Origin of the sequence: uncultured Pseudomonas sp., from assembly GCF_913777995.1 — a bacterium.
Taxonomy (GTDB): domain Bacteria; phylum Pseudomonadota; class Gammaproteobacteria; order Pseudomonadales; family Pseudomonadaceae; genus Aquipseudomonas.
In genome coordinates, this window is sequence record NZ_CAJYVE010000039.1 from 56,190 (window position 1) to 113,860 (window position 57,671).

The following is a 57,671-nucleotide window of genomic DNA, read 5'->3' on the forward strand; positions in this document are numbered from 1 at the left end:
CGTACTCTTCGCAGATCTGCATGGCCAGGTCACGGGATTCGAGGACGTTCATGCCGCCGAACAGCACCATGGGCTTGTCGTTGGCGATCTCGATGGAGCCGACGCGAATGATTTTCTGAGCCATGTATTTGATATCCCGAATCAGGCGTTCTTCTGATGTTGAGCCAGCGCCGCCTTGACGAAGCCGCTGAACAGCGGATGACCGTCACGCGGTGTCGAGGTGAACTCAGGGTGGAACTGGCAGGCCACGAACCATGGATGATCCGGTGCCTCGACCACTTCGACCAGCGCGCCGTCGCCGGAACGGCCGGAAACGCGCAGACCGGCTTCGATCAGTTGCGGCAGCAGGTTGTTGTTGACCTCGTAACGATGGCGATGACGCTCGACGATCACGTCGCTGGCGTAGCAGGCGTGAACCTGAGAGCCGGCTTCGAGCAGGCACTCCTGAGCGCCCAGGCGCATGGTGCCGCCCAGATCGGAACTTTCGCTGCGGGTTTCCACGGCGCCGGTGGCATCGGACCACTCGGTGATCAGGCCGACCACCGGATGCTCACCGGTGCGGTCGAACTCGGTGGAGTTGGCGTCTTTCCAGCCCAGCACGTTACGGGCGAACTCGATGACCGCCACCTGCATGCCCAGGCAGATGCCCAGGTATGGCACCTTGTTCTCACGGGCGTACTGCACGGCAGTGATCTTGCCTTCCACGCCACGCAGGCCGAAGCCGCCGGGAACCAGGATGGCGTCCACGCCTTCGAGCAGGCCCGTGCCCTGGTTCTCGATGTCTTCGGAGTCGATGTAGCGCAGGTTCACCTTGGTACGGTTGGTGATACCGGCGTGGCTCATGGCCTCGATCAGCGACTTGTAGGCGTCGAGCAGTTCCATGTACTTGCCGACCATGGCGATGGTCACTTCGTGCTCGGGGTTGAGCTTGGCATCGACGACCTTTTCCCACTCGGACAGGTCGGCGCCACCGCATTGCAGGCCGAAGCGCTCGACGACGAAGTCATCCAGACCCTGGGCATGCAGCACGGCCGGGATCTTGTAAATGGTGTCGACGTCTTCCAGGGAAATCACCGCACGCTCTTCGACGTTGGTGAACAGCGCGATCTTGCGGCGCGAGGACACGTCAACCGGATGGTCGGAACGGCAGATCAGCACGTCAGGCTGCAGGCCGATGGAGCGCAGCTCCTTGACCGAGTGCTGGGTCGGCTTGGTCTTGGTCTCGCCAGCAGTGGCGATGTACGGGACCAGGGTCAGGTGCATCAGCATCGCGCGCTTGGAACCGACTTCCACACGCAGCTGGCGAATGGCTTCGAGGAACGGTTGCGACTCGATGTCACCCACGGTGCCGCCGATCTCGACCAGGGCCACGTCGGCATCCGCCGCACCCTTGATGATGCGACGCTTGATCTCGTCGGTGATGTGCGGAATGACCTGGATGGTGGCGCCCAGGTAATCACCACGGCGCTCCTTGCGCAGTACGTGCTCGTACACGCGGCCGGTGGTGAAGTTGTTGTTCTGGGTCATCGTGGTGCGGATGAACCGCTCGTAGTGACCCAGGTCCAGGTCGGTCTCGGCGCCGTCGTGGGTGACGAACACTTCACCGTGCTGGAAGGGGCTCATGGTGCCCGGGTCCACGTTGATGTACGGATCCAGCTTGAGCATGGTGACCTTGAGCCCCCTCGCCTCCAGGATGGCCGCCAATGAAGCCGAGGCAATGCCTTTCCCCAATGAAGAAACAACACCGCCCGTGACGAAGATGTAGCGCGTCATGAAAAACCCTAGAAGTCTGCGTTAAAGCGGTCAGAGCCGCCGGGGAAAGCGAAGGAAGGCCGAAGCCCCCGGTTACCGACAGGATTCACAATGCACTCCCGAACTGCTGCGTTGAATACGACCGACCAGAAGCCTGTCCTTTCCATAGCGCCACACTTTTAAGATTGCCCAGTAAATACGGGTGGTAGACCGGCAGCCTGCGTCGCTGAGAATCAGCTGACACAAGCTGTATCAAGAAGGGAGCGTAGTCTACCGGAAAGCCCCCTTCATCACAAACATTGGTCGCCTGCTGGCGGCTGCCAGCGCAACCGCCCGCCCCCGACACCCAGGCCATCCAGCCCGTGAATGTTGGCCACGGCGAGCAATTGCCCACCCTGGAAAAGCAGCGGCACACGGTTACGCACGAAGCCCGGCACGCCTCGCTCGTTGAACAGGCGCTTGAGGTCGCGCCTGCCGCGCCCAGGCACTTCCAGGCATTCTCCGCCCTGCCGATAGCGCACTTCGAAGGCACCGACTGGCGCGGGTCCAATGAACGACAGCAGGCCATTGCCCGACAGTTTGAGGGGCTGCCCGGGATTCGGCCAATCCACGCTCTGCCCAGCCACGCTGGCCGCTGAAGGCCGCAGCCAGTCACCGCTCAACCACCAGAGCTGGCCCGCCGCGCGGTGCAACTGCCCATCGGCCAGCGCCCATACCGGATGGGCCTCAGGGCCGGCATCGCGCAACGCTTCCCATCCGGCCCAATGGTCGGTATCAGGCAAGCGGCTGAAGGCCGCCAGCCAATGGCGCAAGGCATTGCGCTGCCGGGCCGGCGACAGGGCAGCCAAGGGCGCCAGGGCCAGGGCCGGCACGCTCAACCAGGGGAATGCGTCGGTACGGGCGGCAGCGGCCAGGTCGGCGCTCGCGAGTTCATCGAGCAACTGCTGCGCTTCACTCAGGTGCGCGGCACTGCGCGCCAGGCTGGCGCTCGCTTGCGGCCAGCGCGAACGCAACACCGGCATGACCTGCCCACGCAGGAAATTGCGTGCGTGGCGCAGATCCTGATTGCTGGGATCTTCGACCCAGTTCAGGCCGTGCCGCTGCGCATAGCCTTCCAGGTCTGCGCGCGCCACGCCCAGCAGTGGCCGTAACAGCTGGCCGCCCCCTAGCGCGCGGCTGGCCGACATGGCCGACAACCCGCGCACACCGGCACCACGCAGCAAGCGAAACAGCAAGGTTTCGGCCTGATCGTCACGATGCTGGGCACTGAGCAGGCAGTCGCCCTCACCGATCAGACGTGCAAAAGCCGCATAACGCGCCTGCCGAGCCGCCTGCTCCAGGCTCGCCTGCGGGTGCACGGTGACGTACTCGACATGCAGAGGCACACCAAGCGCGGCGCAGAACGCACGGCAATGCTCAGGCCAGGCATCAGCTGCCGGTTGCAGACCGTGATGGACATGAATCGCATGAAGGGGAGGAAGAGATCGCCGCGAACGCTGTTCGACCAACAGGTGCAGCAGGACGGTGGAGTCCAGCCCTCCGGAGAAGGCGACATGCAGGGCGGGCGCCTGCAAGGCCGGGGACAGCGCCCCGACCAGTAACGCATGCAGCTCGGTGTCGTTCATGACGACAAGGCCCGGCCATGTGCATGGCCGGGCAATCCGCTATCAGACGCCGTAGCTCATCAGACGCTCGTAGCGGCGCTTCAGCAGCGCGTCGGCATCGAACTTCTTGAGCATGTCCAGCTGGCTGAGCAGTTCTTCGCGGATGGTCGCCGAAGCGGCGGCCGGGTCGCGGTGCGCACCGCCCAGCGGCTCCTTGATGACCTTGTCGACGATGCCCAGGCCCTTGAGGCGGTCGGCGGTGATGCCCATGGCTTCGGCAGCATCCGGCGCTTTCTCGGCGGTTTTCCACAGGATCGAGGCGCAGCCTTCCGGCGAGATCACCGCGTAGGTGGAGTACTGCAGCATGTTCAGCTGGTCGCAGACGCCGATGGCCAACGCACCGCCGGAGCCGCCCTCACCGATCACGGTGGCGATGATCGGCGTCTTCAGGCGCGCCATGACACGCAGGTTCCAGGCGATGGCTTCGCTCTGGTTGCGCTCTTCGGCGTCGATGCCCGGATAGGCGCCCGGGGTGTCGATGAAGGTCATGATCGGCATCTTGAAGCGCTCGGCCATTTCCATCAGGCGGCAGGCCTTGCGGTAGCCTTCAGGACGCGGCATGCCGAAGTTGCGACGGACCTTCTCGCGCACTTCGCGGCCTTTCTGATGGCCGATCACCATGACTGGCTGGCCGTCCAGGCGGGCAATACCACCGACGATGGCGGCGTCGTCGGCGAAATGCCGGTCACCGTGCAGTTCGTCGAACTCGGTGAAGATGTGCTCGATGTAGTCCAGCGTATAGGGACGGCGCGGGTGGCGCGCCATGCGTGCGATCTGCCAGCTGGTCAGGTTGCCGAAGATGCTCTCGGTGAGCGTTTTGCTCTTGTCCTGCAGGCGGGAGATCTCCTCGCTGATGTTCAGCGAGTTGTCGTTGCCGACCAGGCGCAGCTCTTCGATCTTGGCTTGCAAGTCAGCGATGGGCTGTTCGAAATCGAGAAAGTTCGGGTTCATAGGCATCCGTCTTGGGTCGACGGCCAAGAGGCCGGCCGGTTGATCCGTAAAAACCCCCTACCATACGGAAGGAGCGTTTTAAGGTCGAGTTTAAAGTTTCAGGTTGTCTGCGTTCAGCGATACTGGAGAAAGACGTTCTCCCTGCCGAACTGGTCACGCAGGGCCTGAATCAGGTTGTCTGCGGGATCGATTCGCCATTCTTCGCCAAATTGCAGAACCGCTCTGGCGTCCTGCCCGGTGTAGTCCAGGGTGATCGGGCAGGCGCCGCGATGGCGCCGGCAAAGGTCGCCCAGCCAGCGCAGCCGGTCGCCCTTGAGCGCCTGGGCATTCACCGTCAGGCGCAGGCTTTCGGCGAGGCCTGTACGCGCGTCCTCGATACTCATGACACGCTTGGCCCGCAGACGCAGGCCGCCGGAAAAGTCGTCGTGGCTCACCTCGCCCTCGACCACCACGATCGCATCGGTCTGCAGCAGCGACTGCGCCGAATGGAAGGCCTCGGCGAACAGCGAGGCCTCGATGCGTGCCGAGCGATCGTCGAGGGTGATGAAGCCCATCTTGTCGCCCTTCTTGTTCTTCATCACCCGCAAGGCGATGACCAGGCCAGCCACTGTCTGGGTATCGCGAGCCGGCTTGAGATCGATGATGCGCTGCCGGGCGAAGCGGCGAATCTCGCCTTCGTATTCGTCGATGGGGTGGCCGGTAAGGTACAGACCGAGGGTTTCCTTCTCGCCGCGCAGACGCTCCTTGAGCGTGATTTCCCGTGCCTTGCGGTGGTTGGCGTAGACATCGGCATCTTCGGCTTCGAACAGTCCGCCGAACAGGTCCGAGTGACCGCTGTCACGGCTGCGCGCGGTCTGCTCGGCCGCCTGGATGGCCTCTTCGAGCGCGGCCAGCAGCACCGAGCGGTTGCGGTCGATGTTGGCCTGGTAGGCCTTGGGCTCCAGCTCGAAGTAAGGACCCAGACGGTCCAGAGCGCCGCTGCGGATCAGGCCATCGAGGGTACGTTTATTGACGCGCTTGAGGTCGACCCGAGCGCAGAAGTCGAACAGGTCCTTGAACGGGCCATCCTTGCGCGCCTCGGTGATGGCTTCCACCGGGCCTTCGCCGACGCCCTTGATCGCACCCAGGCCGTAGATGATCCGACCATCGTCGCTGACCGTGAACTTGAACTCGGAGATGTTCACGTCTGGCGCATCGAGGCGCAGCTTCATGCTGCGCACTTCCTCGATCAGGGTCACGACCTTGTCGGTGTTGTGCATATCCGCCGACAGCACCGCCGCCATGAATGGCGCCGGGTAGTGCATCTTCAGCCAGGCGGTCTGGTACGAGACCAGGCCATAGGCGGCCGAGTGGGATTTGTTGAAGCCGTAGCCGGCGAACTTTTCCACCAGGTCGAAGATGTTACCCGCCAGGTCGGCATCGATATTGTTGGCCTTGCAGCCATCGATGAAGCTGCCGCGCTGCTTGGCCATTTCCTCGGGCTTCTTCTTGCCCATGGCGCGGCGCAGCATGTCCGCACCACCGAGGGTATAGCCGGCCATGACCTGGGCGATCTGCATCACCTGTTCCTGGTACAGGATGATGCCGTAGGTCGGTGCCAGTACCGGTTGCAGGCCTTCGTACTGGTAGTCCGGGTGCGGGTAGGCCAGCTCGGCACGACCGTGCTTGCGGTTGATGAAGTCGTCGACCATGCCCGATTGCAGCGGGCCGGGACGGAACAGCGCCACCAGTGCGATGAGGTCTTCCAGGCAGTCGGGCTTGAGCTTCTTGATCAGCTCCTTCATGCCCCGCGATTCGAGCTGGAACACCGCCGTGGTTTCGGCACGTTGCAGCAGCTCGTAGGTCGGCTTGTCATCCAGCGGAATGAAGGCGATGTCCAGCGGGTCCTGGCCATCGCGCTGGCGGTCGCGGTTGATGGTCTCCAGGGCCCAGTCGATGATGGTCAGGGTCCGCAGGCCGAGGAAGTCGAACTTCACCAGACCCGCCGCCTCGACGTCATCCTTGTCGAACTGGGTCACCAGGCCATCACCGGCCTCGTCGCAATAGATCGGCGCGAAGTCGGTGAGCTTGGTTGGCGCGATCACCACACCACCGGCGTGCTTGCCGACGTTACGCACCACGCCTTCGAGCTTGAGGGCCATCTCCCAGATTTCTGCCGCTTCCTCGTCGTTCTTGAGGAAGTCGCGCAGGATCTCTTCCTGCTCGTAGGCCTTCTCCAGGGTCATGCCTACTTCGAAGGGGATCATCTTCGACAGACGATCGGCCAGGCCATAGGACTTGCCCTGCACCCGCGCCACGTCACGCACCACCGCCTTGGCCGCCATGGAACCGAAAGTGATGATCTGGCTGACCGCATTACGGCCGTACTTCTCGGCCACGTAGTCGATGACCCGGTCACGACCGTCCATGCAGAAGTCGACGTCGAAGTCGGGCATCGAGACCCGTTCCGGGTTGAGGAAACGCTCGAACAGCAGGTCGTAGGCCAGCGGGTCGAGGTCGGTGATCTTCTGCACGTAGGCCACCAGCGAACCGGCACCCGAACCCCGGCCCGGGCCGACCGGCACGCCGTTGCTCTTGGCCCACTGGATGAAGTCCATCACGATGAGGAAGTAACCGGGGAAGCCCATCTGGATGATGATGTCCAGCTCGAAGTTGAGCCGGTCGATATACACCTGCTTGCGTTCGAGGTAATTCTCCGAATCCGGCGGCAGCAGCACGGAAAGGCGCTCTTCCAGGCCGTCGAAGGACACCTTGCGGAAATATTCGTCGATGGTCATGCCATCGGGAATCGGGAAGTTGGGCAGGAAGTAGGTGCCCAGCTTGACGTCGATGTTGCAGCGTTTGGCGATCTCGACGGTGTTTTCCAGCGCCTCGGGCAGGTCGCTGAACAGCTCGGCCATTTCCGCCGCGCTCTTGAGGTACTGCTGGTCGCTGTAGTTGCGCGAGCGCCGCGGGTCATCCAGGGCCCGGCCCTCACCGATGCATACGCGGGTCTCGTGGGCCTCGAAGTCTTCCTGGCGCAGGAAGCGCACATCGTTGGTCGCCACCAGCGGCGCGCCATGACGGTCGGCCAGGGCTACCGCGGCATGCAGATGCTCTTCGTCGTTGACCCGATTGGTGCGCTGCACTTCGATGTAGAAGCGCTCGGGGAACACAGCCATCCATTCGCGCAGCAGCTCGTCGGCCTCACCGGGGTTCCCGGCGAGCAGCGCCATGCCGATCTCGCCCTCCTTGGCTGCGGAAAGCGCAATCAGGCCTTCGCTGGCCTGGGCCACCCACTCACGCTGGACAACGATCTGGCCATTGCTCTGCCCTTCGGTGAAACCACGGGAGATCAGCTCGGTGAGGTTGCGGTAGCCTTGCGGATTCATCACCAGCAGGCTCAGGCGGCTGAGCGGCGCATCGGCACTCTTGCCGGCCAGCCACAGGTCGGCGCCACAGATCGGTTTGATGCCCGCGCCCTGCGCCGCCTTGTAGAACTTGACCAGGGAGCACATGTTGCTCTGGTCGGTGACCGCCACGGCAGGCATGTTCATGCCGGCCAGCGCCTTGACCAGCGGCTTGACCCGGACCAGGCCGTCTACCAGCGAGTATTCGGTATGCAGGCGCAGATGAACGAAAGAAGCCGACATGAAGATCCTATAGCGCGTGGACAGGTGAAACGAAGGTCGGGATTGTACCCAGCCCGGCGGGAAACGTCAGTCCTGCAGCAAGCCGGCCGAACTGAGCGGTGCGGCCACCGCCAGCGCCTCCCAAGCGGCACGCACCGGAGCGAACGAGCGCCGATGGATCGGCGTGGGGCCCAGACGCGCCAGGGCTTCCAGATGAACGGGTGTCGGGTAGCCCTTGTGCCCGCCCATGCCATAGCCGGGATAGACCAGCTCCAGCTCGGCCATTTCCCGGTCACGACTGACCTTGGCCAGGATCGACGCCGCCGCGATGGCTGGCACCCTGGCGTCACCCTGCACCACCGGCGCACTGGGCACCGCCAGCTTCGGACAGCGGTTGCCGTCGATCAGCGCCAGTTTCGGCGTGACGCTCAGCCCCTCGACGGCGCGCTGCATGGCCAGCATGGTGGCATGCAGGATGTTCAAGCGGTCGATCTCCTCCACCTCGGCACGAGCGATGCACCAGGCCAGGGCCTTTTCACGAATTTCGTCGAACAGCTTCTCGCGGCGCGCCTCAGTGAGCTTTTTCGAGTCGTTGAGACCCAGAATCGGCCGCGCCGGGTCGAGAATCACCGCCGCCGTGACCACCGGGCCACACAAAGGCCCGCGGCCGACTTCGTCGACACCGGCAACCAGGTCTTCGACCAGGGTGAAATCCAGGCCCATCTGCATGCTGCGCTCCCTCAAGGTTCAGGGTTCAGGGTTACGGCCGACCAGCTCGAGCACCGCGCGGGCCGCCTGGTTCGAGGCGTCGAGACGCAAGGTGCGGTGGATCTGGTCGAAGCCTTCGGTCTGCCCGAGGCCGCCATCGATCAACGGCAGCATCTGCCGGGCGAGCGCCTCTGGGGTCGCGTCGTCCTGCAACAGCTCAGGCACCAGCAGGCGGCCGGCCAACAGGTTGGGCAACGACACGTAGGGACTTTTCACCAAGCGCTTGAGAATCCAGAAGGTCAGCGGCGCCAGGCGGTAGGCAACGACCATCGGACGCTTGTACAGCAGGGCTTCGAGGGTCGCCGTGCCCGAAGCGATCAACACGGCGTCGCAGGCGGACAGGGCGAGGTGCGAACGGCCATCGAGCAGGGTCAGCGGCAAGTCTCGCCCCTGCAACAGCTGCTCGATCTGCGCACGCCTGGCAGCACTGGCACAAGGCAACACGAAGCGCAGGTCAGGACGTTCGGCGAGCAGGCGCTGTGCGGTATCGAAGAACAACGCGCCAAGGCGCCCTACTTCGCCACCGCGACTGCCCGGCATCAAGGCCACCAGCGGCCCGTCACCCAGCCCCAGCTCGGCGCGGGCGGCGGCTCGGTCGGCTTCTAGGGGAATGGTGTCGGCCAACGGATGGCCGACAAAGCGTACCGGCACGCCCTGTTCTTCGTAGAAGCGCGCCTCGAACGGCAGCAGGGTCAGCATCAGGTCGCAGCCTTCGCGGATCTTCAGCACCCGCTTCTGGCGCCAGGCCCATACCGACGGGCTGACATAATGCACGGTCTTGATCCCGACACGGCGGAGCTGCAGTTCGATATTGAGGGTGAAATCCGGCGCATCGATGCCGATGAACACATCAGGGCGTTCGGCGATCAAGGTCTTGATCAGTTCCTTGCGCTTGGCGAGCAGCTCACGCAGACGCCCGAGCACCTCCACCAGGCCCATGACCGACAGACGCTCCATGGGGAAATAGGACTGCATGCCCTCGGCTTCCATCAGCGGCCCGCCGACGCCAATGAACGTGGCGTCGGGGTAGCGCGTCTTGATGGCGCGCATCAGGCCGGAGCCGAGGATATCACCGGACGCCTCGCCGGCGACCAGAGCGATACGCAATGCCTGGCTCATGGTCAGCGCGTGATGCCGCGGGTCGAGGACTGAATCGACTGCAGGAACATCGCCACCTCAGGGTGCGCGGCGGCGAGGTCGGCCAGGCCGATGATCGCCTGTTCGACGGTCAGCCCCTGGCGGTAGACGATCTTGTAGGCCTTGCGCAGCGCGTGAATGGCCTCTTCCGAGAAACCACGCCGGCGCATGCCTTCGAAGTTCATGCTGCGCGCCTCGGCGGGGTTGCCGAACACGGTGACGAACGCTGGAACGTCCTTGCCGATGGCCGTGCCCATGCCGGAGAAGCTGTGGGCACCGATGTGGCAATACTGGTGGACCAGGGTGTAGCCGGACAGGATGGCCCAGTCATCGACGTGCACATGCCCGGCCAGCGCGGTGTTGTTGACCAGAATGCAGTGGTTGCCGATCACGCTGTCGTGGCCGATGTGGGCATAGGCCATGATCAGGTTGTGGTCGCCCAGGGTGGTTTCGGCGCGATCCTGCACGGTGCCACGGTGAATGGTCACGCCTTCGCGGATCACGTTGTGATCACCGATCACCAGGCGCGTGTCTTCACCCTTGTACTTGAGGTCAGGGGTGTCTTCACCGACCGAGGAGAATTGGTAGATGCGGTTGTGCCGACCGATACGCGTCGGGCCACGCACGATCACGTGGGGGCCGATCACTGAACCCTCGCCGATTTCCACACCAGGTCCGATGATCGACCACGGGCCGACCTCCACGTTGTCAGCCAGGATGGCCGTCGGATCGATGATGGCGCGAGGGTCGATCAAACTCATAGTTCGCGTTCCGCACAGATGATTTCAGCCGAGCAGACCGACTTGCCATCGACCGAAGCCTGGCATTCGAATTTCCAGATCTGCCGCTTGCGGCTGACGAACTTGGCTTCCAGGGTCAACTGGTCGCCTGGCACCACCGGCTGGCGGAAACGCAGTTTGTCCGAACCCACGAAGTAGTAGAGCGTGCCATCGGATGGCTTGGCATCAAGCATCTTGAAACCCAGGATACCTGCCGCCTGGGCCATGGCCTCGATGATCAGCACGCCCGGCATGATCGGGTGCTGAGGGAAATGGCCATTGAAGAAGGGCTCGTTGACGCTGACATTCTTGTAGGCGCGAATGCTCTGGTTCTCGAGATCCAGCTCCGCCACACGATCCACCAACAGGAACGGGTAACGATGAGGCAGGTATTCGCGAATTTCGTTGATGTCCATCATTTCGAGGGGAAGCCTGTAGTAAAGAAAGAGAGCGCTCTCAGGGCGCCCTTCTACAAATATCAGGGGCCAGCCTAGCAGCCAGGCCCGCCTGATATGAAAAAGATATCAGCCATCAGATGAAGCATTGGCGTCGCAGGTCACGGTCTCGACGATCTTTTCCAGTTTCTGCAGCCGACGCGCCATGTCGTCGAGCTTGCGGATGCGCGCGGCACTCTTGCGCCATTCGGCAGCCGGCTGCATGGCCGTACCCGACGAATAGGAGCCGGGCTCGGTGATCGAATGGGTCACCATGGTCATGCCAGTGATGAACACACCGTCGCAGATATCGATATGGCCGACCAGCCCGACACCGCCGGCCAGCATGCAGTGCTTGCCGATACGGGTGCTGCCGGAGATGCCAACACAGGCGGCCATGGCCGTGTGGTCTCCCACCTGGACGTTGTGGGCGATCTGGATCTGGTTGTCCAGTTTCACGCCATTGCCGATCCGGGTGTCGGCCAGCGCACCGCGGTCGATGGCGGTATTCACGCCGATCTCCACGTCATCACCGATCACCACGCCACCAATCTGGGCAATCTTCTGCCATACGCCTTTTTCGTTGGCGAAGCCGAAGCCTTCACCACCGAGAACGGCGCCAGACTGGATGACCACCCGCTGACCGATGCGCACGTCGTGGTACAGCGTGACGCGCGGCGCCAGCCAACCGCCTTCGCCGATCACACTGCGCGCGCCGATGAAGCAATGCGCGCCCAGGGTGACACCGGCACCAATGCGCGCGGCGCTTTCGATCACCACGTACGGGCCGATACTCGCCGTAGGGTCGACCTGCGCATCTTCCGCCACACAGGCCGTCGGGTGGATACCGGCCGCCGCCTTGGGCTTGGGATCGAACAGGTGCGAGATGCGCGCATAGGCCAGGTAAGGGTCGGCGATCAGCAGCGCGTCACCGGCGTAGCCTTCGGCATCGGCCGGCTTGAGCAGCACGGCACCGGCCTGGGTGTCGGTGAGGAACTTGCGGTACTGGGGATTGGCCAGGAAGCTGAGCTGAGTCGGGCCGGCCTCTTGCAGCGTGGCCAGCCCGTCGATGTCCTTGTCCTTGTCGCCACGCAGCGTGGCGCCCAGGAACTCGGCCAGCTGGCCGAGCTTGATGGGGGCGCTCATGGTTACTTCAGCTGGTTCATACGCTCGATGACCTGGCGGGTCACGTCGTACTGAGGCTTGACGTCGATGACGGCGCCACGCTCGAACACCAGGTCATAACCGCCTTTCTTGATCACTTCTTCGACGGCCTGGTCCAGCTTGGGCTTGAGCTGCTTGAGCATTTCGCGGTCAGCCACAGCCTTGGCTTCGTTCAGTTCCTTGGACTGGAACTGGAAGTCACGGGCCTTCTGCTTGAATTCCAGCTCCAGGCGCTCGCGCTCCTGCTGGGCCATCTTGTCACCGCCGCTTACCAGACGGTCCTGGATGCCCTTGGCGCTGGTTTCCAGGCTCTTGAGCTTGGTCAGTTGCGGGCCGAACTTCTTCTCGGCATCCACGGCGTACTTCTTCGCTGCGTCGGACTCCAGCAGGGCCATCTGGTAGTTCAGCACGGCAATCTTCAGGTCGGCGAATGCCGGAGTTGCAACCAGAACGGTGGCCAGCAGGGCCAATTGGGTCAACTTACGCACGATACACTCCTACAGAATTCGTTATCGTTTCGCGAACCAGACCTTAGAAGGTCTGGCCCAGGGAGAATTGGAAGACCTGGGTTTCGGCTTGATCATCCGGTTTCTTGATCGGCATCGCCAGGGCGAAGCTGAGCGGGCCCAAGGCGGTGATCCAGGTCACGCCGACGCCAACGGAACTGGCCATGCCGGAGAAGTCGATATTGCGGCACTCGACTTTCTGCCCGGTGCTTGGAACCGTACGGTTGGAGTCGCAGTTGGTGTCGAAGACGTTACCCACGTCCCAGAACAGCGAGGTGCGCAGCGAGCGCTGGTCCTTGATGAACGGCAGCGGGAACATCAGCTCCACACCACCCTGCACCAGGGCGTTACCACCGAATGGCAGCGGATCCTGATCCGGGTCACGAATAGTTCCCGGCCGGCCGCCCTCGTCGGCACCACGACTAGGCGTACTGCGCGGCCCGAGGGTGCTGTCCTTGAAGCCACGCACCGAGTTGAAGCCACCGGCGTAGTAGTTCTCGTAGAACGGCAGGCCGTCTGTGGAGCCATAACCGTCACCGTAGCCCAGCTCGGTGTGCAGGCGCAGGGTGTAGGTGTCGTTGATCGGATAGAAGTACTGGCCACGGTAGTCGAGTTTGAAGAACGACAGGTCGCTGCCCGGAATGGTCGATTCCAGCACCAGACTCTGGGAGTGGCCACGGGTCGGCAGCACGCCCTTGTTCAGGGTCGACTCGGACCAGCCGATGGACGCCTTGAAGTTCAGGAAGCTGGTGCCTTCACGGTCGATGAAGTCGAAGATCTCGTCGACGGTGTACTTGCCGGTCTTGATCTTGTCCTGCTGGACGTTCAGGCCGTAGGTCAGGCGCGAGGTCTCGCTGATCGGGTAGCCGAGGCTGACACCGGCGCCCAGGCTGTCTACGGCGTAGCTCGCCACATCGACGTCGAGGTCGTCGTAGTTGGTGCTGCGATAGAAGGCGTTGTAGCCCAGGCTGACACCATCCGGTGTCCAGTATGGATCGACGTAGCTGAAGTTGTAGCGGCTTTGGTATTCGCTGCGGGTCAGGCCGATGCTGACCTTGTTACCGGTGCCGAGGAAGTTGTTCTGGCTGATCGAACCACCGAGGATCAGGCCGGCGCTCTGGGCGAAACCGACGCTGGCGGTGATCGAGCCGGAAGCCTGTTCTTCAACCGCGTAGTTCACGTCTACCTGGTCATCGGTACCCGGCACGGCCGGGGTTTCGACGTTGACTTCCTTGAAGAAGCCCAGGCGATCCAGACGGGTTTTAGACTGGTCGATCAAATAAGTCGAGGCCCAGCCGCCTTCCATCTGGCGCATTTCGCGACGCAGCACTTCGTCGGCGGACTTGGTGTTGCCGCGGAAGTTGATGCGGTTCACATAGGCACGCTTGCCCGGATCGACGACGAAGGTGATGTCGACGGTGTGATCTTCGTCGTTGGGCTTGGGCACGCCGTTGACGTTGGCGAAGGTATAGCCTTCGTTGCCCAGGCGCCGGGTGATCAGCTCGGAGGTGGTGGTCATCACCTTGCGCGAGAACACCTGGCCAGGCTGCACCAGCATCAGGGACTTGACCTGATCTTCCGGCACCTTCAGGTCGCCGCTGAGATTGACCGACTTGACGCTGTACTTCTCGCCTTCGTTGATGTTGACGGTGATGTACACGCTTTTCTTGTCGGGCGTGATGGACACCTGGGTCGAGGCGATGTCCATGTTGATGTAGCCGCGATCGAGGTAGTAGGAACGCAGGCGCTCCAGGTCACCGGAGAGTTTTTCGCGGGCGTACTTGTCGTCGTTCTTGAAGAACGACAGCCAGTTGGTGGTCTTGAGTTCGAACAGGTCGATCAGGTCCTGGTCGGGGAATACGGTATTGCCCACCACGTTGATGTGCTGGATGGCCGCCACGGTGCCTTCGTTGATGTTGATCTTCAGGCCAACGCGGTTACGCGGCTGGGGCACGACTTCGGCATCGACTTCGGCAGAGTAGCGGCCTTGGGCCACGTACTGGCGCTGCAGCTCGTTGCGCACGCCTTCGAGGGTGGCGCGCTGGAAGATCTCGCCTTCGGCCAGGCCGGACTGTTTCAGGCCCTTCATGAGGTCTTCGGTAGAGATCGCCTTGTTGCCTTCGATCTCGATGCTGGCAACCGAAGGACGCTCGACTACAGTGATAACCAGCACGTTGCCATCACGGCCCAGCTGGATGTCCTGGAAAAAGCCGGTCTTGAACAGCGCACGGGTCGCTTCCACCAGACGGCCATCATCCGCCTGCTCACCGACGTTCAATGGCAGTGCGCCGAAGACGCTGCCGGCGGAAACCCGCTGCAGGCCATTGACACGGATATCGGAGATGGTGAAGGACTCGGCGTGAACTTCAGCAATCATCAGTACGGCAAGAGCCGCAGTTAGCAGCAGACGTTTCATGAAGTCCTTTTATTCCAACTGGCAATAAACAAACTGCCGCGTAAAGCGGCAGATTCGCTACGGAGCGAAGCTTTACAGTCGACCCAGATCGTTGACCAGTGCGAGCAACATCACGCCCACCACCAGACTGATACCAATCTGAACCCCCCAACCCTGTACCCTTTCCGACAGCGGCCGACCACGGGCCCACTCGATCAGGTAGAACAGCAAATGCCCACCATCCAGTACAGGGATGGGCAGCAAATTGAGAACCCCCAGGCTTATGCTCAGATAGGCCAGGAAATTCAGGAAGTCGCCCACGCCCGACTGGGCTGAAGCGCCCGCCACTTTAGCAATGGTTATCGGTCCACTCAAGTTTTTTACCGAGAGCTCCCCGAAGAGCATTTTCTTCAACGATTCGAGGGTCAGCACACTCATGTTCCAGGTGCGCTTGAAGCCTTCGGCCACAGCCTCCAGGGGCCCGTAGCTGACTTCACGAAGCATTTGCGCCGGCCATTCGCCAGCCTTCACACCAGCCCCCAGATAACCGGTAGCCGACTTGCCCTCGCCACGTACGGCGAGGGTCAGCGGCACGTCCAACTGCACGCCGTCGCGCTCGACGCGCAGCTCTACTTTCGCATCGGGTCGCTCGCGCACCCAGTCGACTACCTGCTGCCATTCGCTGACCGGCTGGCCATCGAGTGCCAGCAGGCGATCGCCGGTCTTCAGTCCCGCGCCCTGCGCCGGGCCATTGGGATCCAGCTCGGCAAGCACCGGCGCCAGGGCCGGGCGCCACGGCTGGATACCCAGAGAACGGATAGGGTCTGGCTCGTCGGCCCCTTTTAGCCAGTCCTTGAGCACCAACTGACGGGAGAGCTCGGCGCTCGGCCCCTCGTCACGCACCTTGAGTTCCACGGTGCCGGTTTCGCCGAGGCGGCGCACCAGTTGCAGATTCACCGCCGACCAGCCGGTAGTCGCCTTGCCGTCGACTGCGACGATTTCCTCGCCTGCGGTCAGGCCGGCCTGCTGCGCGATGCTGCCCGGCTCGACACTGCCGATGACCGGACGCACCTGCTGGCTGCCGAGCATGGCCACGGCCCAGAAAAACACGATGGCAAGGATGAAGTTGGCCGCAGGGCCGGCGATGACGATGGCAATGCGCTGACCGACCGTCTTGCGATTGAACGATTGCCCGAGCAGCTCAGCTGGCACATGGCCTTCGCGCTCGTCGAGCATCTTCACGTAGCCGCCCAGAGGAATGGCCGCAACCACGAACTCGGTACCGTGCCGGTCATGCCAGCGGACCAGCGGCGTACCGAAGCCTACCGAAAACCTCAGCACCTTCACGCCACAGCGACGCGCCACCCAGAAGTGACCGAACTCGTGAAAGGTTACCAACACCCCCAGGGCCACCAGGGTCCCGAGGATCATATATAAAGCACTCATCTTCATTCTCCGGGGACCGGCTCGCCGGCCAGCGTGTCAATCATCGCAGGCCTGGCGCCTGCCCCTGATGCCGCACAGCACCCCAACCGTCCGTGGATCTATCGTCCGTTGCGTTCCAGCCACTGCCCGGCCAGAACTCGCGCCCTGGCATCCATGGCGAATACGACCTCCAGGTCATCGACCGGCACCACCGGCTCCTGACCCAGTACGCTCTCGATCATACCCGCGATATCCAGGTAGCCGATACGCCCTTCGAGAAACGCCGCCACAGCCACTTCGTTGACCGCATTGAGTACCGCCGGAGCACTGCCACCGGCCTCCGCCGCCTGGCGCGCCAGGCGCAGGCATGGAAAGCGTTGTTCATCAGGCGCTTCGAAATTCAACTGACCGATACGGAACAGGTCCAGCGGCGCCACCCCCGAGTCGATGCGCATCGGCCAGGCCAGCGCATTGGCGATAGGTGTGCGCATGTCGGGATTACCGAGTTGAGCCAACACCGAGCCGTCGACGTAATCCACCAGCGAATGAATCACGCTCTGAGGGTGGATGACCACTTCGACCTGCTCGGGCCGCGCATCGAACAACCAGCAGGCCTCGATAAGCTCAAGCCCCTTGTTCATCATGGTCGCCGAGTCGACGGAAATCTTGCGCCCCATCGACCACACCGGATGAGCACAGGCCTGTTCGGGGGTCACCGCCTGCAATTGCCCCAGCGGGGTCTGGCGGAACGGCCCGCCCGAGGCCGTCAGCAGAATGCGTCGCACGCCGACAGTCTGCAGGCCACGAGCGTAGTCGCCAGGCAGGCACTGAAAAATCGCGTTGTGCTCGCTATCGATAGGCAACAGCACGGCACCGTGACGCTTCACCGCCTGCATGAACAGCGCCCCGGACATCACCAGGGCCTCCTTGTTGGCCAGCAGCACTTTCTTGCCAGCCTCCACCGCAGCCAGTGTCGGACGCAGTCCCGCAGCGCCGACGATGGCCGCCATGACTGCATCGACCTCCGGGTGAGCCGCCACTTCGCAAAGACCGCCCTCCCCTGCCAGCACCCGGGTCGTCAGACCAGCCTCCGCCAGGGTGGCCTGCAGGCTGGCGGCAGCCTGTGCATCAGGTACGACGGCGAAACGCGGACGATGCTCGATGCACAGTTGCGCCAACGCATCGAGACGGCTGAAGCCAGTCAGTGCGAACACCTGGTAAAGCGAAGGGTGGCGAGCGATGACATCCAGGGTGCTCAGACCGATGGAACCGGTCGCCCCCAGCACCGTGACCTGCTGCACCTCGCTCACATCACACCCCAGTCAGCGGCCCAGAGCAGCACAGCGAACACCGGGATGGCCGCCGTCAGGCTGTCGATACGATCCAGAACACCACCATGGCCTGGCAACAGGTTGCTGCTGTCCTTGAGGCCGGCCTGACGCTTGAACATGCTCTCGGTCAGATCGCCCACCACGGAAATCACCACCACCACGGCCGCCGCCGCCAGACCGGCGATGAACTCGCCCAGCGACCAGCCGCGCAGCACACCGACCACGAAGGTAATTACCAGGCAAACTGCCAGCCCACCGTAGAAGCCTTCCCAGCTCTTGCCAGGACTGACCTTCGGCGCCAGCTTGCGCTTGCCGATGGCCTTGCCGGTGAAGTAGGCGCCGATATCGGCTGCCCAGACCAGTATCATCACCGAGAGGATCAACCAGTTGCCCAGCGGCCACTGCTTGATCAGCACCAGCCCCTGCCATGCCGGCAGCAGGATCACCAGGCCGATGGCCAGCTTGCACAAGGCGCTGGCCCAATGCTCGCTGGACGCGGGAAAGGTCAGCACCAGCCAGGTAGCCAACAGCCACCAAAGCACGGCAGCCGTCAGCACCCAGGGCGCCAGCCCCGGCAGCAGGTAAAGCAGGAACAGCAGCACGCCAACCACAGCGGCATAGGCGATGCGCATCGGCTGGCTGGCCAGCCCGGCCATGCGCGCCCATTCCCAGGCGCCAAGGACGACTACCAGACCGATGAACAGGGCAAAATTCGCCCCCTTGAGCAGGAAGAATCCGCACAGGGCGATCGGCAGGAGGATGAGGGCGGTAATGATCCGTTGTTTGAGCATCAGGCACGGGCTCCAGCTTCAACCTGTTCGCTGGTTCGACCGAAGCGACGTTGGCGTGAAGCGAAATCGGCCAGCGCTGCGCGCATGGCGTCGTGTTTGAAGTCCGGCCAGTAGAGGTCGGAGAAGTACAACTCGGCGTAAGCCATCTGCCAGAGCAGGAAGTTGCTGATACGGTGCTCGCCACCAGTACGGATGCACAGGTCGGGCAACGGCAGGTCACCGGTCGCCAGACAGGATTGCAGCAAACCTGGGGTAATGTCTTCCGGCTTGAGATGACCGGCCTGAACTTCGCGAGCCAGACGCTGCGCAGCCTGGGCGATATCCCATTGGCCGCCATAGTTGGCTGCTACCTGCAGGACGAAACGATTGTTGCCGGAAGTGGCCTGCTCGGCCTCGCGCATGGCCGCCTGCAGCTCCGGATGGAAGCGCGTGCGATCACCGATGATCCGCAGGCTGATGTCGTTCTCGTTGAGTCGCTTGGTTTCCCGGCGCAAGGCGCTGAGAAAAAGCTCCATCAGTGCACCGACCTCATCGGCCGGGCGCTGCCAGTTCTCGCTGGAGAAGGCGAACAGGGTCAGCACCTCGACCCTGGCCTCGGCACACACCTCGATCACCGCACGCACGGCATCCACGCCCGCCTTGTGCCCGGCCACACCGGGCAACAGGCGCTTCTTCGCCCAGCGATTGTTACCGTCCATGATGATCGCGACATGGCGCGGCACCGAAGACAGTGCCGCCTGCTTGTTATTTTCCATTAAAAGCCCCGACCTCAGACGGCCATCAGGTCTTTTTCCTTGGCTTCCAGCGCCTTGTCGACTTCGGCCACGAACTTGTCGGTGAGCTTCTGCAGCTCATCGGCGGCGCGACGCTCTTCGTCTTCGCTGATTTCCTTGTCCTTGGAGAGCTTCTTCAGGTCGGCCAGTGCATCACGACGCACGTTGCGCACCGCTACCTTGGCGTCTTCGGCCACGCCGCGCGCCTGCTTGGTGTAACCCTTGCGGGTCTCTTCGGTCAGGGCTGGCATCGGTACGCGAATGGTGGTGCCGGCACTGCTGGGGTTCAGACCCAGGTCGGAGGTCAGGATGGCCTTCTCGATGGCGGCACTGAGGTTCTTGTCGTGAGCGACGATCTTCAGGGTACGAGCATCTTCCACGGTGACCGCGGCGACCTGGTTCAGCGGCATCTCGCTGCCCCATGCCGGAACCTTGATGCTGTCGAGGATGCTCGGGTGAGCACGGCCGGTACGGATCGAAGCCAGGTTGCGCCCCAGGGCCTCGATGGACTTGCCCATGCGCTCCTGGGCATCTTTCTTGATGTCGTTGATCATTGTTGAACTTCCTCGATCAGGGTTCCTTCAGCGCCACCTTGCACGATATTGAGCAGGGCGCCAGGCTTGTTCATGTTGAAGACGCGCAACGGCATCTTGTGGTCGCGGCACAGGCAGATAGCCGTCAGGTCCATCACACCCAGCTTGCGATCCAGCACCTCGTCGTAGGACAGACGCTCGAACTTCTCGGCATTCGGATCCTTGAACGGATCGGCGGTGTAGACGCCATCGACCTTGGTGGCCTTGAGCACGACGTCGGCATCGATCTCGATGGCACGCAGGCAAGCTGCCGAATCGGTAGTGAAGAACGGGTTGCCGGTACCGGCCGCGAAGATGACGACTTCCTTGGAGTTCAGGTGGCGCATGGCCTTGCGACGATCGTAATGATCGGTCACGCCAGTCATCGAGATGGACGACATCACGATGGCGGTGATATTGGCGCGCTCCAGGGCATCGCGCATCGCCAGGGCGTTCATCACCGTGGCCAGCATACCCATGTGGTCACCGGTGACACGGTCCATGCCGGCCGCGCTGAGCGCCGCACCGCGGAACAGGTTGCCGCCGCCGATCACCAAGCCGACCTGGACGCCGATGCCGACCAGTTGACCGACTTCCAGCGCCATGCGATCGAGCACCTTGGGATCGATGCCGAACTCTTCGGAGCCCATCAGGGCCTCGCCGCTAAGCTTGAGTAGAATGCGTTTATAGCGAGCCTGGTGACCACTGCTCTGCTGAGCCATTGCGAATCTCTCCTGCGGCATTACGTGATGATGGAATCCATGCAGGCCCCAAGGCCTGCGTCAACTTTAGCCCGGCACTAACGCGACGCCAGGAAAAGCTGTTTTGCAGACTGCGCCTGCGGGGAAAAAATTCCCATGTCGCTTTTTGAAAAAGAGGCTGCGCGCGTAAGCGGGCAGCCTCTTCGGGTCGACAGAACGAATCCGTCTTATTGCTTCTTGGCAGCAGCCACTTGAGCAGCAACTTCGGCAGCGAAGTCGTCTTCTTTCTTCTCGATGCCTTCACCGACTTCGTAGCGAACGAAGGAAACCACTTCGGCACCGGCTTTCTTGGCCAGCTCGCCGACCTTGATTTCCGGATCCATGACGAAGGCTTGCTCGACCAGGCTGGCTTCGCTCAGGAACTTGGCGATACGGCCCTTGACCATGTTCTCGACGATGTTCTCTGGCTTGCCGGCGATCTTGTCGGCGTTCAGCTGCAGGAAGATTTCCTTCTCTTTGGCGACCAGCTCTTCGGATACGTCTTCTGGACGTACGACAGCCGGGTTGGAAGCGGCCACGTGCATGGCGATCTTCTTGGCCAGGTCTTCGTCGCCGCCCTTCAGGACAACTACGACGCCGATGCGGTGACCGTGCAGGTAGGTACCGATGGTCTCACCCTGAACAGCAGTCAGACGACGGATGTTGACGTTCTCGCCGCACTTGGCAACCAGGGCTTCACGAGCCGACTCGCGGGAAGCGATCAGCGGAGCGGCTTCGGTCAGGTTCTGCTCGAAAGCTTCGTTCAGGCTGTCTTTGACGAACGCCTTGAAGTCGTCCTGCAGAGCCAGGAAGTCGGTCTGCGAGTTGACTTCGATGATCAGCGCGCGGCCACCTTCGGCACGCACGGCGATGGAACCTTCGGCAGCGATGTTGCCAGCCTTCTTGGCAGCCTTGATGGCGCCCGAGGCACGCATGTCGTCGATGGCCTTCTCGATATCGCCACCAGCGGCAACCAGTGCCTTCTTGCACTCCATCATGCCCTGGCCGGTACGCTCACGCAGTTCCTTGACCAGCGCTGCAGTAATTTCTGCCATTTCAAAAATCCTCTTGGATAGGTCTTAGCCACACCACCCGAACACGGGCGTTCAAATTCTTGGAAATCCATGATGGCAGCAGCAGATGACAACAAGGCCGCGCCATCGGATGTTTTCCGAGGTGGCAAAAAGGGGGCCTAGCCCCCTTTTTGCGTACTGAGTCAACGCCTGGCGTCGATTACTCAGCCTTCTACAGCGGTAGCCGGAGCTTCTTCGTAGACTTCGGTGCCGCCAGCAACGTTGTTGCGGCCGCGGATGACGGCGTCAGCCATCGAAGTCATGTACAGCTGGATGGCGCGGATGGCGTCATCGTTACCTGGGATCACGTAGTCAACGCCTTCAGGGCTGCTGTTGGTGTCGACAACGCCGATGACCGGGATGCCCAGCTTGTTCGCTTCGGTGATAGCGATGCGCTCGTGCTCGACGTCGATGACGAACAGAGCATCAGGCAGGCCGCCCATGTCCTTGATACCACCCAGGCTGCGATCCAGTTTTTCCAGGTCGCGGGTGCGCATCAGGGCTTCTTTCTTGGTCAGCTTGGCGAAGGTACCGTCTTCAGCCTGGGTTTCCAGCTCGCGCAGACGCTTGATCGACTGACGGATGGTCTTGAAGTTGGTCAGCATGCCGCCCAGCCAGCGGTGGTCGACGTACGGCGAACCGCAACGTGCTGCTTCTTCAGCGACGATCTTACCGACGGAACGCTTGGTGCCGACGAACAGGATCTTGTTCTTGCCCGAGGCCAGACGCTCTACGAACGACAGGGCGTCGTTGAACATCGGCAGGGTTTTTTCCAGGTTGATGATGTGAATCTTGTTGCGCGCACCGAAAATGAACTTGCCCATTTTCGGGTTCCAGTAACGGGTCTGGTGGCCGAAGTGCACACCGGCCTTCAGCATATCGCGCATATTGACTTGGGACATGATAGTTCCTTGATAAGTCGGGTTAGGCCTCCACGCATCCCAATGACCAACCAGAGGCATTCGCCAAAGGCACCCAGGCCATCGTGTCGATACGTGTGTGGGTTTGTGCTCCAGGGCCGAGCCCTGCAAAGCGGCGCACTTTATATCACACAAAGCCACGAAGAGAAACCCGCATCTATCGCTCGCCCGCACCTTTCACCCACCCGACCATGGCGTGCAAGGGTCACTCCACGCCCGGCTGTCTGTTAGAATCGCGGTTTTCCGTATTCGAGCCGTGCGCGGCTGTGCCGAGAGACCCGTATGACCGTCAGCATCAAGAACCACGAAGACATCGAGAAGATGCGCATCGCCGGCCGCCTGGCCGCCGAAGTCCTGGAGATGATCGAGCCGCACGTCAAGGCCGGCGTCACCACCGAAGAACTGGACCGCATCTGCCACGACTACATCGTCAACGTCCAGCAGGCCATCCCTGCCCCGCTGAACTACAAGGGCTTCCCCAAGTCGATCTGCACCTCCATCAACCATGTGGTGTGCCACGGCATTCCGGCGGACAAGGCGCTGAAGAACGGCGACATCCTGAATATCGACATCACCGTGATCAAGGACGGCTATTACGGCGACACCAGCAAGATGTTCCACGTCGGCAAGGTGCCGGAGTGGGCCGAGCGCCTGTCGCGTGTCACCCAGGAGTGCCTCTATAAAGGCATCGAGGTGGTGCGCCCCGGCGCACGTCTGGGCGATATCGGCGAAGTGATCCAGAAGCACGCCGAGAAGAACGGCTTTTCCGTGGTACGCGAGTTCTGCGGCCACGGCATCGGCAAGGTCTTCCACGAGGAGCCGCAGGTCCTGCATTATGGCCAGGCCGGCACCGGACTGGAGCTCAAGGAAGGCATGACCTTCACCATCGAGCCGATGATCAACCAGGGCCGCCCCGAGACCAAGATCCTCGGCGACGGCTGGACCGCCATCACCAAGGACCGCAAGCTCTCGGCACAGTGGGAGCACACCCTGGTGGTCACCGCCGACGGCTACGAAATCTTCACCCTGCGCAGCGATGACACCATCGCCCGCACCAACGCCGGCTGATCGTCGGCGTTCGCCCTCAACCCAGAAGGAAAGCGCGCCCCATGCCGCAGGTGGACCCCGAATTGTTCGATCGCGGCCAGTTCCAGGCGGAACTGGCCCTGAAAGCCAGCCCAATCGCCGCTTTCAAGAAGGCCATCCGCCAGGCCGGAGAAGTGCTGGACCAGCGTTTTCGTGCCGGCCGAGACATTCGCCGACTGATCGAGGACCGCGCCTGGTTCGTCGACAACATCCTCCAGCAGGCCTGGAGCCAGTTCGACTGGCAGGGCGACGCCGACATCGCCCTGCTCGCCGTGGGCGGCTACGGGCGCGGCGAACTGCACCCCTATTCGGACATCGACCTGCTGATCCTGCTGGGCGGCGACGACCACGAGACCTTCCGCGACTCCATCGAACGCTTCCTGACCCTGCTCTGGGACATCGGCCTGGAAGTGGGCCAGAGCGTGCGCTCGGTGGGTGAATGCGCAGTCGAGGCCCGCGCCGACCTGACGGTGATCACCAACCTGATGGAAAGCCGCACCATCGCCGGAGCCGAACACCTGCGCCAGCGCATGCTGGATGTCACCAGCACCGCGCACATGTGGCCGAGCAAGGACTTCTTCCTGGCCAAACGCGCCGAGCAGAAGGCTCGCCACCACAAGTACAACGACACCGAGTACAACCTGGAGCCCAACGTCAAGGGCTCGCCGGGCGGGCTGCGCGACATCCAGACCATCCTCTGGGTGGCACGCCGCCAATATGGCACCCTCAACCTCAAGGCCCTGGCCGGCGAAGGGTTTCTGCTGGAAACCGAAAACAATCTGCTGGCCTCTTCGCAGGAATTCCTCTGGAAGGTGCGCTATGCCCTGCATATGCTCGCCGGACGCGCCGAAGACCGTCTGCTGTTCGACCACCAGCGCAGCATTGCCGCCCTGCTCGGCTACGAGGACACCGAGTCCAAGCGTGCGATCGAAAGCTTCATGCAGAAGTACTACCGGGTGGTGATGAGCATCGCCCAGCTGAGCGACCTGATCATCCAGCATTTCGAGGAAGTCATCCTCAGCGAGGACGACGGCAGCACCCAGCCGCTCAATTCGCGCTTCCAGCTGCACGACGGCTACATCGAGGCCACCCACGCCAACGTGTTCAAGCGCACGCCGTTCGCGATCATCGAGATTTTCGTGCTGATGGCGCAGAACCCCGAGATCAAGGGCGTGCGGGCCAATACCATTCGCCTGCTGCGTGAACACCGCCACCTGATCAACGACGAGTTCCGCCACGATATCCGCAACACCAGCCTGTTCATCGAGCTGTTCAAGTGCGAGATCGGTATCCACCGCAACCTGCGGCGCATGAACCGCTACGGCATCCTTGGCCTGTACCTGCCGGAATTCGGGCACATCGTCGGGCAGATGCAGCATGACCTGTTCCACATCTATACCGTGGACGCCCACACCCTCAACCTCATCAAGCACCTGCGCAAGCTGCAGTACACCGAGGTCTCGGAGAAATTCCCGCTGGCCAGCAAGATCATGGGGCGGCTGCCCAAGCCGGAACTCATCTACCTGGCCGGCCTGTACCACGACATCGGCAAGGGCCGCGGCGGCGACCATTCGGAACTCGGCGCCGTGGACGCCGAGGCCTTCGGCATCCGCCATCAGCTGCCGGCCTGGGACACCCGGCTGATCGTCTGGCTGGTCAGCCATCACCTGGTAATGTCCACCACCGCGCAGCGCAAGGACCTCTCCGACCCGCAGGTGATCCACGACTTCGCGCTGTTCGTCGGCGACGAGGTGCACCTGGACTACCTCTACGTGCTGACAGTGGCCGACATCAACGCCACCAACCCGACGCTGTGGAACTCCTGGCGCGCCAGCCTGCTGCGCCAGCTCTACACCGAGACCAAGCGTGCCCTGCGCCGCGGCCTGGAGAACCCGGTGGACCGTGAAGAGCAGATCCGCCGCACGCAGACCGCCGCCCTGGACATTCTGGTGCGCAACGGCACCGACCCGGACGACGTCGAGCAACTGTGGTCCGGGCTGGGCGACGACTACTTCCTGCGTCACACGGCGGGCGACGTGGCCTGGCACAGCGACGCGATCCTCCAGCAACCCGCCGACGGCGGCCCGCTGGTACTGATCAAGGAAACCACCCAGCGCGAGTTCGAAGGCGCCACGCAGATCTTCATCTATGCCCCGGACCAGCACGACTTCTTTGCCGTGACCGTGGCGGCCATGGACCAGTTGAACCTCAACATCCATGACGCGCGGATCATCACCTCCAGTAGCCGCTTCACCCTCGACACCTACATCGTGCTGGACAGCGACGGCGGCTCGATCGGCAACAACCCAGAACGCATCGAAGAGATCCGCCTGGGCCTGACCGAAGCGCTGCGCAACCCGGACGACTACCCGACCATCATCAAGCGTCGCGTGCCTCGGCAGCTCAAGCATTTCGCCTTCGCCCCGCAGGTGACCATCCACAACGACGCCCAGCGCCCGGTTACCGTGCTGGAGCTGCTGGCGCCGGATCGACCGGGCCTGCTGGCGCGGGTCGGCAAGATTTTCCTGGAATTCGACCTGTCGCTGCAGAACGCCAAGATCGCCACACTGGGCGAGCGGGTGGAAGACGTGTTCTTCATCACCGATGCCGACAACCACCCGCTCTCCGACCCGCAGCTGTGCGCCCGACTACAGGACGCCATCGTCAAGCAACTGAACGTCAACAGCGAACCGGACGGCGGCTTCCGCCTGAGTATCTGACCTGATTCGAAGGCGCCCGGCGGCGGGCGCCCTGCACCCTCGAGACCTGCCTCATGAACAACGCGATGCAACAGCTCCAGCCCTACCCGTTCGAAAAGCTGCGCGCCCTGCTCGGCAGCGTGACGCCCAACCCGGACAAGCGCCCTATCGCCCTCTCTATCGGTGAGCCCAAGCACAAGTCGCCCGACTTCGTCGCCAAGGCCCTGGCCGACAACCTCGACCAGATGGCCGTGTACCCGACCACCCTGGGCCTGCCGGCGCTGCGCGAAGCCATCGGTCACTGGTGCGAGCGGCGCTTCGGCGTACCGGCCGGCTGGATCGACCCGGCCCGCCACGTCCTGCCGGTCAACGGCACCCGCGAGGCGCTGTTCGCCTTCACCCAGACCGTGGTGCAGCGCGAGGCCAACGGCCTGGTGGTCAGCCCCAACCCCTTCTACCAGATCTACGAAGGCGCGGCGTTTCTCGCCGGCGCCCAGCCGCACTACCTGCCGTGCCTGAGCGAAAACGGCTTCAACCCGGACTTCGACGCCGTGTCGCCGGAAACCTGGCAACGCTGCCAGATTCTCTTCCTGTGCTCGCCGGGCAACCCCACCGGTGCCCTGGTACCGCTGCCCACCCTGAAAAAGCTGATCGCCCTGGCCGATCAGTACGACTTCGTGATCGCCGCCGACGAATGCTACAGCGAGCTGTACTTCGACGAGCAGAGCCCGCCGCCGGGCCTGCTGAGCGCCTGCGCTGAACTGGGCCGCCAGAACTTCAAGCGCTGCGTGGTGTTCCACAGCCTGTCCAAGCGCTCCAACCTGCCCGGCCTGCGCTCCGGCTTCGTGGCCGGCGACGCCGAAATCCTCAAGGCCTTCCTGCTGTACCGCACCTACCACGGCTGCGCCATGCCGGTGCAGACCCAGCTGGCCAGCATCGCCGCCTGGAACGATGAGGCCCACGTACGTGCCAACCGCGACCTGTACCGCGAAAAGTTCGACGCCGTGCTGGACATCCTCGGCCCGGTGATGGACGTGCAGCGCCCCGACGGCAGCTTCTACCTGTGGCCTTCGGTCGGCCAGGACGACGCTGCGTTCTGCCGCGACCTGTATGCCGAACAGCACGTTACGGTGGTACCGGGCTCCTACCTGTCGCGCGACGTCGACGGCTTCAACCCCGGCGCCGGCCGCGTGCGCATGGCCCTGGTCGCACCGCTGGCCGAGTGCATCGAGGCCGCCGAACGGATCCGTGCGTTCGTCCAACGCTGACAGCCTGCGCGCACCACGGTACAGGCGCTGCCGTGGTGCGCCGTGCGGATTGTCAGACAGATCGCCACGCGCCTCGGGCACAGTGGCGTTTGCCATGGCATAATCACCGGCTGTTTTCAGCGATGCATGGGAAATACCGGCAATGGCCACAACCGCCAAAGACAGCAACAGCGTGCGCATCTACGGCATCAAGGCCTGCGACACGATGAAGAAAGCCCGTACCTGGCTCGAAGAACACGCCGTGAGCCACGATTTCCACGACTACAAGACTCAGGGCATCGACCGTGAGCACCTCACCCGCTGGTGCGACGAACACGGTTGGCAAGTGATCCTGAACCGCGCCGGCACCACCTTTCGCAAGCTCGACGAGGCGCAGAAAGCCGACCTCGACCAGGCCAAGGCCATCGAGCTGATGCTGGCGCAACCGTCGATGATCAAGCGCCCGGTGCTCGATCTCGGCGAGCGAACCCTGATTGGCTTCAAGCCCGAACTCTATGCGGCAGCGTTGCAGTAGGCCCTTGCGCCACTGACGCCCCCGATCACTCAAGAGGAATCTGCATGTCCACTACCCCATTCAGCCTGGCCTTCGGTGTCGGCACCCAGAACCGCCAGGGCGCCTGGCTGGAAGTCTTCTACGCCCTGCCCCTGCTCAAGCCATCGGCCGAGCTGGTCGCCGCCGTAGCGCCGCTGCTGGGCTACACCGGTGGTAACCAGGCCATCGCCTTCAATACCGACCTGGCAGCGAAACTGGCCGAAGCGGTCAAGCCGGTGGACGCCGCCCAGGCTGCCCTGCTGACCCGCCTGGCGGAAAGCCACAAACCGCTGGTTGCCACCCTGCTGGCCGAAGACGCCGCCCTGACCTCCACCCCCGAAGCCTACCTGAAGCTGCACCTGCTCTCGCACCGCCTGGTCAAGCCACACGGCCTGAGCCTGGCCGGTATCTTCCCGCTGCTGCCGAACGTGGCCTGGACCAACCAGGGCGCCGTCGACCTGGCCGAGCTGGGCGAGCGCCAGCTCGAAGCTCGCCTGAAAGGCGAACTGCTGGAAGTCTTCTCGGTGGACAAGTTCCCGAAAATGACCGACTACGTGGTGCCGGCCGGTGTGCGTATCGCCGACAGCGCCCGTGTGCGCCTGGGCGCCTACGTGGGTGAAGGCACCACTGTGATGCACGAAGGTTTCGTCAATTTCAACGGCGGCACCGAAGGCCCTGGCATGATCGAAGGCCGTGTATCGGCGGGCGTATTCGTCGGCAAGGGCTCGGACCTGGGCGGTGGCTGCTCGACCATGGGCACCCTGTCGGGCGGCGGCAACATCGTCATCAGCGTGGGCGAAGGCTGCCTGATCGGCGCCAACGCCGGTATCGGCATCCCGCTGGGTGACCGCAATACCGTCGAAGCCGGCCTGTACATCACCGCTGGCACCAAGGTGGCCCTGCTCGACGAGAACAACCAACTGGTGCGCACGCTCAAGGCCCGCGACCTGGCCGGCCAGCCTGACCTGCTGTTCCGCCGCAACTCGCAGACCGGCGCCGTGGAGTGCAAGACCCACAAGTCGGCCATCGAGCTGAACGAAGCCCTGCACGCCCACAACTGATGCCGTGTTCGGGTCCGGGCGCTGCCGCCTGGACCCGCCTGACCGAACCGGACTGACCCATGCCCCTCATTTCGCCCTGGCGCGCCGACTTTCCAGCCATCGACGCCCTGCTTCGGCAAGGCCAGACCTATCTGGACAGCGCCGCCACCACGCAGAAACCCCAGGCATTGCTCGATGCCCTGACCCGTTACTACGCCACCGGCGCCGCCAACGTGCATCGGGCCCAGCACCTGCCGGGCGCGCATGCCACCCAGGCATTCGAGGCCTCGCGGCAGAAGATCGCCCATTGGCTCAATGCCGACGCCGGCGGCCAGATCATCTTCACCCATGGCGCCACCTCGGCGCTCAACCTGCTGGCCTATGGCCTGGAGCCACGCTTCGTCGCTGGCGACGAGATTGCCATCAGCGCCCTGGAGCACCATGCCAACCTGCTGCCCTGGCAGCAGCTGGCGCAGCGCCGTGGCCTGAAGCTGGTGGTGCTGCCACTGGATGGCCACGGCCTGATCGACCTCGACGCTGCCGCGACGCTGATCGGCCCGCGCACCCGTCTGCTGGCAGTCAGCCAGTTCTCCAATGTGCTGGGCGCCTGGCAACCGCTGCAACGCCTGCTGGCCCTGGCCCGCGGGCAAGGTGCACTGACCGTGGTCGACGGCGCCCAGGGCGTGGTGCATGGCCGGCATGACGTGCAGGCGCTGGGTTGCGATTTCTATGTGTTCTCCAGCCACAAACTGTACGGCCCGGAAGGCCTCGGCATTCTCTACGCCCGCAATTGGGCGCTGGAACAGCTGGCGCACTGGCAGTTCGGTGGCGAGATGGTCCTCGACGCCGATTACCACCAGGCCCAGTTCCGCGCCGCGCCACTGGGTTTCGAGGCCGGCACGCCGCCGATCGCCAGCGTCATCGGCCTGGGTGCCACCCTCGACTACCTCGACAGCCTGGATAACCAGGCACTGGCCGAGCATGAAGCGCGCCTGCACAAACGCCTGCTCGAAGGCCTGCAGCAACGCGAGCGCATCCGCATCCTCGGAGCACCCGAGCTGGCGCTGGTCAGCTTCGTCGCCGAAGGCATCCACAGCGCCGACCTGGCCCACCTGCTCACCGAACAAGGTATCGCCGTACGCGCCGGCCATCACTGTGCGATGCCGCTGCTCAAGAGCCTCGGCCTGCCCGGTGCCATCCGCGTATCGCTGGGGTTGTACAACGACTCGGACGACCTGCTGCGCTTCTTCGCCGCCCTGGACCAGGCCCTGGAGCTGCTGGCATGAGCCTGTCGCCTGAGGCCCAGGCGGCGCTCGACGCTTTCGCTGGCCAACCGGGCTGGGAACAGCGCGCACGCCTGCTGATGCAGTGGGGCGAACGCCTGCCAGCGCTCGGCGAGGCGCAGCGCACGGAACAGCATCGGGTGCACGGTTGCGAAAGCCAGGTCTGGCTGCTGGGCGAATGTCACGATGGGCGCTGGCAATTCCGCGCCAGCAGCGATGCGCGCCTGCTACGCGGCCTGCTGGCGCTGCTGCTGGTGCGGGTCAACGACCTGCCGGCCGAGCAGTTGCAGCAGGTCGACGTGGCGCAGTGGTTCGACAGCCTGGGCCTGGGCCGTCAGCTTTCTCCGTCGCGCAGCAACGGCCTGAATGCCGTACTGCAGCGCATGCGCGAGCTGACTCAGGCCTGATCGGCTGCCGCCCGCAGGCGCTCGGCCGGGCGCCGCGCACCGGCTACCAGCTTGTCTACCGCCTTGCTCGCCGCGACCATGCCGAAGGTCGCGGTGACCATCATCACCGCGCCGAAACCACCGGCACAGTCCAGGCGCACCCCCTCACCGACGAAGGTCTTGCTCTGGCACACGCTGCCGTCGGGCATCGGGTAGCGCAACTGCTCGCTGGAAAACACGCAGGGCACGCTGTAGTGACGGTTCGGAGTGCGTGAGAAGCCGTAGTCGCGGCGCAGCGTGGAGCGCACCTTGGCGGCCAACGGGTCATTGAAGGTGCGGTTCAGGTCGCAGACCTGGATCTGCGTCGGGTCGATCTGCCCGCCGGCACCGCCGGTGGTCACCAGTTGAATCTTGCGCCGTTTGCACCAGGCGATCAGCGCCGCCTTGGCCTTGACGCTGTCGATGCAATCGACGACGAAGTCCAGCGCTTGAGTGATGTATTCGGCCAGGGTGTCCTGAGTGACGAAATCCGCCACGGCATGCACCACGCAATCGGGATTGATGGCGCGGATGCGTTCGGCCATGACCTCGACCTTGGCGCGCCCTACGGTGCCCTCCAGCGCATGCAGCTGGCGGTTGGTGTTGCTGACGCAGACGTCGTCCAGGTCGAACAGCGAGATTTCGCCGACCCCGGAGCGCGCCAGCGCTTCCGCCGCCCAGGAGCCCACCCCGCCGATGCCGATGACTGCCACATGGGCGGCACGCAGACGCGCCAGCCCCTCGTTGCCGTACAACCGGGCGATACCTGCGAAACGTGGATCTGCTGTGCTCATGCGCGGGACCTCGAAAACCGGCGCGCAGTATACGCCCTGCGCGGTAATTGGTCAGCGCCGCGACCATCCGTCGATGTTGGCAAGCAGGCAGTTCTGCCAGTGTTCGACGCATGACACCAGGCCGCATGCTGACGCCCGACGGTTTATTCACTTCCTCTGATGCCTCGCGCCATGACACTACTGATCGTGCTTTGCCTGGGGCTTCCCGGGCTGTTTCTACTCGGCCTGCTGCTGCGTCGGCAGCAGGACTTCCACGTCCCCGACTGGCCATCGTCCGTTCGAGGCCTGTGCTATGCGCCGTTTCGCCCCGGGCAGAGTCCCGATACATCCAGCCAGCCGGACAAGGCGCAGATACGCGAAGACCTGATGTTGCTGTCTTCGATGACCCGGCACATCAGGACCTATTCGGTCGAAGGCGCACTACGCTACGTCCCAGAGATCGCTGAGGAGCTGGGGCTTGAGGTCACGCTGGGCATCTGGATCAGTGAAGACAGCGCCCGCGACGCGGATGAAATCACCCAGGCCATCGAACTGGCCAAACGCTATCCCTGCGTCCGGCGCATCCTGGTCGGCAATGAGACCCTGTATCGCCACGACCTATCGCTCCGGCGCCTGCTCGATTGTCTCCAGCACGTCCGTGAGCAGGTCAAAATCCCGATCTCCACCTCGCAACAATGGCACTTGTGGCGCGACTATCCGGAACTGGCGCGGCATGTCGACTTCATCGCGGCCCACGTTCTGCCATTCTGGGAAGCCAAGGACTTCCAGCAGGCCGCAGCCCATGTGCTCGAACTGGCCGCACAACTGCAGACGTGGTTTCCCGACCAGCCTCTACTGATCTCGGAAGTTGGCTGGCCCAGCCAGGGCCAAGGCAGCAAGCGTTTGTTCACCTCGCACGAGGAACAAAGCATCAGCCTTAGATGCCAGGTCCGAAGCCTGGAAGAACATGGCTACGACTACTGCATCATCGAAGCCTTCGACCAGCCCTGGAAGACCAGCGAAGGGCTTAGCGGTCGTAGCTGGGGACTGTTCAGCGCCGAGCGTCGTCTGAAGATCCAGCAGCACGGTCCCGTGCGCCATCAGGGCAACTGGCGCAACCGTCTCAGACAATGGCTGGGAGGGCCGCATCCCGACTCGCTGGGCAGGCGCCGGCTGCTGCTATTGGTCGGTGCGCTCTATCTGAGCCTGCTGCTGACCAGCCGCGGGCAATTACAGGCGCTTGCAGCTGCGCTTGCGTGGCCAATGAGCCTGGCCTGGGCGGGCTGGGCGTTGTCGAGCCTGTGGCTAGAATGCCGGGAAAACCTGGAAAGCGCCTGGCTGCCTGAAAAATCCAGATCGTTCCGACCGATCCGCGACACGCAGGCCTGGCGCCCGCCCGTCGCTATCCATCTGGCGTGCCATGATGAGCCCCCAGCCATGGTCATCCAGACCCTCGACAGCCTGGCAAGCCTGCACTACCCGGACTTCGAAGTGCTGGTGCTGGACAACAACACGCCGCATCCGGACACCTGGCGACCGGTGCAAGAGCACTGTCGCCGGCTAGGCCCGCGATTTCGCTTCCTCCACAGCGATGACCTGCCGGGTTTCAAGGCTGGCGCACTCAATCATCTGCTCGACCAGACCTCTCCCGAGGTTCAGGTCATCGCCGTCATCGATGCGGATTACCAGGTCTTCGCAGAGTGGCTTTATGAAATGGTCCCGCACCTGCAGGATCCTGCCGTGGCACTGGTGCAGTCGCCCCAGGACTACCGAGACAGCCGGGAGAGTCTGTTCAAGACATGCTGCCATGCCGAATACCGGGGCTTCTTCAACCTGGGCATGGTCTTGCGTAATGAGCACGATGCAATCATCCAGCACGGCACCATGACCCTGATCCGGCGCTCGGCCCTGGACGCGCAGCGCTGGTCCACAGCATGCATTTGCGAAGATGCCGAACTGGGCCTGCGCTTGCTGGAGCGCGGCTACCATAGCGGCTATCGCAATGCCAGCTATGGCAGAGGCTTGACCCCCGACTCCTTCCTGGCTTTCAAGCAGCAGCGCTATCGCTGGGTATACGGCGCCATGCAGATCATCCGTGACCACGCCGCCGCCTTGATCCTTGGCCATCGCACGCAACTGAGTGCCGCGCAGCGCTATCACTTCCTCGCCGGTTGGGCCGCCTGGCTGCTGGAAGGCTGCAACACCCTGCTGCTGGGCGCAGCCGTGCTCGTCTCGCTGGCGATGCTTCTCTGGCCCCAGGCAGTCGCGGCGCCGCCCCTGTTGATCAGCGCCGTGCCGGTGGCGGTGTTCGGCGTACGCCTGGTGCGTCTGGCCTATCTGTATCGAGTCCATGGTCCGCGGCCATGTCGTGAAGGCCTGGCGGCGACCCTGGCCGGCGTCGCCCTGTACCCGACCATCGGTCGTGCGGTGCTGGCGGGGCTGTGCACCCGCTACCGGCCGTTTCTGCGCACGGCCAAACAGGACCGGGCACCGGGCCTGGCCAGGGCCATCGGCCATGCCCGCGAAGAACTGGGCCTGCTGGCGGTCATCTGGGCGCTGCTCGGCGCGCTGCTGCTGCGGCGTGGCTGGGAAGACCCGGACATGATGATGTGGACTCTCATGCTGGCGGTGCAGTCACTGCCCTGCCTGGCCGCCCTGGCCATGGCGCTTCTGTCCTGCTGGCACCCCGAACAGCGGCGTTTTGCTTTAAGATAACGGCCTTTTCGCCCCCGCCCAGCAACCGGAGTCCTGTTCATGACGGCCCCAGCCGACCTCTCGCCCACCCTCCAACTGGCCTGCGACCTGATCCGTCGGCCGTCGGTCACGCCGCTCGATGCCGATTGCCAGGCAGTGATGATGCGACGCCTGGGCGCGGTCGGTTTCAAGCTCGAACCGATGCGCATCGAAGACGTCGACAACTTCTGGGCCACCCACGGCAACGGCGACGGCCCGGTGCTGTGCTTCGCCGGTCATACCGACGTAGTGCCTACCGGCCCGGTGCAGGCCTGGCAGAACGACCCCTTCGAGGCGCTGATCGACGAGCAGGGCATGCTCTGTGGCCGTGGTGCAGCAGACATGAAAGGCAGCCTGGCGTCGATGGTGGTGGCCACCGAGCGTTTCGTCGCCGACTACCCCGACCACAAGGGCTCGATCGCCTTTCTGATCACCAGTGACGAAGAAGGCCCGGCGCACCACGGCACCAAGGCGGTGGTCGAGCGCCTGGCGGCGCGCAACGAGCGTCTGGACTGGTGCATCGTCGGCGAACCGTCGAGCACCACACTGGTCGGCGATGTGGTCAAGAACGGTCGCCGTGGCTCGCTGGGCGCCACGTTGCACGTGCGCGGCAAACAGGGCCACGTGGCCTACCCGCACCTGGCCAAGAATCCCATCCACCTGGCCGCCCCGGCCCTGGCCGAGCTGGCTGCCGAGCACTGGGACGAAGGCAACGCGTTCTTCCCTCCGACCAGCTTCCAGATTTCCAACATCAATTCCGGCACCGGCGCCACCAACGTGATTCCTGGCGAGCTGGTCGCGGTGTTCAACTTCCGCTTCTCCACCGAATCGACGGTGGAAGGTCTGCAACAGCGGGTCGCGGATATCCTCGACAAGCACGGCCTGGACTGGCATATCGACTGGGCGCTGTCGGGCCTGCCGTTCCTCACCGAGCCGGGCGCGCTGCTCGACGCCGTGTCGGCGAGCATCCGCGAGGTCACCGGCCGCGAAACCCAGGCCTCGACCAGCGGTGGCACCTCCGATGGCCGCTTCATCGCCACGCTGGGCACCCAGGTGGTCGAGCTGGGCCCGGTGAATGCGACCATTCACCAGGTCAACGAACGCATCCTGGCCAGCGACCTCGACGTGCTGACCGAGATCTACTACCAGACCCTGGTGAAGTTGCTCGCCTGATGCTGACCTGCCCGATCTGCAGCGCTGCGCTGGCGCCTGTCGACAACGGTGTGGCCTGCCCGGCCAACCACCGCTTCGACCGCGCCCGCCAGGGCTACCTGAACCTGCTGCCAGTGCAGCACAAGAACAGCCGCGACCCGGGCGACAACCAGGCCATGGTCGAAGCGCGGCGGCGTTTCCTCGACGCCGGGCACTACGCCCCGGTGGCCCGCCGACTCGCCGAGCTGGCCGCCGAACGCGCCCCGGCGCGCTGGCTGGACATCGGCTGCGGCGAGGGTTACTACACCGCGCAGATCGCCGAGGCGCTGCCCAAGGCCGACGGTTATGCCCTGGATATCTCCCGCGAGGCGGTCAAGCGCGCCTGTCGGCGCCAACCTGGCCTGACCTGGCTGGTGGCGAGCATGGCGCGCATCCCGCTGCCCGACGCCAGCTGCCAGTTCCTTGCCAGCGTGTTCAGCCCGCTGGACTGGCAGGAGGCCAAGCGCCTGTTGACGCCCGGCGGCGGCCTGCTGCGCGTTGGCCCCACCCGCGGCCACCTGATGGAAATGCGCCAGAAGCTTTACGACGAGGTCCGCGACTATGCCGACGACAAGCACCTGGCCCTGGTCCCGGAAGGCATGCAGCTGGACCATAGCGAGACCCTGACCTACACCCTCAAGCTGATCGACGGTCAATCGCGCGCCGACCTGCTGGCCATGACCCCGCACGGCTGGCGCGCCAGCGCCGAGCGCCGCACGGCGCTCATCGAGCATCCCGGGCCATTCAAGGTCACCGTCTCCATGCGCTACGATCATTTCGTCCTGCGCTGAACATTCAATCGAGGCCATCATGCGTCAACCCGATATCGAGATTTACCTCAAGGACGAAGACGTCGATCACAAGGCCATTACTGCCTGGCTGAGCAACGCCCTGGGCCCTTGCAGCGAATGGAAGCAGAAAGGCCAGACCTGGAAATGCAGCGCTGGCGACATCCCGGTCACCTGGGTGCCCAAGGCGGTCGGCAAATGGAACAGCCTGTTCCTGGAAAGTGACCAGACGCCATGGGACGACGACATCGCCTGCGCCCGCGCCGCCTTCGCCGCCCTGGGCGTGGAAGTGCGCTGCGCACCGGGCACCTGGGTCGAGGACGACGGCGAAGACGACGCCGACCGCTGGATCCGTGTCAGCGCCGATGGCGAGCAGGAAATCGTCTGGCGCACCTCCTGATCCTGACCCACCTTGCCCTGAGCACCGGCCGCCCGCTGACGCGGCCGGATCAAGCGGCGAACTTTCCCACGGCTTCGCGCATCAATGAACCACACCGGTCCTTTTGCCGATACCTGGCAGATACGGCACACTGTCGCCCCGGCCAGACCCGCCCACTCTCAGCAGACTACGTATGACCCGATCTCCCTTGCGCCGCCTCGTATTCGGTGCCCTGCGCCGTGTGCTGTTCCTCTGGGTTCGCTCGGAAACCATCAACCAGTCTTCCCTGAAGCTGGACCTGGACCGCAGCAGACCGGTGTTCTACGCCCTGCAGTCGCCGGCCCTGAGTGACCTGGCCGTGGTCGACCGCGAGTGCACCAAGGTCGGCCTGCCGCGCCCGGTGCTGGAGGTGCAGGTGGGCGACCACCTGGAGCCGGCCGGTTTCTTCTACCTTACTCCCGAGCCCGACTGGCTGGGCCGCCACGACAAACGCGGTGCGCCGCCGGTGCTGGAGCGGCTGATCGACAGCCTCGGCGAGCAACCGGGCGAAGACGCGCAGATCATCCCGGTCAGCGTGTTCTGGGGGCAGTCGCCGGATCGTGAATCCAGCGCCTGGAAACTGCTGTTCGCCGACAGCTGGGCGGTTACCGGGCGCCTGCGGCGGCTGGTCACCATCCTGATCCTGGGGCGCAAGACCCGCGTGCAATTCTCCCCGCCCATCCACCTGCGCGACCTGCTGGCACAGAACAAGGGCCCGGCACTGACCCTGCGCCTGACCCAGCGCCTGTTGCGCGTGCATTTCCGCCATGTGCGCAGCTCCGTGATCGGCCCTGACGTTTCGCACCGCCGCAACCTGGTCAAGGACCTGGTGCGCGCCCCGCTGGTGGTCGAGGCCATTCGCGAAACCGCCGAACGTGACAATATCTCCCCGGAAAAAGCCCGGGAACAGGCCCTGAGTTACGCCAACGAGATCGCCTCCGACTACACCTACACGGTGATCCGCTTCCTGGAAGTGGTGCTCAGCTGGTTCTGGAACAAGATCTACGACGGCATCAAGGTCAGCCACATCGACAACGTACAGAAGGTCGCGCCCGGCCACGAGGTGGTCTACGTACCCTGCCATCGCAGCCACATCGACTACCTGCTGCTCTCCTACCTGCTGTTTCGCAACGGTCTGACCCCACCGCACATCGCTGCCGGGATCAACCTCAACATGCCGGTGGTCGGTGGCCTGCTGCGCCGCGGCGGGGCGTTCTTCATGCGCCGCAGCTTCAAGGGCAACCCGCTTTACAGCGCGGTGTTCAACGAATACCTCAACACCCTGTGCAGCAAAGGCTTCCCGGTGGAGTACTTCGTCGAGGGCGGCCGCTCGCGCACCGGGCGCATGCTGCAGCCCAAGACCGGCATGCTGGCCATCACCCTGCGCAGTTTCCTGCGCAACTCGCGCAGGCCACTGGTCTTCGTACCGGTGTACATCGGCTACGAACGCGTGCTGGAAGGCCGTACCTACCTGGGTGAGCTGCGTGGCAAGGCGAAGAAGAAAGAGTCGGTATTCGACCTGTTCAAGGTGTTCAGCGCCCTGAAGAAGCGTTTCGGCGAAGTGGCGGTGAACTTCGGCGAGCCCATCCACCTGGCCGCCTTCCTCGACCAGCAGCAGCCCGACTGGCGCAGCCAGGCGATCGGCCCTCAGGACCGCCCGCAATGGCTGAGCACCGCCACCAGCCAACTGGCCGAGCGCGTCGCCCAGCGCATCAACGAGGCGGCGGCGGTCAACCCGGTCAACCTGGTGGGCCTGGCGCTGCTGTCCACCCCGCGCCTGGCCCTGGACGACCTGGCCCTGGAACGCACCCTCGACCTGTTCCTCGACCTGCTGCGCCAGGTGCCCTATTCGGCGCACACCACCCTGCCCGAGGGCGACGGCAAGGCGCTGATCGCCCACGTCAAGAGCATGGAGCTGCTGGCCGAACAGAAAGACGCCCTGGGGCGTATCTACTACCTGGACGAGCAGAACGCGGTACTGATGACCTATTACCGCAACAACGTACTGCACATCTTCGCCCTGCCGTCGCTGCTGGCCTGCTTCTTCCAGAGCTGGTCGCGAATGAGCCGCGAGCTGATCTTCCGCTACATCCGTGCCCTGTACCCCTACCTGCAGTCCGAGCTGTTCATCCGCTGGTCGCTGGACGAACTGGACGCGGTCATCGAGCAGTGGCTGGCGGCCTTCGTCGAGCAGGGCCTGCTGCGCCAGGAGAACGACGTCTACATTCGCCCGGAACCCAGTTCACGGGAGTTCGTGCAGCTGACCCTCCTGTCGCGGGCCATCGCCCAGACCCTGCAACGCTTCTACATGGCCACCGCCCTGCTGCTCAACAGCGGCCAGCACAGCCTCAGCGCCGAAGAACTGGAAGACCTGTGCACGGTCATGGCCCAGCGCCTGTCGATCCTGCATGGCCTCAATGCTCCGGAGTTCTTCGACAAGAGCCTGTTCCGCCACTTCATCCAGACCCTGCTGGACCAGGGTGTGCTGAGCAAGGACGGCAACGGCAAGCTCGGCTACCACCCACTACTGGGCGAAATGGCCGAAGGCGCGGCCAAGCGGGTGCTGACCGCCGAGATCCGCCTGTCGATCCATCAGGTCGCCTTGCAGGGCAGTGACGACGAAGCCTGACTAGGTTTTGTACGAAAAGTGCCTGCGCTCGGCCATGCTGCGTTAAAAACCGGCTCGGAATGCTCATTTACTCCAGTAAACTGCGCTTCCTCGCCTATTTTTGCCTTGCCTGACCTTCGCTCGCCGACTTTTCGTACAAAACCTAGTTTCTAAGTGAAGCTGCCCGCGCCCTGCGGGCGGTCAGTGCATGGAGAGCACGGCATGAATGCCATCCGCCTTATTCCCATCACCCTGCTGGGCAGCCTGCTGGTTGCCTGCAGCAACACCGACACACGCACCGCCAGCCTCGCTGGCGAAGTCTTCTATCTGCAGCGCAGCGCCCTGCCGTCGGCGGCGACCTTGAGTGTCAGCCTGCAGGACGTCTCCCGCGCCGATGCCTCGGCACTGTCCCTGGCGCAGCAGAACACCCCCATCAATGGCCAGGTGCCGCTGCCCTTCCGGCTCGAATACGATCCGCGCCAGGTTTTGCCTGGCCACTCCTACGCCGTCAGTGCACGGATCGAAGCCAATGGCCAGCTGCTGTTCATCAGCACCGAGCGCCATACCGTGAAGCTCAATGGCAGCGACCCGCAGCCGCTGCGCATCCGGGTCAAGCCGGCGCAACCCTGATACTCTTGCCCGAACGCGCCGCCAGGCGCGGCCCCCATTCCGTATCGCAGAAGGAAGCCGCCATGTTTCGCCCCTCGTTCACCTTCGCCAGCCTGTGCGCCGGCCTGTTGCTGTCGGCCAGTGCCTTCGCCTTGTCGCTGAACGACCTCTCTCAGTCCGATGCCACAGGCGGGCTCAAGGATGCCCTGACCCAAGGCGCGCAGATCGCCGTCAAGCAACTGGGCACGCCAGGCGGATTCAGCAACAACCAGGACGTGCGCATCGAGCTGCCGGGCAACCTGGGCAAGGTGGCGAAGAAAATGCGCCAGTTCGGCATGGGCGCCCAGGTCGACCAGTTGGAAACCAGCATGAACCAGGCTGCCGAGGCTGCCGTGCCGCAGGCCCAGGCGCTGCTGGTGGATGCCGTGAAGAAGATGAGCGTCTCCGACGCCAAGGCGATTCTCAGTGGTGGCAAGGATTCCGCCACCCAGTACCTGGACAAGAGCAGCCGCGAGGCGATTCGAGCCAAGTTCCTGCCGATCGTCAAGCAAGCCACCGACAAGGTCGGCGTGGCACAGAAGTACAACGCCTTCGCCGGCCAGGCTGCCGCCCTGGGCGTGGTGGATGCCAAGAGCGCCAATGTCGAGAACTACGTGACCGAACAGGCGCTCAACGGCCTGTTCGAGATGATCGCCAAACAGGAAGAAGGCATTCGCGCCAACCCGGCGGCAGCGGCCACCAGCCTGGCCAAGAAGGTGTTCGGGGCGCTTTGAGGCGCCCCCAAGGCCTCATCAGCCTTCCTTCCTGACCCTGAACCACGCCGCATACAAGGCCGGCAGGAACAGCAGGGTCAGGGCGGTGGCGACGATCAGACCGCCCATGATCGCCACCGCCATGGGGCCGAAGAACAGGCTGCGCGACAGCGGAATCATCGCCAGCACCGCCGCCAGGGCGGTGAGCACGATGGGCCGGAAGCGCCTGACCGTGGCTTCGACGATCGCTTCCCAGGCCTGATGCCCCGCCGCGATGTCCTGCTCGATCTGATCGACCAGAATCACCGAGTTGCGCATGATCATCCCCGACAGGGCGATAGTGCCCAGCATGGCGACGAAGCCGAACGGTTGGTTGAACACCAGCAGGAACAGCGTTACGCCAATCAGCCCCAGCGGCGCGGTGATGAACACCATGAACATCCGCGAAAAGCTGCGCAGTTGGATCATCAGCAGCGTCAGCACCACGACGATGAACAAGGGCACGCCGGCGTTCACCGAGTTCTGCCCACGCTCGGCATCTTCCACTGTGCCGCCGACCTCCAGCAGATAACCATCAGGCAGCTCGCTGCGGATGCCCGCCAGGTTCGGGAGGATTTCCTTGACCAGGCTGGCCGGTTGCTGCGGGCCGTAGATGTCGGCACGCACCGTGACGGTCGGCAGGCGATTGCGGTGCCAGATGATGCCCTCCTCGAAGCCGTACTCCAGAGTGGCGACCTGCGACAGCGCGACACTGGTGCCATTGCCGGTCGGCACCGCCAGGCTGGCCAGGTCCTGCAGGCGCTCACGCTCACTGCGGGTGCCGCGCAGCACGATATCGATCAGTTCGTCATCCTCGCGGAACTGGCTGACCGCCGCGCCGGTGAGCGAAGACTGCAGGAACCTGGCCACATCGGCACTGCTCACGCCCAGCGCCCGGGCACGGTCCTGGTCGATGTTCAGGTGCACGACCTTGCTGGGTTCTTCCCAGTCCAGGTGCACGTTGGTCACGTACGGGTTCTCGCGCACCTTGGCCTGCACCTGACGCGCCAGGGCGCGGACTTCGTCGATGTGCTCGCCGGTCACGCGGAACTGGATCGGGTAGCCGACCGGCGGGCCATTTTCCAGGCGCGTGACCCGCGAGCGCAGGGCCGGGAAGCGTTCGTTGAGGTTGCTGATCAGCCAGGTACGCAGCGCCTCGCGGTCTTCGATGCTCTTGGCCAGCACCACGAACTGCGCGAAGCTCGCCGCCGGCAGTTGCTGGTCCAAGGGCAGGTAGAAGCGCGGCGAGCCGGTGCCCACGTAGGCTACGTAGTTGTCGATACCGTCGTGTTCGCGCAGCATCGCTTCCAGGCGCTTGACCTGCTCGGTGGTGTTGAGCAGCGAGGCGCCTTCGGCCAGCTTCAGGTCGACCATCAGTTCCAGCCGGCCCGAGGCCGGGAAGAACTGCTGCGGCACGAAACGGAACATCGCCACCGACAGCACGAACAACGCCAGGGTGGCCACCAGTACCGTCTTGCGCCGCCGCACGCACCAGGCCACGGTGGCGCGCACCCGGCGGTACAGCGGCGTGGCGTAGGGATCATGCTCAGCCTGCCCGTGACGCTCGGCATGCCGCCGCGCGAGGTCCGGCAGCAGCTTCTCGCCCAGCCAGGGCACGAACATCACGGCGGCGACCCACGAGGCCAGCAGCGCAATGGTCACCACTTGGAAGATCGAGCGGGTGTACTCGCCAGTGCTCGACTGCGCCGTGGCGATGGGCAGGAAACCTGCCGCCGTGATCAGCGTGCCAGTGAGCATCGGGAAGGCCGTGCTGGTCCAGGCGAAGCTGGCCGCCTTGAGGCGGTCGAAGCCCTGCTCCATCTTGATGGCCATCATCTCCACGGCGATGATCGCGTCGTCCACCAGCAGCCCCAGGGCCAGCACCAGGGCGCCGAGGGAAATCTTGTGCAGGCCGATGCCCAGGTAGTACATGGTGGCGAAGGTCATCGCCAGTACCAGCGGAATCGCCAGGGCCACGACCATGCCGGTGCGCACGCCCAGCGAGAAGAAACTCACCAGCAGAACGATCACCAGCGCCTCAGCCAGCACCTGGACGAACTCACCGACCCCGGTCTTCACCGCTGCCGGCTGGTCAGACACTTTGTGCAACTCCATGCCCGCCGGCAGGTTGGCCTGCAGGCGGGCGAACTCGGCCTCCAGCGCCTTGCCCAGCACCAGGATGTCTCCGCCGCTCTTCATCGCCACGGCCACGCCAATGGCATCTTCAGCCATGTAGCGCATGCCCGGCGCCGGCGGCTCGTTGAAGCCGCGATGCACGTCGGCCAGGTCGCCGATGCGCAAGGTGCGGCCATCGACCCGAATGGGGAAATCGCGAATCTCGTCCACGGAAAGGAAGCGCCCGCTGACCCGCAGGTGAATGCGTTCCTGAGGGGTCTCGAAGAAGCTCGCCGACGCCACCACGTTCTGCGCTTCCAGCGCCTGCTGCACCGCCTGCATCGACACCCCCAGGGTGGCGAGCTTGACGTTGGACAGCTCGATCCAGACCTTTTCGTCCTGCATGCCGAGCAGTTCGACCTTGCCGACGTCCTTGACCCGCTGCAGGCGGATCTGGATGCGTTCGGCGTAGTCCTTGAGCACCGCGTAGTCGAAGCCCTTGCCGGTCAGCGCGTAGATATTGCCGAACGTGGTGCCGAACTCGTCATCGAAGAACGGCCCCTGTACCCCGGCCGGCAAGGTGTGGCGAATATCGCCGACCTTCTTGCGCACCTGGTACCACAGCTCGGGCAGAAACGCAGAGAACAGCGAGTCGCGGGCCATGAAGATCACCGTCGATTCACCCGGCCGCGAGAACGAGGTCATGCGCTCGTATTCGCCGGTCTCCATGAGTTTCTTTTCGATCCGGTCGGTGACCTGGCGCGCCACCTCTTCGGCACTGGCGCCCGGCCACAGGGTACGCACCACCATGACCTTGAAGGTGAACGGGGGGTCTTCACTCTGCCCCAGCTTGGTGTACGAAAAGGCCCCGACCACGGCCAGGACGATCATCAGGTACAGCACCACCTGGCGGTGCCGCAACGCCCATTCGGAAAGGTTGAAGTGCATCGCCCGTCACTCCTTGCCGGTCAGCTTGACCGCGCGATTGTCGCGGTCTACCGGGCGGATGCGCTCGCCTTCAAGCAGCACGTGGACCCCTGCCGCCACCACCCAGTCACTGGCACTCAGGCCCTCGAGGACCGGCACCGTTTCCTGACCCCACGGGCCGAGCCTTACCGGTACGCGCTTGAGCCTGCTGTCCGGCTCGACCCGCCATACATAGCTGACACCCTGCTCGGCGGTGACCGCCGACAGCGGCACCGACAGCACCACGGCCTGACCATCAGCGATGTACACCCGCGCGCTCTGCCCCAACTCCACCGGGACCCGGCCAGCGTCGAAGGCCACCCGGGCGGCAAAGGTGCGCGAGCGCGGGTCGGCGGCCGGTGACAGTTCACGGATACGACCCGGCAGGCGCTGGTCGCGCTGGCTCCAGAGTTCCACGGTGACCGGCTGGCCGATGCGGTAGCGAGTGAAGTTGTATTCCGGCAGGCTGATGGCCACTTCCCGCTCGCCGTCGGCCGCCAGGGTGAATACCGTCTGTCCCGCCGCCACCACTTGGCCAACCTCCACCTGCCGCCGCGCGATCACGCCATCCTGAGGCGCCCGTAGCACGGTGTAGTCGGCCTGGTTGTCGGCCACGGTCAGCTCGGCGCGCGCCTGCTTGAGCCGCGCCTCACCGGCACGGAACTGGTTTTCCGCGTTGTCGTACTGCGACTGGCTGACCATCTGCCGACCCAGCAGGGTCTTGTAGCGGTCACGTTCACTGCGGGCCAGTTGCAGGTTGGCCTCGGCGGCCGCCACCTGGGCACGCATCGCCTCACGCTGCAGACGCACGTCCTGCGGGTCCAGCTCGGCCAGCGGCTGGTTGGCCTTGACCCGCTGCCCTTCCTCGACCATCCGGCGATTGACCTTGCCGGCGATACGGAAAGCCAGCTCAGGCTCGAACCGAGCCCGTACTTCACCGGGAAAGCTGTCCTGGGATTTCGTCGACGGCAGTGGCTGAACCACCATGGCCGGACGCGACTCGGCCGGCGCAGGGTCCTGCGGGCCACAGCCGCTCAGCAGCGCAGTCAGGCCGAGAAGCACAAGCGGGAAACGGAAGGGATGGGACATGATGGCAGCGGACTCGTCCGTGATGAGTGCTTGGAATATTTGTACCGGCGAGTATATTAAAAATTATCGAACTCACCAGTACACAAATTAAAAATGCCTGATAACGCCACCCACTCCGGTCCTGGACGTCCCAAGGACCCGGAAAAGCGCCGCGCCATCCTCGACGCCGCGAAGAACCTGTTCATCCAACATGGTTACCAAGGCACCAGCATGGACACCGTCGCCAGCCTGGCCGGCGTATCCAAGCTCACCGTATACAGCCATTTCAGCGACAAGGAGCGGTTGTTCATCGAAGCGGTGATGGCCAGCTGCGAGGAGCTGTTGCCAGCTCCCTGCTTCGAATTCCGCGATGACCTGTCGCTGCGCAGCATGCTGCTGACCATCGCCCGAGCCTTCGAGCACCTGATCAACAGCCCCGAATCGCTGCAACTGCATCGCCTGATGGCCACCCTGGGCACCCAGGACCGGCAGTTGTCGCAGACGTTCTTCGATGCCGGCCCGCAGCGCATCCTCGATGACATGGAACGCTTCATGGTGCACGCCGCCGCCAGCGGTCAGTTGCACATCCCATCACCGCGCAGCGCCGCCGGGCATTTCCTCAGCCTGATCAAGGGCATCGATCACTTCCGCCTGCTGGTCGGCTGCTGCGAACCGCTAACCCCAGCACAGGTCGAGGCGCATGTGCAGGAGGTGGTCGAACTGTTCATGCGCGCCTACGGCGATCACACCGTCAGTCAGGCGCAGCCCCCGCACAGCAACTGACGTCCTGCCCGTCAGGGCTTCAGGGCTTTCTTGGGGTAGATGTCGTAGCGGCTGGATTTACCATCCAGGGTATAGCCGGGCTTGGCACCCTCGATAGGCGGTGCCTTGCGCGGGCGCTTGACCACCACCCGATGGCTGGCCAGGGTCAGGGCGGCCTCCAGCAGCGCCGGTGCGTCAAGGTCGTCGCCCACCAAGGGACGGAACAGGCGCATCTCCTTCTTCACCAAGGCACTCTTGTCGCGATGGGGGAACATGGGGTCCAGGTAGATGACCTGTGGCGGCTCGTACTGCCAGCCGCGCATCACCTCGATGGCATTGCCATGCAGCAGCTGCATGCGCCGCGCGATCTCCGCCACCTGCTCATCCAGGCAAGCCCGCGCCAGGCCATCCTCCAGCAGCGCGGCGATGATCGGCTGGCGCTCGATCAGTTGCATCTGACAACCCAGGCTGGCCAGCACGAAGGCATCCTTGCCCAGGCCGGCCGTGGCGTCGAGCACCTGCGGCCGCACACCGGGTTGCAGCCCGACCGCCTTGGCGATCATCTGCCCGCTGCCGCCGCCGAACAGCCGCCGGTGCGCAGCGGCCCCTTCGACGAAATCCACCCGCACCGGCCCCGGCGCATCCTTACCCAACTGCTGCAGGCGCAGGCCATCGGCTGCGACCTGCAGGGCGAATTCGGCCGTCTCGGCGTCAATGGGCAACCCCAGGCGCTCGGCCCAGTAGCTGCTACGTTCCTGCCCCGGCGCATCCAGGGCTTCGACCCGGATGACGCAGCCATTTTGCTGATCGCTCATTGCACCCACACACTCGAAAAATAATTCAAAGAACGGCCAGGCCGGCCGATAGCTTGTTTGTCAGGCATTTTGCCAGAGCCAAGGTCAGTACTGATCGCCATGTCAGAGAATGTTCAATCCATCGGCTACTTGTCGCACATCGGCGACTTCAGCCTGCGCAACAACCAGGCCCTGGGTGGTGTTACCCAGCTCTGGTCCGATGCGTTCGCCCGGGCGATGGCCGAACAACTGGCCGACGGCAAACCGGTGGCTGCACCGGCACTGCCCGAAGTCACCGACCAGGCCACCGGCGAACCCCTCACCGGTGCACAGGCCCTGGCGCAGATCGTCGAACAGCGCGCCTGCCCGGTCACCGAGACTCAAGTACGGCCGCCCGAACCCCTGTTCCTGCCCATCGCCGAATTCGAACTCGACCTGCTGCCACCGGCCGCGGAGCCGTTCGGCGCCCTGGAGCTGATCGAACAACAGCGCGGCCTGGAATTCGACACCCAGTGGGTACGCCCGACGGTATTCCACGACTACGACCTCAAAGGCGAGCCCGGCCCCGCCCCGGCACGTCGCCCGCTGCACCTGCCGATCGCCGAGCTGGAATGGGATCTGGCCGAGAAGCCCGCGCAGCCTTATGACGAGGCGACCCTGGTGGCGCAGCAGCGCGCCCTGGACTTCGACAACGGCTGGGCCCGCCCACTGATCCTGCAGAACCTGCGCCAGGCCGCCTGACCCGCTCGCGCTTCAGCGACAGACCCGCCACATGCCCATGTCCAGATGAAAGTGATTACGGTGCGCCGCATTGTAGTCCGGCCCCAGCACGGTATTGAAATGCGTGCAGGCGGCCTGCCGGACCTCGCGCAGGAAACGGCCCTTGGGGCCGGTGTCATCCCAGTCGCGCAGCAGATCGACACGCGAACCGTCAGCCAGGCGGAAGGCCGCGATGTCCAGGGCGTTGGCCGTGGCGTGCTGGCTCAGCCGCCCCTCACTGCGGTTGTAGACGTTACGGCAGGCGAAACTGCCCAGGTGATCGATGCGCACCACCCGCTGGCCCAGGGTCGCCTGCGCGGCCACTTGCAGGCCGTGATGCTCGAACAGCGCATAGGCCACCGCCAGCGGGCAGCTGGCAAGGAAGCTGCTGCTCAGCGCCACTTCTCCGCCGCTGATGCGCAGAGCGTTGGTCAGTGGGCAACGCGCCGATGCCGGGCTGTCCGCCTGACGGCTGTAGCGCAGCGCCGAAGTGGCCAATGTCTGGTCACACAGCGCCGGGTCATTCTGCAGACGCCAGAGCTTGAACGAAGTCAGCAGGTTGGGCGCGGCCTGGATATCCAGAGGCGCCCAGGGGTTCCAGCGCGCAGGCAGGTCAAGCCAGCCGCGCCATACGGCCACGCCCAGCAGCAACAGACATGACAGGATGATCAGCAAAGGTCGCATGACGGGCCTCGACAGCACAGCTCATCATCATGGACCTCAGAGAAGCCCCAACTGCTCCACCTGCGGGCCACGATCGATCTCGGGCAGGGGTGGCAGGTCCGGCAGGCGCGTCATCAGCCGCGCATGAAAGCGCTGGGCCAGCGCCGGCGCGCGGTGGTTGTCCGGAGTGTGCAGGTACACGTAGGGCGTGCGGCCCTCTTCGATCCAGGTCGCGACCTTCTCCACCCAGGGGGTCAACCAGGGATCGTTGGCGTCCAGCGCCGGTTGGCCAATGAAGCGCACCTGCGGTGCCTGAGTCAGAGCGGCCGGGCGCACCGGCACCTTGGGTTTTTTCGATTGCGCGTGCAGCACCGCCGGGTCACTGGACAGGCAACTGAACAGCGAGCGGGAGTCCAGGCAGATGCGTTCGACACCTCGGTCAAGCAGCAGACGGTTGAGCATCCGCTCTTCATCGCCTTTCTGGAAGAACGCCAGGTGACGCACCTCCACCGCCAGGGGCACCTGGACTTCGTCGATGAACATCGCCAGTTCTGCCAGGCGCTGCGGGCCGAAGCTGGCCGGCAGTTGCAGCCAGAACGGCGTCACTCGCTCGCCCAGCGGCGCCAGCAGTTGCACGAAGGCACGCGCCGCGTCCAGTTGCAGGCGCAGGTCGCCGTCATGGCTGATATCGCGATGAAACTTGGCCGTGAAGCGAAAGTCCGCCGGCATGACCTGCGCCCAGCGCTGCACGGTGGCCGCATTCGGACGGGCATATAGGGTGGTATTACCTTCCACCGTATTGAACACCTGGCAGTACAGGCCCAGGAAATCGGTGCTGGCGGCATCTGGCGGGTAGAAGAACTCGCGCCAGGCGTTATCGCCCCATGACGGGCAACCGAGGAAATAAGGTAGACGGGACACAGGTCAGACGTGCAGGTCGAGCCCCGACACTTCCAGTTCCCAATCCACGAAACTGGCGGTGGTCAGATAGCTGGCCAGCGCAGTGGCCACGCGAGAACTCATCGAGCGGGGGAAGATCATGTCCTGCTGGCGTGCAGGTACATTGGGCGTAGGCAGGTCGTCGGCTTCGCGACGCGGCGTTCGCGCCTCGTGCACAGGCAGTTCGATATCGCTGTCGACTTCCTCGAAGGTACCCTCCACCGTCGCAGGGCTCTTGCGAGGCTTGCGCTTGATGGGATACGTGCGTGATGAAGGACCGTCTATGCGCATCGATACTTACTCGGCGTCTGTAGTGGCAATTTAACGTCACAGATGGGCGCCTTGGCAAACGCCCGAACGTTAACTAGACCACACAAATTGCAAGTTATTCGGCACGCGTCACTTTTCCATAGACTTTGGCGATGAATGGTAGATGGCTAGTTGACTTCATCGATAGAGCGATCAGCCCTCGCCCAGCCCGTTCAGCGGCGTGCATATCCTTGTATCGCCCGCGTTACAGCTTTCTTGAAGCGCCTGGTCAGGCGCCTTTGGGTGTCGCCACCTTGTCGCGCAGGTACACCGGCTGCGCATCGTCGGCCGCCACTGCTTCGCCGCGGTGCCAGGCAAAGGTCGCCAGGGCCAGCAGATCCTGCGCGTCGGGCAGCATGCTGGCATCACAGCCGCTGAGCGACACCGGCAGGCGCGGTGCATAACCCCAGCCAGTGCCGGCACCGAACCACGGGCCTGCGGCATCGATGGGCAGCGCCACTTGCTCGGGCGGCAGCACGGCTTCCTGGCCAGCCAGGCGCATCTCCCCTTCGCTGGCGCGGTAGCAACCCCAGTAGACCTCGTCCATGCGTGCATCGATGGCTGCGGCCACCTGGCTGGCGCCCTGCTCACGCAGGGCACGCTGGGCCAATGCGGCCAGGTTGGAGACCGGCAACACCGGACGGTCAAGGGCGAAGGCCAGCCCCTGGACCACGCCGATGGCAATGCGCACACCGGTGAAAGCCCCCGGGCCACGGCCGAAGGCAATGGCATCGAGCGCCGAGCGCGGCAACTGCGCCTGGGCCAGCAGGTCCTGAATCATCGGCAGCAGCTTCTGGGCATGCAGGCGCGGGGCCACCTCATAGTGGCTCAGCACCTTGCCGTCGTGCAGCAGGGCGACCGAGCAGGCTTCAGTGGCAGTATCCAGGGCCAGCAAGGTGGTCATCGGGGTATCCGTCGTGAGTGAACAAGGGGAAAAGGGGCGCAGTATAAAGACAAATGGCCCGCAAGCGGGCCATTTGTCGGATGAAACGGGCGGCGATCAGCTCAGCGCGGCGAGCACCTTGGCGGTGATTTCCTCGACGCTGCCGACACCCGGAATGTGGCTGCACTTCGGCTCGCCCTTCTCGGCGCTGAGCTTGTTGTAGAAGTTCACCAGCGGCTTGGTCTGCGAATGGTAGACCGACAGGCGATGACGCACGGTTTCTTCAGTGTCGTCCTTGCGCTGTACCAGCGGCTCGCCGGTCACATCGTCCAGGCCTTCGACCTTCGGCGGGTTGTAGACCACATGGTAGACACGACCGGACGGCTCATGCACGCGGCGGCCAGCGATACGTTTGACGATTTCCTCGTCGTCCACGGCGATTTCCACCACGTGGTCGATGCTCAGGCCGGCGCTGACCAGCGCTTCGGCCTGGGCGATGGTGCGCGGGAAGCCGTCGAACAGCACGCCGTTGGCGCAGTCAGGCTGGGCCAGGCGGTCCTTGATCAGGCCGATGATCAGGTCATCGGATACCAGGCCACCGGCGTCCATGACGCTCTTGGCTTGCAGGCCCAGCTCGGTACCGGCCTTGACGGCAGCGCGCAGCATGTCGCCCGTGGAAACCTGGGGAATGCCGAACTTTTCAGTGATGAACTTAGCCTGAGTACCTTTTCCGGCGCCCGGAGCTCCCAGCAGAATCACGCGCATCGTCACGCTCCTCAAATTTTTTATATGGAATTCGTCGGATTCGCCTCTTGGGCCAATCTAAAACTGAACTACGGCCAAAGGCCAAAAGGTTGATCAAGATACACAGCCGACCAAGGCGGCACAAGCCGCCCAAGGTCGCAGCCACGCCCGCTGCGCCAAGGCTTACAGTGGTCGGCTGGGCGGGCTGTCGACAGCGCTGACGCGATGTCGACACCCGGCATGCCGCCATCAGCCGGTATTGCGCAAGCCGGCGGCTATGCCCGCCACCGACACCAGCAGGGCCAGTTCCAGTGGGCTGTCCAGGCGCGCTTCGCGGCTGCGCGAACGGGCCAGCAGCTCGGCCTGCAGCAGGTGCAGGGGGTCCAGGTAGGTATTGCGCAGGCTGATGAACTCCAGGGTTTCCGGGCTGTGCGCCAGCAGCCGGTCCTGCCCGGTCAGCCCCAGCACCACCCGACAGGCCTGCGACAATAGGTCGCGTAAATGCGCCCCCAAATGATGCAACTGCGGGTCGACCAGACGCTCGTCGTACAGCTGGGCGATGTCGATGTCGGCCTTGGCCAGGACCATTTCCAGCATGTCGATGCGGGTGCGGAAGAACGGCCACTGCTCGCGCATCTGCGCCAGCAATTCGCCCTCGCCACGCGCCAACGCATTGCTCAATGCCGCCTCCCAGCCCAGCCAGGCGGGCAGCATCAGGCGCGTCTGGGTCCAGGCGAAGATCCATGGAATGGCCCGCAGGCTCTCCACCCCGCCTTCACGACGCTTGGCCGGACGACTGCCCAGCGGCAGGCGTCCCAGCTCCTGCTCTGGCGTGGCCTGGCGGAAGTACTCGACGAATTCCGGGTGCTCGCGCACCACGGTGCGGTAGGCCTTCACCCCGTCCTCGGCGAGGCGGTCCATCATCTGCCGCCAGGCCGGCTCCGGCGGTGGCGGCGGCAGCAGGGTCGCCTCCAGCACGGCGGCCAGGTAGAGGTTGAGGTTCTGCTCGGCGATGCCGGGCAGGCCGAACTTGAAGCGGATCATCTCGCCCTGCTCGGTGGTGCGGAAGCGCCCCGCCACCGACCCCGGTGGCTGCGACAGGATGGCCGCATGCGCCGGCCCGCCGCCACGCCCCACCGTGCCGCCGCGGCCGTGGAACAGCAGCAGTTCCACCTGGCGCTCACGGCAGATGCCCACCAGTTTCTCCTGCGCCCGGTACTGCGCCCAGGCCGCCGCCGTGGTGCCGGCGTCCTTGGCCGAGTCGGAATAGCCGATCATCACTTCCTGCGGACCTTGCAGGCGGGCACGGTAACCGGGCAGTTCCAGCAACCGCTCGATCACCGGCCCGGCGTTGTCGAGGTCGGCCAGGGTTTCGAATAGCGGCACCACCCGCATGCGCCGCTGCAGCCCGGCCTCCTTGAGCAACAGCTGCACCGCCAGTACGTCGGAAGCGGCACCGGCCATGGAGATGACATAAGAGCCCAGCGAGGCCGCCGGTGCCGCTGCCACTTCTCGGCAGGTGGCCAGCACTTCGGCGGTTTCCGCCGAGGGGCGGAAGTAGCCTGGCAGCAAGGGCCGGCGGTTATCCAGCTCGCGGGTCAGGAAGGCGATGCGCGCGTCTTCGTCCCAGTCCTCGTAACGTCCCAAACCCAGGTAGTCGGTGATTTCGCTCATCGCCGCGCAGTGCCGGCCGGAATCCTGGCGCACGTCCAGGCGCACCAGGAACAGGCCGAAGGTCACCGCGCGGCGCAGGCAGTCGAGCAGCGGCCCGTCGGCGATCACGCCCATGCCGCATTCGTGCAGGGACTGGTAGCAGACCTGCAAGGGTTCGAGCAGCTCGCGATTGTCGTGCAGCACCTCCTCACCTGCCGGCTGGGGCGCCGCCAGGCAAGCCTGCGCCCAGTTGCGCGTGGCACGCAGGCGTTCACGCAGACGCTTGAGCTCGGCCCGGTACGGCTCGGCGCTGTCACCGACCCTGGCACGCAGTTCGGCGCTGGCCTGCTGCATCGACAGGTCGGCGGCCAGGCTGTCGACATCGCGCAGGTACAGGTCGGCGGCCATCCAGCGCGCCAGCAGCAGCACTTCACGGGTGACCTTGGCGGTGACGTTGGGGTTGCCATCGCGGTCGCCGCCCATCCACGAAGCGAAGCGGATCGGCGCGGCGTCCAGCGGCAGCCGAAAACCGGTGGCGGCGTGCAACACCTGGTCGGCCTTGCGCAGGTAACTGGGTACCGCCTGCCACAGCGAGTGCTCGATCACCGCGAAGCCCCACTTGGCTTCGTCCACCGGGGTCGGCCGGGTGCGGCGGATCTCTTCGGTGTGCCAGGCCTCGGCGATCAGGCGCTGCAGGCGGGTGACGATCTGCTCGTATTCCTGGCTGTTCAGGTCACGGTGGTCGAGGGCGGCCAGCTGTTCGGCAATGGCGTCGTACTTCTGGATCAGCGTGCGCCGCGCCACTTCAGTGGGGTGCGCGGTCAGCACCAATTCGATGTCCAGCTTGCCGATCTGCCGCGCCAGGGCCTCGCTGCCGTGCCCGGCGCGCTGCAGGCGCTCGAGCAGCTCGGGCAGCACCCGGGCTTCGAAGGGTTGTGGCTGGGTGTCGTCACGTCGGCGCAGCAACTGGTACTGCTCGGCGATGTTGGCCAGGTTGAGGAACTGGTTGAAGGCCCGGGCCACCGGCAGCAGTTCGTCTTCGTCGAGGCTGGCGACACTGGCGCTGAGCTGTTCGCTGCCCTCGGCCGAGCCGCGCCGACCGGCCTTGGCGGCCTTGCGGATGCGTTCGATGGTGTCGAGGAACTCGGCGCCGCGCTGTTCGCGAATGGTGTTGCCCAACAGCTCGCCCAACAAGTGGACGTCTTCCCGCAAGCGGGCATCTATATCGGCCATCCCTCACCCTCCGGTCTGTTGTTGTACCCCGCACACTGCACGAAAACCGCCACGCTGCCAAACCCGACAGCGAACACTGCGGCGCGCGGGCAGTCGAAAAACCGTAACCCACCGCAACCGGAGGCACCATGAACAGTTTCCAGGCCCTGCTCAACGACTGGGAAAACCACGCTCGTCAGGCACAGGAACGCAGCCAGGTCACCCTCAGCCTGTACCGCCACGATCAGGTGAAGATCAAGGCCCTCGCCGAAGCCTACGGGCTTGATGAAGCGACCGTCACCGAAGGCCTGCTGCACGCGGCCCTGCAAGAAGCCGAAGCCGCCATTCCCTACGTCAAAGGTGCCGAAGTGATTCGGGTGGAAGAAGGCGAACCGGTGTACGACGACGCCGGGCGAACCCCCGCGTTCGTGGCCGCCGAACAGCGGATTCTCAAGGCTCAGGACCATTGAGGCACGCGCTCACCGCGCTGCCAGCGGCCCTGCAACAGGGCCTGCACCTGGCTGACCGGCGCCCGCAGTACTGGCTGAACGGAACGGAAATTTCTCTGAACTATTCAAAAAAGCGTCAGGTCCCAGCCAATAGCCATTACAGGAAAGACCGTGAGTGGCAGGCAAGCCGTCTGGCATCTCACTTCCCGGCCGCAACTGTCATGGAAAACCAAGAACCTGGAGTTAAACAATGGAGTTGATGACCATGAACAACCTCACTGCCAAAGCCACGTTCGCCCCCGTGCGTGGACTCAAACTGGCTGCGTTGGCCCTGGGTAGCGCCCTGGTACTCGCCGGTTGTGCCGGTAACCCGCCGTCGGAGCAGTATGCGGTCACCCAGTCTGCGGTGAACAGCGCGGTCAGCGCGGGCGGCACCGAATACGCCGCTGTCGAAATGAAGTCGGCCCAGGACAAGCTGCGTCAGGCTGACGTGGCCATGCAGGATCATCGCTACGACGAAGCCCGCCGCCTGGCTGAACAGGCCGAGTGGGACGCGCGCGTCGCCGAACGCAAGGCTCAGGCTGCCAAGGCGCAGAAAGCCGTACAGGACGCTCGCCAGGGTGTGAACGAACTCCGTGAAGAAAGCCAGCGCCAGGTCCAGTAATCCGGCCCTTTCACCTTTCACGCATTCGACATTGATTTAAGGACGACAAGACCATGCGCAAACAAGTGATGATCCCTGCCCTGCTGGCTGTTAGCGTGGCCCTCGGGGCCTGCGCCACCAAGCCCAACCCAAGCCTGGAACAGGCGCGCACCAATTTCTCGGCGCTGCAGAGCAATCCTGACGCCAGCAAGGTCGCGGCACTGGAAACCAAGGATGCCAGCGACTCGCTGGACAAGGCCGACAAGGCCTTCCGTGATGGCGAAGACGCCAAGAAAGTCGACCAGCTGGCCTACCTGACCAACCAGCGTATCGAAGTCGCCAAGCAGACCATCGCCCTGCGTACCGCCGAGGCTGACCTGCAGAAAGCTTCCGCCGACCGCGCCCAGGCGCGCCTGGACGCCCGTGACGCGCAGATCGCCAAGCTGAAGGAAAGCCTCAACGCCAAGCAGACCGAGCGCGGCACCCTGGTGACCTTCGGCGACGTGCTGTTCGACTACAACAAGGCGGAGCTGAAACCCGGCGCACAAGGCAACATCTTCAAGCTGGCGCAGTTCCTTCAGGAGAACCCTGACCGCAAGGTGATCGTCGAGGGCTACACCGACAGCACCGGTTCGGCCTCCTACAACCAGCAACTGTCCGAGCGCCGCGCCGACTCGGTGCGCGCCGCACTGGTACGCGCTGGCGTCGACCCGACCCGCGTCGTCGCCCAGGGCTATGGCAAGGAATATCCGGTGGCCGACAATTCCAGCAACTCCGGTCGTGCCATGAACCGTCGTGTGGAAGTGACCATTTCCAACGACAACCAGCCGGTAGCGCCACGTTCAAGCATGCAGTGATCGCTTGACTCGCGCCTTATGAAGCCCCGCCAGCCTGCGTGCTCGCGGGGCTTTTTGATGAGGCTGCCAATACTACGCGCGTGAGCATCATCGGGCCGCAGCCGGACCTGCGCCGCGTGCCCGCACCCGCCTGGCCAAGACACCAGCGGACGTGATCAGGATCCGAATGCATCAGAAATCCGCTTTACAGGAGACAACTCCCCCATGGGCACCAAGAACGAGCCACCCATCAAGTCGGCCCTCAACCCGCCCGTATTCTGGACCTCTGCAGTTCTGCTGCTGATATTGGTGGTGTTCACCAGCACCCTCCAGAGCACTGCCCAAGACCTGTTCGGCTTCATCCAGGGCTGGATCATCACCAATGCGAGCTGGTTCTACATCCTCGCCGTGGCAGTGATCCTCGGCACCGTGGTGTTCCTCGGCGTCAGCCGCTACGGCGACATCAAGCTCGGCCCGGACCACAGTACCCCCGACTACAGCAACACCACCTGGTTCGCCATGCTGTTTTCCGCCGGCATGGGCATCGGCCTGATGTTCTTCGGCGTCGCAGAACCTGTGATGCACTTCATCAACCCGCCCTTCGGCGACGGCAATACCGTCCAGGCGGCGCGCGAAGCGATGAAGATCACCTTCTTCCACTGGGGCCTGCATGCCTGGGCGATCTACGCCATCGTGGCGCTGATCCTGGCCTACTTCAGCTACCGCCACGGCCTGCCCCTGACCCTGCGCTCGGCGCTGTACCCGCTGATCGGCGAGCGCATTCACGGCCCCATTGGCCATGCCGTGGACATCTTCGCGATCATCGGCACCGTGCTGGGCGTGGCGACTTCCCTGGGTTTCGGAGTGGCGCAGATCAACACCGGCCTGAATGCCATGTTCGGGGTCCCGGTGAACACAGGCGTGCAGATCATGCTGATCATCGGCACCACGGCTCTGGCCACCTTGTCGGTGGTCTCGGGCCTGGACAAGGGCGTGCGGCGTCTGTCGGAACTCAACCTCGGTCTGGCGGCGCTGCTGATGCTGATGGTCGTGCTGCTCGGTCCCACCGTGCTGATTCTGCAAACCTTCGTGCAGAACACCGGTGGCTACCTGAGCGAAATCGTCAGCCGCACCCTGAACCTCTATGCCTATGACCCCACCGACTGGATCGGCGGCTGGACACTGTTCTACTGGGGCTGGTGGCTGGCCTGGTCGCCCTTCGTGGGGCTGTTCATCGCGCGTATCTCACGCGGGCGAACCATCCGCGAGTTCGTCAGCGGCGTGCTGCTGGTGCCCACCGCGTTCACCCTGCTGTGGATGACGGTATTCGGCAACACCGCGATTCACCTGATCCTCGATCAAGGCGTCAGCGACCTGGCCGCCGCCATCAACCAGGACACCGCCCTGGCGCTGTTCGCTTTCCTTGAGCACTTCCCGTTCGCCAGTTTCATTTCGGTGCTGGCGATCATCATGGTGGTGGTGTTCTTCGTCACCTCGGCCGACTCCGGCGCCATGGTGGTCGACATGCTCGCCTCGGGCGGTAACGACCGCACCCCGGTGTGGCAGCGCATCTTCTGGGCCACGAGCATGGGTGTCGTGGCCATCGCGCTGTTGCTGGCCGACGGCCTGAAAGCCCTGCAGACCGCGACCATCGCCAGCGCCCTGCCCTTCACCATCGCCCTGCTGTGCAGCATGCGCGGCCTGATGAAGGCACTGAAGCTCGACGCCACCAAGCGTGGCCTGCGTCATTACAGCCTGTCGCCATCCACCTCACGCGGCCCCGGCAGCTGGCAGCGCCGCCTGCGCAACCTGGCGATGTTTCCGCGCCGCGCCCATGTGGTGCGCT

Annotated in this window: 50 protein-coding genes (2 of these 50 cut by a window edge); 20 read left to right on the forward strand and 30 right to left on the reverse strand. The window is 64.1% G+C overall.

The window, feature by feature from the left end:
• The 20 genes from kdsA to rpsB all read right to left on the reverse strand — a co-directional run.
• Positions 1 to 124, reverse strand: the start of a protein-coding gene (gene kdsA, locus QZ497_RS17110) for a 3-deoxy-8-phosphooctulonate synthase (RefSeq protein WP_295477084.1). The gene continues 722 nt to the left of window position 1, outside the view; only the first 124 of its 846 coding nucleotides appear in the window; the start codon lies at positions 122 to 124; the stop codon falls past the left edge of the window.
• A gap of 17 nt (positions 125 to 141) precedes the next feature.
• Positions 142 to 1,773, reverse strand: coding sequence for a CTP synthase (locus QZ497_RS17115; RefSeq protein WP_295477086.1), 1,632 nt, complete (start codon positions 1,771 to 1,773; stop codon positions 142 to 144).
• Positions 1,774 to 2,042: 269 nt separating this feature from the next.
• Entirely contained in the window at positions 2,043 to 3,377 is a 1,335-nt protein-coding gene (gene tilS, locus QZ497_RS17120) for a tRNA lysidine(34) synthetase TilS (RefSeq protein ID WP_295477088.1), read from the reverse strand.
• A gap of 42 nt (positions 3,378 to 3,419) precedes the next feature.
• Complete coding sequence (locus QZ497_RS17125) at positions 3,420 to 4,367, reverse strand: acetyl-CoA carboxylase carboxyltransferase subunit alpha (RefSeq protein ID WP_295477090.1); 948 nt, start codon at positions 4,365 to 4,367, stop codon at positions 3,420 to 3,422.
• Between the two features lie 113 nt (positions 4,368 to 4,480).
• Positions 4,481 to 7,999, reverse strand: a complete 3,519-nt coding sequence (gene dnaE / locus QZ497_RS17130) for a DNA polymerase III subunit alpha (RefSeq protein WP_295477092.1) — start codon at positions 7,997 to 7,999, stop codon at positions 4,481 to 4,483.
• Between the two features lie 66 nt (positions 8,000 to 8,065).
• Complete coding sequence (rnhB, locus tag QZ497_RS17135) at positions 8,066 to 8,707, reverse strand: ribonuclease HII (RefSeq protein WP_295477094.1); 642 nt, start codon at positions 8,705 to 8,707, stop codon at positions 8,066 to 8,068.
• A gap of 18 nt (positions 8,708 to 8,725) precedes the next feature.
• On the reverse strand, positions 8,726 to 9,865 hold the full coding sequence (lpxB, locus tag QZ497_RS17140; RefSeq protein WP_295477096.1) for a lipid-A-disaccharide synthase: 1,140 nt from the start codon (positions 9,863 to 9,865) through the stop codon (positions 8,726 to 8,728).
• 2 nt (positions 9,866 to 9,867) lie between these two features.
• Positions 9,868 to 10,644 carry an acyl-ACP--UDP-N-acetylglucosamine O-acyltransferase gene (gene lpxA / locus QZ497_RS17145; protein ID WP_295477098.1) on the reverse strand — a complete coding sequence of 259 codons (777 nt, stop codon included), beginning with the start codon at positions 10,642 to 10,644 and terminating at the stop codon, positions 9,868 to 9,870.
• Complete coding sequence (fabZ, locus tag QZ497_RS17150) at positions 10,641 to 11,081, reverse strand: 3-hydroxyacyl-ACP dehydratase FabZ (protein ID WP_295477100.1); 441 nt, start codon at positions 11,079 to 11,081, stop codon at positions 10,641 to 10,643. Before fabZ ends, lpxA begins: the two co-directional genes overlap by 4 nt.
• Before the next feature lie 105 nt (positions 11,082 to 11,186).
• Complete coding sequence (lpxD, locus tag QZ497_RS17155) at positions 11,187 to 12,242, reverse strand: UDP-3-O-(3-hydroxymyristoyl)glucosamine N-acyltransferase (RefSeq protein WP_295477102.1); 1,056 nt, start codon at positions 12,240 to 12,242, stop codon at positions 11,187 to 11,189.
• A 2-nt stretch (positions 12,243 to 12,244) separates the two neighbouring features.
• Positions 12,245 to 12,748, reverse strand: coding sequence for an OmpH family outer membrane protein (locus QZ497_RS17160; RefSeq protein ID WP_295477104.1), 504 nt, complete (start codon positions 12,746 to 12,748; stop codon positions 12,245 to 12,247).
• 43 nt (positions 12,749 to 12,791) lie between these two features.
• On the reverse strand, positions 12,792 to 15,182 hold the full coding sequence (gene bamA, locus QZ497_RS17165) for an outer membrane protein assembly factor BamA (RefSeq protein ID WP_295477106.1): 2,391 nt from the start codon (positions 15,180 to 15,182) through the stop codon (positions 12,792 to 12,794).
• 72 nt (positions 15,183 to 15,254) lie between these two features.
• Entirely contained in the window at positions 15,255 to 16,607 is a 1,353-nt protein-coding gene (rseP, locus tag QZ497_RS17170; RefSeq protein ID WP_295477107.1) for a sigma E protease regulator RseP, read from the reverse strand.
• A gap of 98 nt (positions 16,608 to 16,705) precedes the next feature.
• Positions 16,706 to 17,896 (reverse strand): 1-deoxy-D-xylulose-5-phosphate reductoisomerase, encoded by a 1,191-nt coding sequence (gene ispC, locus QZ497_RS17175; protein WP_295477109.1) that lies wholly within the window; start codon positions 17,894 to 17,896, stop codon positions 16,706 to 16,708.
• Positions 17,893 to 18,708, reverse strand: coding sequence for a phosphatidate cytidylyltransferase (locus QZ497_RS17180; RefSeq protein WP_295477111.1), 816 nt, complete (start codon positions 18,706 to 18,708; stop codon positions 17,893 to 17,895). The genes ispC and QZ497_RS17180 overlap by 4 nt, the downstream gene beginning before the upstream one ends.
• Complete coding sequence (gene uppS / locus QZ497_RS17185) at positions 18,708 to 19,463, reverse strand: polyprenyl diphosphate synthase (protein ID WP_295477113.1); 756 nt, start codon at positions 19,461 to 19,463, stop codon at positions 18,708 to 18,710. Before uppS ends, QZ497_RS17180 begins: the two co-directional genes overlap by 1 nt.
• Before the next feature lie 14 nt (positions 19,464 to 19,477).
• On the reverse strand, positions 19,478 to 20,035 hold the full coding sequence (frr, locus tag QZ497_RS17190) for a ribosome recycling factor (RefSeq protein ID WP_295477115.1): 558 nt from the start codon (positions 20,033 to 20,035) through the stop codon (positions 19,478 to 19,480).
• Positions 20,032 to 20,775: a UMP kinase gene (gene pyrH / locus QZ497_RS17195; RefSeq protein ID WP_295477117.1), complete on the reverse strand. Its 744-nt coding sequence runs from the start codon at positions 20,773 to 20,775 to the stop codon at positions 20,032 to 20,034. The genes frr and pyrH overlap by 4 nt, the downstream gene beginning before the upstream one ends.
• Before the next feature lie 206 nt (positions 20,776 to 20,981).
• Positions 20,982 to 21,848: a translation elongation factor Ts gene (tsf, locus tag QZ497_RS17200; protein WP_295477119.1), complete on the reverse strand. Its 867-nt coding sequence runs from the start codon at positions 21,846 to 21,848 to the stop codon at positions 20,982 to 20,984.
• Positions 21,849 to 22,030: 182 nt separating this feature from the next.
• The gene (rpsB, locus tag QZ497_RS17205) at positions 22,031 to 22,768 is read right to left on the reverse strand and encodes a 30S ribosomal protein S2 (protein WP_295477121.1); all 738 of its coding nucleotides are present in this window, start codon (positions 22,766 to 22,768) and stop codon (positions 22,031 to 22,033) included.
• Between the two features lie 300 nt (positions 22,769 to 23,068).
• Between rpsB and map the strand changes: the two genes are divergently transcribed.
• The 7 genes from map (at position 23,069) to QZ497_RS17240 (ending at position 31,101) form a co-directional block, all read left to right on the forward strand.
• The gene (gene map, locus QZ497_RS17210) at positions 23,069 to 23,854 is read left to right on the forward strand and encodes a type I methionyl aminopeptidase (RefSeq protein ID WP_295477123.1); all 786 of its coding nucleotides are present in this window, start codon (positions 23,069 to 23,071) and stop codon (positions 23,852 to 23,854) included.
• Between the two features lie 41 nt (positions 23,855 to 23,895).
• Positions 23,896 to 26,592, forward strand: coding sequence for a [protein-PII] uridylyltransferase (locus QZ497_RS17215; protein ID WP_295477125.1), 2,697 nt, complete (start codon positions 23,896 to 23,898; stop codon positions 26,590 to 26,592).
• 53 nt (positions 26,593 to 26,645) lie between these two features.
• Positions 26,646 to 27,839 carry a succinyldiaminopimelate transaminase gene (gene dapC / locus QZ497_RS17220; protein ID WP_295477127.1) on the forward strand — a complete coding sequence of 398 codons (1,194 nt, stop codon included), beginning with the start codon at positions 26,646 to 26,648 and terminating at the stop codon, positions 27,837 to 27,839.
• A 142-nt stretch (positions 27,840 to 27,981) separates the two neighbouring features.
• Positions 27,982 to 28,353, forward strand: a complete 372-nt coding sequence (locus QZ497_RS17225; RefSeq protein ID WP_295477129.1) for an ArsC family reductase — start codon at positions 27,982 to 27,984, stop codon at positions 28,351 to 28,353.
• 44 nt (positions 28,354 to 28,397) lie between these two features.
• Complete coding sequence (gene dapD, locus QZ497_RS17230; RefSeq protein ID WP_295477131.1) at positions 28,398 to 29,432, forward strand: 2,3,4,5-tetrahydropyridine-2,6-dicarboxylate N-succinyltransferase; 1,035 nt, start codon at positions 28,398 to 28,400, stop codon at positions 29,430 to 29,432.
• Between the two features lie 59 nt (positions 29,433 to 29,491).
• The gene (locus tag QZ497_RS17235) at positions 29,492 to 30,697 is read left to right on the forward strand and encodes an aminotransferase class V-fold PLP-dependent enzyme (RefSeq protein ID WP_295477132.1); all 1,206 of its coding nucleotides are present in this window, start codon (positions 29,492 to 29,494) and stop codon (positions 30,695 to 30,697) included.
• Positions 30,694 to 31,101: a SufE family protein gene (locus QZ497_RS17240; protein ID WP_295477134.1), complete on the forward strand. Its 408-nt coding sequence runs from the start codon at positions 30,694 to 30,696 to the stop codon at positions 31,099 to 31,101. The genes QZ497_RS17235 and QZ497_RS17240 overlap by 4 nt, the downstream gene beginning before the upstream one ends.
• Here QZ497_RS17240 and tcdA read toward each other — a convergent pair.
• Positions 31,092 to 31,913 (reverse strand): tRNA cyclic N6-threonylcarbamoyladenosine(37) synthase TcdA, encoded by an 822-nt coding sequence (tcdA, locus tag QZ497_RS17245; RefSeq protein WP_295477136.1) that lies wholly within the window; start codon positions 31,911 to 31,913, stop codon positions 31,092 to 31,094. The two genes, QZ497_RS17240 and tcdA, sit on opposite strands and share 10 nt — an antisense overlap.
• Before the next feature lie 171 nt (positions 31,914 to 32,084).
• Between tcdA and QZ497_RS17250 the strand changes: the two genes are divergently transcribed.
• The 7 genes from QZ497_RS17250 to QZ497_RS17280 all read left to right on the forward strand — a co-directional run bounded on the left by QZ497_RS17250 (position 32,085) and on the right by QZ497_RS17280 (position 41,012).
• Positions 32,085 to 34,607: a glycosyltransferase family 2 protein gene (locus QZ497_RS17250; protein ID WP_295477138.1), complete on the forward strand. Its 2,523-nt coding sequence runs from the start codon at positions 32,085 to 32,087 to the stop codon at positions 34,605 to 34,607.
• A gap of 39 nt (positions 34,608 to 34,646) precedes the next feature.
• A complete protein-coding gene (gene dapE / locus QZ497_RS17255) occupies positions 34,647 to 35,798 on the forward strand; it encodes a succinyl-diaminopimelate desuccinylase (protein WP_295477140.1) in 1,152 nt (383 codons plus the stop codon).
• Entirely contained in the window at positions 35,798 to 36,607 is an 810-nt protein-coding gene (locus tag QZ497_RS17260; protein ID WP_295477142.1) for a putative RNA methyltransferase, read from the forward strand. The genes dapE and QZ497_RS17260 overlap by 1 nt, the downstream gene beginning before the upstream one ends.
• Before the next feature lie 19 nt (positions 36,608 to 36,626).
• Positions 36,627 to 37,004: a hypothetical protein gene (locus QZ497_RS17265; protein ID WP_295477144.1), complete on the forward strand. Its 378-nt coding sequence runs from the start codon at positions 36,627 to 36,629 to the stop codon at positions 37,002 to 37,004.
• Positions 37,005 to 37,176: 172 nt separating this feature from the next.
• A complete protein-coding gene (gene plsB / locus QZ497_RS17270) occupies positions 37,177 to 39,651 on the forward strand; it encodes a glycerol-3-phosphate 1-O-acyltransferase PlsB (protein WP_295477146.1) in 2,475 nt (824 codons plus the stop codon).
• A gap of 201 nt (positions 39,652 to 39,852) precedes the next feature.
• Positions 39,853 to 40,260 (forward strand): YbaY family lipoprotein, encoded by a 408-nt coding sequence (locus QZ497_RS17275; protein WP_295477148.1) that lies wholly within the window; start codon positions 39,853 to 39,855, stop codon positions 40,258 to 40,260.
• A gap of 62 nt (positions 40,261 to 40,322) precedes the next feature.
• Complete coding sequence (locus QZ497_RS17280) at positions 40,323 to 41,012, forward strand: DUF4197 domain-containing protein (protein WP_295477150.1); 690 nt, start codon at positions 40,323 to 40,325, stop codon at positions 41,010 to 41,012.
• A gap of 18 nt (positions 41,013 to 41,030) precedes the next feature.
• Here QZ497_RS17280 and QZ497_RS17285 read toward each other — a convergent pair whose 3' ends face one another.
• Complete coding sequence (locus QZ497_RS17285) at positions 41,031 to 44,093, reverse strand: efflux RND transporter permease subunit (protein ID WP_295477152.1); 3,063 nt, start codon at positions 44,091 to 44,093, stop codon at positions 41,031 to 41,033.
• 6 nt (positions 44,094 to 44,099) lie between these two features.
• Positions 44,100 to 45,200 carry an efflux RND transporter periplasmic adaptor subunit gene (locus tag QZ497_RS17290; protein WP_295477154.1) on the reverse strand — a complete coding sequence of 367 codons (1,101 nt, stop codon included), beginning with the start codon at positions 45,198 to 45,200 and terminating at the stop codon, positions 44,100 to 44,102.
• A gap of 93 nt (positions 45,201 to 45,293) precedes the next feature.
• Here QZ497_RS17290 and QZ497_RS17295 point away from each other — a divergent pair, with 93 nt between their 5' ends.
• Positions 45,294 to 45,962 carry a TetR/AcrR family transcriptional regulator gene (locus QZ497_RS17295; RefSeq protein WP_295477155.1) on the forward strand — a complete coding sequence of 223 codons (669 nt, stop codon included), beginning with the start codon at positions 45,294 to 45,296 and terminating at the stop codon, positions 45,960 to 45,962.
• An 11-nt stretch (positions 45,963 to 45,973) separates the two neighbouring features.
• Here QZ497_RS17295 and QZ497_RS17300 read toward each other — a convergent pair whose 3' ends face one another.
• A complete protein-coding gene (locus tag QZ497_RS17300) occupies positions 45,974 to 46,756 on the reverse strand; it encodes a class I SAM-dependent methyltransferase (protein ID WP_295477157.1) in 783 nt (260 codons plus the stop codon).
• A gap of 99 nt (positions 46,757 to 46,855) precedes the next feature.
• On the opposite strand from QZ497_RS17300, the gene QZ497_RS17305 reads away from it, so the two are divergent.
• Entirely contained in the window at positions 46,856 to 47,476 is a 621-nt protein-coding gene (locus QZ497_RS17305) for an energy transducer TonB (protein WP_295477159.1), read from the forward strand.
• Positions 47,477 to 47,488: 12 nt separating this feature from the next.
• On the opposite strand, the gene QZ497_RS17310 is transcribed toward QZ497_RS17305, so the two are convergent.
• The 6 genes from QZ497_RS17310 to ppc form a co-directional block, all read right to left on the reverse strand.
• On the reverse strand, positions 47,489 to 48,178 hold the full coding sequence (locus QZ497_RS17310; RefSeq protein ID WP_295477161.1) for an extensin family protein: 690 nt from the start codon (positions 48,176 to 48,178) through the stop codon (positions 47,489 to 47,491).
• Between the two features lie 36 nt (positions 48,179 to 48,214).
• On the reverse strand, positions 48,215 to 49,078 hold the full coding sequence (locus QZ497_RS17315) for a DUF72 domain-containing protein (protein WP_295477163.1): 864 nt from the start codon (positions 49,076 to 49,078) through the stop codon (positions 48,215 to 48,217).
• A gap of 3 nt (positions 49,079 to 49,081) precedes the next feature.
• A complete protein-coding gene (locus tag QZ497_RS17320) occupies positions 49,082 to 49,387 on the reverse strand; it encodes a hypothetical protein (RefSeq protein ID WP_295477165.1) in 306 nt (101 codons plus the stop codon).
• Between the two features lie 247 nt (positions 49,388 to 49,634).
• The gene (tsaB, locus tag QZ497_RS17325; RefSeq protein WP_295477167.1) at positions 49,635 to 50,309 is read right to left on the reverse strand and encodes a tRNA (adenosine(37)-N6)-threonylcarbamoyltransferase complex dimerization subunit type 1 TsaB; all 675 of its coding nucleotides are present in this window, start codon (positions 50,307 to 50,309) and stop codon (positions 49,635 to 49,637) included.
• Between the two features lie 96 nt (positions 50,310 to 50,405).
• Complete coding sequence (adk, locus tag QZ497_RS17330) at positions 50,406 to 51,053, reverse strand: adenylate kinase (protein ID WP_295477169.1); 648 nt, start codon at positions 51,051 to 51,053, stop codon at positions 50,406 to 50,408.
• 228 nt (positions 51,054 to 51,281) lie between these two features.
• Positions 51,282 to 53,918, reverse strand: a complete 2,637-nt coding sequence (gene ppc / locus QZ497_RS17335; protein WP_295477171.1) for a phosphoenolpyruvate carboxylase — start codon at positions 53,916 to 53,918, stop codon at positions 51,282 to 51,284.
• Positions 53,919 to 54,046: 128 nt separating this feature from the next.
• Between ppc and QZ497_RS17340 the strand changes: the two genes are divergently transcribed.
• The 4 genes from QZ497_RS17340 to betT form a co-directional block, all read left to right on the forward strand.
• Positions 54,047 to 54,367, forward strand: a complete 321-nt coding sequence (locus tag QZ497_RS17340) for a hypothetical protein (RefSeq protein WP_295477173.1) — start codon at positions 54,047 to 54,049, stop codon at positions 54,365 to 54,367.
• 229 nt (positions 54,368 to 54,596) lie between these two features.
• Positions 54,597 to 55,010: a DUF4398 domain-containing protein gene (locus QZ497_RS17345; protein ID WP_295477175.1), complete on the forward strand. Its 414-nt coding sequence runs from the start codon at positions 54,597 to 54,599 to the stop codon at positions 55,008 to 55,010.
• Between the two features lie 53 nt (positions 55,011 to 55,063).
• Positions 55,064 to 55,846, forward strand: a complete 783-nt coding sequence (locus QZ497_RS17350) for an OmpA family protein (protein WP_295477177.1) — start codon at positions 55,064 to 55,066, stop codon at positions 55,844 to 55,846.
• A 204-nt stretch (positions 55,847 to 56,050) separates the two neighbouring features.
• A protein-coding gene (betT, locus tag QZ497_RS17355; RefSeq protein ID WP_295477179.1) for a choline BCCT transporter BetT crosses the window boundary here: on the forward strand, positions 56,051 to 57,671 show its 5' portion. Its footprint extends 350 nt past the window's final position; 1,621 of the gene's 1,971 nt are visible here — the first part of the coding sequence; its start codon is at positions 56,051 to 56,053; its stop codon lies off the right edge, out of view.

Bases quoted from the DNA above. Each gene is read 5' to 3' on its own strand.
- tcdA (WP_295477136.1), bottom strand. From the start codon at position 31,913: ATGAGCACAGCAGATCCACGTTTCGCAGGTATCGCCCGGTTGTACGGC.
- QZ497_RS17350 (WP_295477177.1), top strand. From the start codon at position 55,064: ATGCGCAAACAAGTGATGATCCCTGCCCTGCTGGCTGTTAGCGTGGCC.
- lpxD (WP_295477102.1), bottom strand. From the start codon at position 12,242: ATGAGCGCCCCCATCAAGCTCGGCCAGCTGGCCGAGTTCCTGGGCGCC.
- QZ497_RS17250 (WP_295477138.1), top strand. From the start codon at position 32,085: ATGACACTACTGATCGTGCTTTGCCTGGGGCTTCCCGGGCTGTTTCTA.
- QZ497_RS17180 (WP_295477111.1), bottom strand. From the start codon at position 18,708: ATGCTCAAACAACGGATCATTACCGCCCTCATCCTCCTGCCGATCGCC.
- tsf (WP_295477119.1), bottom strand. From the start codon at position 21,848: ATGGCAGAAATTACTGCAGCGCTGGTCAAGGAACTGCGTGAGCGTACC.
- QZ497_RS17345 (WP_295477175.1), top strand. From the start codon at position 54,597: ATGGAGTTGATGACCATGAACAACCTCACTGCCAAAGCCACGTTCGCC.
- frr (WP_295477115.1), bottom strand. From the start codon at position 20,035: ATGATCAACGACATCAAGAAAGATGCCCAGGAGCGCATGGGCAAGTCC.
- QZ497_RS17340 (WP_295477173.1), top strand. From the start codon at position 54,047: ATGAACAGTTTCCAGGCCCTGCTCAACGACTGGGAAAACCACGCTCGT.
- QZ497_RS17235 (WP_295477132.1), top strand. From the start codon at position 29,492: ATGCCCCTCATTTCGCCCTGGCGCGCCGACTTTCCAGCCATCGACGCC.
- QZ497_RS17215 (WP_295477125.1), top strand. From the start codon at position 23,896: ATGCCGCAGGTGGACCCCGAATTGTTCGATCGCGGCCAGTTCCAGGCG.
- QZ497_RS17280 (WP_295477150.1), top strand. From the start codon at position 40,323: ATGTTTCGCCCCTCGTTCACCTTCGCCAGCCTGTGCGCCGGCCTGTTG.
- QZ497_RS17260 (WP_295477142.1), top strand. From the start codon at position 35,798: ATGCTGACCTGCCCGATCTGCAGCGCTGCGCTGGCGCCTGTCGACAAC.
- rseP (WP_295477107.1), bottom strand. From the start codon at position 16,607: ATGAGTGCTTTATATATGATCCTCGGGACCCTGGTGGCCCTGGGGGTG.
- rpsB (WP_295477121.1), bottom strand. From the start codon at position 22,768: ATGTCCCAAGTCAATATGCGCGATATGCTGAAGGCCGGTGTGCACTTC.
- tsaB (WP_295477167.1), bottom strand. From the start codon at position 50,309: ATGACCACCTTGCTGGCCCTGGATACTGCCACTGAAGCCTGCTCGGTC.
- dapE (WP_295477140.1), top strand. From the start codon at position 34,647: ATGACGGCCCCAGCCGACCTCTCGCCCACCCTCCAACTGGCCTGCGAC.
- adk (WP_295477169.1), bottom strand. From the start codon at position 51,053: ATGCGCGTGATTCTGCTGGGAGCTCCGGGCGCCGGAAAAGGTACTCAG.
- QZ497_RS17240 (WP_295477134.1), top strand. From the start codon at position 30,694: ATGAGCCTGTCGCCTGAGGCCCAGGCGGCGCTCGACGCTTTCGCTGGC.
- QZ497_RS17295 (WP_295477155.1), top strand. From the start codon at position 45,294: ATGCCTGATAACGCCACCCACTCCGGTCCTGGACGTCCCAAGGACCCG.
- map (WP_295477123.1), top strand. From the start codon at position 23,069: ATGACCGTCAGCATCAAGAACCACGAAGACATCGAGAAGATGCGCATC.
- QZ497_RS17275 (WP_295477148.1), top strand. From the start codon at position 39,853: ATGAATGCCATCCGCCTTATTCCCATCACCCTGCTGGGCAGCCTGCTG.
- QZ497_RS17300 (WP_295477157.1), bottom strand. From the start codon at position 46,756: ATGAGCGATCAGCAAAATGGCTGCGTCATCCGGGTCGAAGCCCTGGAT.
- lpxB (WP_295477096.1), bottom strand. From the start codon at position 9,865: ATGAGCCAGGCATTGCGTATCGCTCTGGTCGCCGGCGAGGCGTCCGGT.
- pyrH (WP_295477117.1), bottom strand. From the start codon at position 20,775: ATGGCTCAGCAGAGCAGTGGTCACCAGGCTCGCTATAAACGCATTCTA.
- QZ497_RS17225 (WP_295477129.1), top strand. From the start codon at position 27,982: ATGGCCACAACCGCCAAAGACAGCAACAGCGTGCGCATCTACGGCATC.
- QZ497_RS17305 (WP_295477159.1), top strand. From the start codon at position 46,856: ATGTCAGAGAATGTTCAATCCATCGGCTACTTGTCGCACATCGGCGAC.
- QZ497_RS17265 (WP_295477144.1), top strand. From the start codon at position 36,627: ATGCGTCAACCCGATATCGAGATTTACCTCAAGGACGAAGACGTCGAT.
- QZ497_RS17125 (WP_295477090.1), bottom strand. From the start codon at position 4,367: ATGAACCCGAACTTTCTCGATTTCGAACAGCCCATCGCTGACTTGCAA.
- plsB (WP_295477146.1), top strand. From the start codon at position 37,177: ATGACCCGATCTCCCTTGCGCCGCCTCGTATTCGGTGCCCTGCGCCGT.
- tilS (WP_295477088.1), bottom strand. From the start codon at position 3,377: ATGAACGACACCGAGCTGCATGCGTTACTGGTCGGGGCGCTGTCCCCG.
- dapD (WP_295477131.1), top strand. From the start codon at position 28,398: ATGTCCACTACCCCATTCAGCCTGGCCTTCGGTGTCGGCACCCAGAAC.
- QZ497_RS17115 (WP_295477086.1), bottom strand. From the start codon at position 1,773: ATGACGCGCTACATCTTCGTCACGGGCGGTGTTGTTTCTTCATTGGGG.
- QZ497_RS17320 (WP_295477165.1), bottom strand. From the start codon at position 49,387: ATGCGCATAGACGGTCCTTCATCACGCACGTATCCCATCAAGCGCAAG.
- lpxA (WP_295477098.1), bottom strand. From the start codon at position 10,644: ATGAGTTTGATCGACCCTCGCGCCATCATCGATCCGACGGCCATCCTG.
- QZ497_RS17285 (WP_295477152.1), bottom strand. From the start codon at position 44,093: ATGCACTTCAACCTTTCCGAATGGGCGTTGCGGCACCGCCAGGTGGTG.
- QZ497_RS17290 (WP_295477154.1), bottom strand. From the start codon at position 45,200: ATGTCCCATCCCTTCCGTTTCCCGCTTGTGCTTCTCGGCCTGACTGCG.
- ppc (WP_295477171.1), bottom strand. From the start codon at position 53,918: ATGGCCGATATAGATGCCCGCTTGCGGGAAGACGTCCACTTGTTGGGC.
- QZ497_RS17310 (WP_295477161.1), bottom strand. From the start codon at position 48,178: ATGCGACCTTTGCTGATCATCCTGTCATGTCTGTTGCTGCTGGGCGTG.
- bamA (WP_295477106.1), bottom strand. From the start codon at position 15,182: ATGAAACGTCTGCTGCTAACTGCGGCTCTTGCCGTACTGATGATTGCT.
- uppS (WP_295477113.1), bottom strand. From the start codon at position 19,463: ATGGAAAATAACAAGCAGGCGGCACTGTCTTCGGTGCCGCGCCATGTC.
- rnhB (WP_295477094.1), bottom strand. From the start codon at position 8,707: ATGCAGATGGGCCTGGATTTCACCCTGGTCGAAGACCTGGTTGCCGGT.
- dapC (WP_295477127.1), top strand. From the start codon at position 26,646: ATGAACAACGCGATGCAACAGCTCCAGCCCTACCCGTTCGAAAAGCTG.
- dnaE (WP_295477092.1), bottom strand. From the start codon at position 7,999: ATGTCGGCTTCTTTCGTTCATCTGCGCCTGCATACCGAATACTCGCTG.
- fabZ (WP_295477100.1), bottom strand. From the start codon at position 11,081: ATGATGGACATCAACGAAATTCGCGAATACCTGCCTCATCGTTACCCG.